We start from the raw sequence: 57671 nt of genomic DNA, 5'->3' as shown, positions 1-57671 counted from the left end.
TCCCAGACGCCCGGATTTTTTACCCGGCCGGAGAAACCCATCAGTTTGGTGCCGGCATCTTCGCTTTTGCCCGCAGAAATACCTTTGTACCAGTCCACACCGTGCTCAAGAATCGCTGGCACGTTGCACAGGGTTTCGACGTTGTTGACACACGTCGGTTTACCCCATGCACCGGCAGATGCCGGGAACGGTGGCTTGGAACGCGGGTTAGCACGGCGGCCTTCAAGGGAGTTGATCAGCGCGGTTTCTTCACCACAGATGTAACGCCCTGCCCCGGTGTGAACAATCAGTTCGAAATCAAACCCGGTGCCGAGGATATTTTTACCCAACAGACCTGCTTCAGTCGCTTCAGCAATCGCACGGCGCAGGTTCACAGCAGCTTCGATATATTCGCCACGCAGGAAAATGTAACCACGGTAAGATTTCAGCGCGAATGCGGAGATCAGCATGCCTTCCACCAGCAGGTGCGGCATTTGTTCCATCAGCAATCGGTCTTTATACGTACCGGGTTCCATCTCATCGGCGTTACACAGCAGATAGCGGATATTCATGCTTTCGTCTTTCGGCATCAGGCTCCACTTCAGACCCGTGGAGAAACCTGCGCCACCGCGCCCTTTCAGGCCAGCGTCTTTTACCAGATTGACGATTTCTTCCTGGGCCATGCCTTTAAGGGCTTTTTCCGCACCGACGTAACCGTTTTTGCTGCGGTATTCGTCGATCCAGACAGGTTGTTTGTCGTCACGCATACGCCAGGTCAGCGGGTGCATCTCCGGTGTGCGTTCAATGTGTCTTGGGGTATATGTCATGCGTAGCGCTCCAGTAGCGAGCCGATCGCTTCCGGCGTCAGATGGCTGTGCGTGTCCTCATCAATCATCATTGACGGGCCTTTGTCACAGTTACCGAGGCAGCAGGTCGGCAGCAGGGTGAAGCGCCCGTCTTCGGTCGTCTCACCCGGCTTGATGTGCAACTGTTGTTCCAGCGCGGCCTGGATCCCCTGATAACCGGTGATGTGGCACACCACGCTGTCACAGTAACGGATCACATGGCGGCCGACCGGCTGACGGAAGATCTGGCTGTAGAATGTCGCCACACCTTCGACGTCGCTGGCAGGAATGCCCAGAACATCGGAGATCGCGTAGATAGCACCGTCCGGCACCCAACCACGCGCTTTCTGCACGATTTTCAGCGCTTCGATAGAGGCCGCGCGGGCATCCTCGTAGTGATGTTTTTCGTGCTCAATCGCTTCACGTTCAGCGTCACTCAGCACAAACACCGGCGGCGCAACAGGCTCGCTGATATTGATGTACTGAACTTCAGAGTCTTTATTGATATCTGTCATCGTTAGCGGTCCACATCTGACATTACAAAGTCGATACTGCCCAGATACACGATCAGGTCGGATACCAGGCTGCCACGGATTACGGACGGGATCTGCTGCAAATGCGGGAAGCTTGGTGTACGGACACGGGTACGGTAGCTCATGGTGCTGCCGTCACTGGTCAGGTAGTAGCTGTTGATCCCTTTCGTTGCTTCAACCATCTGGAAAGATTCTTGCGCAGGCATGACCGGCCCCCACGACACTTGCAGGAAGTGCGTGATCAGGGTCTCGATGTGTTGCAGTGTGCGCTCTTTCGGTGGCGGCGTGGTCAGTGGGTGATCCGCCTTGAACGGGCCTTCCGGCATATTTTTGTAACACTGTTCCAGAATACGCAGGCTCTGACGCAGTTCTTCTACTTTGAGCATGACGCGGGAATAACAGTCACTGACGCCATCACCGGTCGGCACTTCAAAGTCAAAGTTTTCGTAGCCAGAGTATGGACGCCATTTACGCACATCGAACGGGATCCCCGTGGCACGCAGGCCAGCACCGGTGGTGCCCCAGGCCAGAGCGTCGTCTGCGTTGTAAGCAGCCACGCCTTTGGAACGGCCAATCAGAATGGTGTTTTTCAGCGCCGCTTTGACATAGGAGTCCAGACGAGCTGGCATCCAGTCAAGGAACTCACGCAGCAGACGATCCCAGCCTTTCGGCAGATCATGCGCTACGCCACCAATACGGAACCAGGCCGGGTGCATACGGAAACCGGTAATCGCTTCCACCAGATCGTAGATTTTCTGACGATCGGTAAAGGCGAAGAACACCGGAGTCATCGCGCCCACGTCCTGAATAAACGTAGAGATGTACAGCAGATGGCTGTTGATACGGAACAATTCGGACAGCATGACGCGAATGGTGTTAACGCGATCCGGCGTTACGATACCGGCGAGTTTTTCAACAGCCAGCACGTATGGCATTTCGTTTACACAACCGCCGAGGTATTCGATACGGTCGGTGTAAGGAATGTAGCTGTGCCAGGACTGGCGCTCGCCCATTTTCTCAGCACCACGGTGGTGGTAACCGACGTCAGGCACGCAGTCGACAATCTCTTCGCCATCAAGCTGCAAAATGATACGGAATGCACCGTGCGCAGACGGGTGGTTAGGACCGAGGTTGAGGAACATGAAGTCCTCATTTTCGGTGCCACGCTTCATGCCCCAGTCTTCAGGCTTGAAGGTCAGCGATTCCATCTCGAGTTCTTCTTTCTGCTTAGTCAGCTCGTAAGGATCGAACTCGGTGGCGCGCGCCGGATAGTCTTTACGCAGCGGATGTCCTTCCCAGGTCTGCGGCATCATAATGCGCGTCAGGTGCGGGTGACCGTCGAAGGTAATACCGAACATTTCCCATGTTTCGCGTTCGTACCAGTTAGCATTCGGGAACACTTTGGTGATCGTCGGAACATGAAGATCGTTTTCTGCCAATGCCACTTTGATCATGATGTCGCGGTTACGCTCGACGGAGATCAGGTGGTAGAAAACGGAAAAATCCGCGGCCGGTAAACCGTCGCGGTGTGTACGTAAACGCTCATCAAAGCCATGCAAATCGAAAAGCATGACATAAGGTTTTGGCTGTTTTCGTAAAAAGGTAATCGCTTCCAGTAACTGTTCACGCTTGAACCACACCACGGGAATTCCGGTGCGGGTTGCCTGAACAGTAAAGGCCTCTGGCCCAAAACGGTTACGCAATTCGCCAATAACCGGGTCATCGAGATGATCACGGGTATGCCATGCTGGCAGGGCAGAATCTTGCGTCGTCAAATCTGTCATATTTTTTTCACCACACTAAATGGTCATTTATGCCGTAAGGGGGATATTCATACACACCGCCCCTCAGGGTTGACTCTCAGACCGCAGTGTTAAATCTCGTCCGGCGAACGCAGATTTGTCACGGCAATACGCTCAGCACGTTTACGCTCTTTTTCAGACTGCATATTCGCGCGGTAAACACCCTGGTCGCCAACAACCCATGACAATGGGCGACGTTCTTTACCAATGGACTCCTGCAACAGCAGCAGAGCCTGCATATAGGCTTCCGGACGCGGCGGACATCCCGGGATGTACACGTCGACAGGCAGGAATTTATCCACGCCCTGCACCACAGAATAAATATCGTACATGCCGCCGGAGTTCGCACAGGCGCCCATCGAAATCACCCATTTCGGTTCCAGCATCTGATCGTATAAACGCTGGATAACCGGAGCCATTTTGGTGAAGCAGGTTCCCGCCACCACCATAAAGTCAGCCTGGCGTGGTGAAGCACGCAGAACTTCTGCACCAAAACGCGCAACGTCATGCACCGCAGTGAATGACGTCACCATTTCGACATAACAGCAGGAAAGGCCGAAGTTGTAGGGCCAAAGGGAGTTTTTACGACCCCAGTTCACCATTCCGTGAAGCGACTCCTGGAGATTTCCCATGAAGACGCTGCGTTTAACCTGTTCCTGAAGAGGATCGCCGACGACCTCCTGAGACTGCAGGGGGTAACGGTCGTTCTCACCGTCCGGGTCTATGCGGGTGAGCGTATAGTCCATCTTAATGCCTCGCTTTGACTGCTTACTGAGGGTGACTGTTGGTATTAATCGCCGGGCTTGGTTTAACAGGTCCTTTCGAACGTGTTGGTGTCCAGTCGAGTGCGCCAATTCGCACCAGATAGAACAAACCTGCCAGCAGTACCAAAATGAAAATGGTAGCTTCCACGAATCCGGTCCAGCCGCTTTCGCGAATAGACGTTGACCATGCATAGAGATACAGGGCTTCAACGTCGAAGATGACGAAGAACATGGCGACCAGATAGAACTTGGCGGAAAGACGTAGCCGGGCAGTGCCGACAGAGGCGATACCTGACTCAAAAGGCGTGTTTTTGTAGCGTGCTCTGGCTCTCCCGCCAAGGAACGCGGCGCCCAGTAACATCAGGCAGCAGAGGCCTACTGCAACGACAAGAAAAACGGCGAACGCCCAGTGTTGAGCGATGACTTCAGTGGCTGTTGACATACTCATTGCTTACTCATCAAAAGTGGCACTTTGGCATCTGCTCTGTAAGGTCGGCAGTTTGCGCACCACATCGATTCAAGGGAAGGATTAAAAACCACACAGTTCACGGTTCAACAAGGGATTAAGCCAGTGATTTGTTGTGGGCTTTTTACCCTTTTCTATAACCTTTTGTCAACTTTGACAAAAGTATCTCCACATTAGTTTACATGCTTATCATTTAATTAACATATCATGCGCCGGGACTTAAGCTAAATCGTGTCAGTTAAATTCTGTGATAAAGCATGGGCCTGTGACGGGAGTTATGACATCTTTCGAACTTTACTATTGTCGCAGGAATAGACAGCGCTTCCACTCTCTTAATGGGGTTATTTTTTTGATCCATGTCAGAGTTCTGTCAATTTTGATAGAAAAAAAGGCACACATTTAACAAGTTTTATTGATTTTCAAAAAACGACAAGCGATTTACGGAAAAATTTGATGCTTTTTTTTAACCTGAAAAAAGTCAGCATTTTACGCCATTTACTGTAGTCATTGGTGATAAGGATGGCAGTCATTACTGGGAAGAAGAAAGGCTAAAGAACAAAAACAGAGGCTTTAGGAAGGATATTAAACAAAATCACTAAAAGAATGACTTTCCCGCCCCTTAATAGGTAGAAGCCTTTACCCCCGCCTCGTTAGACAGAGGCGGAAGGTAAAGCCGGGGGATTACCTTAACTTTCAGAGTCTGCCAGTAACTCATGATCGTCATCCACTACCGGACGAGGACCATAGGCACTGAGAGAATAGGGATCATTCCCTTGCTCAACTGCATTGAAGATCGCCATTGCAAGTTCATTTTCACAACGGGCATTTTTGTACAACACATACTGCGTATCCGGCAAACGTGGTAAACCGTCCTGTTCACCCAGAACACGCAGCTCCGGACTCATCATTTCGATGGGACGTGCCGTCACACCCAGCCCCGCACGCACTGCCGCACGAATTGCCGATAATGTCGACGCGACATAAGCAATACGCCACGGAATACCTGCCTGACTGAGGTGCTCTATCGCCATCATCCGGTAAGGGCTTGGCTCATCGAGCACTACCAGCGGAACACTGTCGCCGGAGGGATATGCAAAATCAGCCGAGCAATACCAGAGTGTTGGCGACGTGCGCAATACGATGTGCGGGTGATCAGTGTTTGTCATCGTGGTGATGGCCAAATCCACTTCTTCACTTTCGAGCATCGACAACATGAAAGGACTGCGCTTGACGCGGACATCAATAGACAACTTTGGATATACGGATGTCACGCGGCTGAGCAGGAAAGGTAAAATGGTGTCAGCAGTATCATCTGATGCACCAATTGTTATCCCACCTTGAACATTGCTGTACATCAAAGAGGTACAGGCTTCATCATTAAAACGAAGGATTTTGCGTGCGTATCCCAATAACTGAATACCGTGTTCAGTTAATAATTTATTGCGTCCATGTCTGGCAAACAGTTCTTTTCCAACGAGTTGTTCTAGACGTTGCATTTGTTGGCTTACCGCCGACTGAGTACGACACACCGCAGCAGCAGCCGCAGCGAACGTATTAAGATCAGCAACAGCTACAAATGTCCTCAACAGATCAAGATCGAGATTGAGGATTGGACGATTTGCAATTGTCATAGTTTTTCTTCACTTTATAGAATCTAATAACAAGCTACCCTGATGGTGCGTCAAAGTACCCGCAAAAAGCAGAATACCAGATATGTCGGATACTCACTCATTTGATAACCTAAATTGAGAAATATTTGTGCATGAAAGTTTTCATCATTGTGAGCGTTCAGTCATTAAACCTGTGCACAATAATTCCTCACAAAGGCTGAATGATTAGAACCTCTTATTTAATATAGCCTTTCCCCGCAAACCATTCCATATCCCTTACAGTACCGCTTGCCGCAACCATAAAGCTAAGTTTCGGCAATATCATCGTCAGAAAAACATAAGCTAAATTAACTAATAAAGGTGATTATTAAAAATATAATTCAATAAATTCATTGAGTCACCCTAATAACCATTTTATGCCCAAGGTGTTTTGTTTAAGTAACATTAAGATTTTTCTTGTTTCATCAAATTTTGTTTACGCCCGCCTGTTGCAATATATCCTTTGAAAGCATTTATCTAATCCTGGAAAATACGTTTAAGACTTTACTTAGAACATGATCATTCATCCAGCATTCGCTATTAATCATTAGATAAATAAAACTAATTCCTGTTAAAATTTTTCAGCGGTAAAACAAAGCCTCCTGAACTTTTTTCAGAATTTGTCGAGCTTTGGTAAGATTTCATGATGTTCACCCCATTAAAGACAACAAACTGGCATCGCCGGGAATAGATGTGACGCAGCAAAAACAGTGAATTTATTGTTCACAAAGCACTCATTTGCAAAATATAAAATCACAAAATAACAATAATACAGCATAATAAACCATTAAGCTTCTCATCCTTTGAGGTAATAACCCACCATAACCCGCTTTACTGCTGTTTTTCACCAAAACGGTGCGCAGCCCTTCTCATGCCCTCTGCGGGAGAGTAAATTGAGCCCTTCGCACTGTTCTACGGTCGCTCCGCACCAGGGAAGAACAGGCTTTATTGCAAAAGGCTCTCATTTACATGTCCCCGATTGAAAAATCCCGCAAACTGGACAACGTCTGTTATGACATTCGCGGCCCGGTGCTCAAAGAAGCAAAACGTCTTGAAGAAGAAGGTAATAAAGTCCTCAAGCTGAACATCGGCAACCCTGCGCCATTCGGTTTTGATGCACCTGATGAAATCCTGGTCGACGTTATCCGCAACCTTCCTACCGCACAGGGTTATTGTGATTCGAAAGGTCTGTTTTCTGCACGTAAAGCGATCATGCAGCACTATCAGGCACGCGACATGCGCGACATCACGGTCGAAGATATCTATATCGGCAACGGTGTTTCCGAACTGATTGTTCAGTCAATGCAGGCATTACTTAACACCGGCGATGAAATGTTAGTCCCGGCACCTGATTACCCCTTGTGGACAGCGGCGGTTTCGTTATCAGGCGGTAATGCGGTGCATTACCTGTGTGATGAAGGGGCTGACTGGTTCCCGGACATTGCCGATATTCGTGACAAAATCACCCCACGCACCCGCGGCATTGTGATCATCAACCCGAACAACCCGACCGGTGCGGTATACAGCAAAGAATTGCTGATGCAGATTGTGGACATCGCCCGGGAACATAATCTGATTATTTTTGCCGACGAAATTTACGACAAAATCCTGTATGACGAAGCCCAGCACATTTCCATCGCTTCACTGGCGCCGGATTTACTGACCGTCACTTTTAACGGTCTGTCAAAAACCTACCGCGTGGCCGGTTTCCGTCAAGGCTGGATGGTTCTGAACGGACCGAAGAAACATGCGAAAGGTTATATCGAAGGTCTGGAAATGCTGGCCTCGATGCGCCTTTGTGCCAACGTGCCGATGCAACATGCCATTCAGACCGCGCTGGGCGGCTATCAAAGTATCAGCGAGTTTATTCAGCCGGGCGGACGTCTGGTCGAACAGCGTGATCGTGCATGGGAACTGATCAATGAAATCCCGGGCGTTTCCTGCGTGAAACCTAAAGGGGCGCTGTATATGTTCCCGCGCATTGACGCCAAACGTTTCAACATCCATGACGATCAGAAAATGGTGCTCGATTTGCTGTTACAGCAAAAAGTCTTGCTGGTTCAGGGTTCTGCATTCAACTGGCCGTATCCGGACCATGTGCGTATCGTGACGCTGCCACGCGTTGATGAGTTGGAAATGGCCGTTAACAAACTGGGACGTTTCCTCGAAACCTATCGCCAGTAATGCAGTAAGGGCGCTGATAATGGCGCCCTTTTCTTTCTTCCGCCAGTTTCCGCATTTGCATAACTGTTTCGCACTGCTCACAATAGTCACTCATTCACCGTAGTTATTGAGAGTGCTATGAACCAGAGCCATTTTTTCGCCCATCTTTCCCGCCTCAAACTGATCAGCCGCTGGCCGCTGATGCGCAATGTCCGCACCGAAAACGTGTCGGAACACAGTCTGCAAGTCGCTTTTGTCGCCCATGCTTTAGCCGTGATCAAGAACCGCAAATTTAACGGCAATCTGAGCGCAGAACGCGTTGCCCTGCTCGCCATGTATCACGATGCCAGCGAAGTGATTACCGGTGATATGCCAACGCCAATCAAGTATTACAATCCGCAAATCGCGCATGAGTACAAAAAGATTGAGAAAATTGCTCAGCAGAAACTGATTGAAATGCTGCCAAAGGAATTACAGGAAGATTTCCGACCGCTGATTGACGAGCATTATTACACTGAAGAAGAAAAACTGACCGTCAAACAGGCTGATGCGCTGTGTGCTTACCTGAAATGTCTGGAGGAATTGTCGGCAGGCAATAATGAATTCACACTGGCGAAAGCCCGTCTGGAGAAAACGCTGGCAGACAGAAAAAGCCCGGAAATGGACTACTTTATGGAAGTGTTCATTCCGAGCTTCAGTCTGTCATTGGATGAAATCAGCCTGGATTCCCCGCTCTGATCTTAAGGTCAAAACGGGAACAGCACCGGCACCAGAAAAACGCTGACCAGCATCACCAGCAGAGTGAACGGCACACCGATGCGGAGAAAATCGCCAAATTTATAGTTACCCGGTACCATAACCAGCGTGTTTACCGGTGAAGACACCGGTGTCATAAAGGCGGCAGAAGCCGCAATAGCGATAATCATGGTGAACGGGTATGGCGATACCCCCATCTGGTGTGCTGCTGCGATAGCAATCGGTGCCATCAAAACCGCAGTCGCCGTATTGGAAATAAACAGCCCGATACCTGCACAGAGAATGAATAAACTCAGCAGCATCATATATGGCCCATAGCCGCCGCTTACCTCCATTAACCCCTTCACAATCAGCGCCACACCGCCGGTTTTTTGCAGCGCCAGCGCAAAAGGCATCATCCCGACTATCAGCAGCAAACTGGGCCAGTGAATGGCTTTGTAGGCCCCTTCCATCGTGATACAGCGGAATTTACCCATCAGCATGCAGGCGATAATGGCGGCGATAGCATTAGGCACATCATCGGTGAGCATCAGCGCAACCATCAGCGCCAGACAAAACAATGCATGCGGTGCCTGACTCAGGGCTGGCGCGACTTCGTCCACTTCGGCAGGAAGGTTAAGCACAATGAAATCATGCATTTGTTGCTGAAGCTGGCGGATCAGCTTCCAGTCGCCAATGACCAGTAGCATATCGCCGAGCTGTAATTCTTCATCCACCAGTTTTCCGTCCAGCGCTTCACCCTGACGGCGGATCCCGACGACATTCAGCCCATAGGTCGAACGGAAGGCGACGGCACGCAACGTTTTACCCAGGAGCTCCGAATCCGGGATCAGCGAGACTTCGGCCATCCCGACATCCCGCGATTGCTCAGAGAAATACTCGCCGCGTAGCACCATAGGCTCGAGCATTTCGTCAGTGCAAAATTGCCTGATGGAGATGTCTGGATCTGACATATCAAGCAGTAACACATCGCGCGCAAACAGTTCGGTATTCCCCGTTGCGCTGACCATCACGCGGCGAAATTTACGCCAGCGTTCAATGCCCACCACGTTCGCGCCGTAGCGGGAACGCAGATGCACATCATCAAGTGTACGCCCGACCAGAGGCGAACCCGGACGGATAGTGACGCGACGCGCCCGGCCGGTCAGGTGATAATCGCGGATCAAATCCCGGAACGTTCGCCGCTTCCAGCGCTGCTGGCCTCGTGACGCATCTTCTGATGACAGCCAGCGACGGGCGATCAACATGTATCCGATACCCATTATCAGCACCACCAGCCCGACAGGGGTGACGCCGAAGAAACCAAAACCGTCGAATCCTTCACGCAACAGTTCGCTGTTGACCACCATGTTCGGCGGTGTGGCGACCAGCGTCATCATGCCACTAATAAGCCCGGCGAAACTTAGTGGCATCATCAGTCGTGCGGGAGAGGTTTTCATTCGCGCCGAAACGCTGATCACGACAGGAATGAAGATCGCGACTACGCCGGTGGAACTCATAAAAGCACCGAGACCGGCAACCGTGAGCATCAGCAAAACCAGCATCCGCGTTTCACTGTTGCCCGCCACCTTCATCAGCCAGTCGCCGACCTGATACGCCACACCGGTTCTGACCAGCCCGTGCCCGACGACAAATAGCGCCGCGATCAAAATGACGTTCGGGTCACTGAATCCGGCCAGCGCTTCATTGATGGTCAGCGTGCCGCTCAGGACGAAAGAAATAATCACCAGCAATGCCACAATATCCATTCGCAGCGTATTGCGCGCGAACAGCACCATAGCAATAACCAGTAACGTGACTACCCAAAGCAATTCACCGGTCAAAACACACTCCATTTGCGTTGAGAGAGGAGGATAAATAGCTATATACCCTAAATAATTCAAATTGTATCAAGGCGGCAACTGCGTGAATCTCCGGGGCTTACATGAGTAAGTGACCGGGGTTCGGGACCAATCTGCCGGGAGCAGACTGGTACGCTGCTTGCAGCGACTCCTTCAGGGGCGAGGCCCATGGATGAGCCGGGTAACGCAGCCAACGCAGAGACAATTTGAAATATGACTGGGTATGAGAATGGCATAAAAAAACCCCGCACAGGCGAGGTTTATATCAATTTATACAGGGAAATTGTATTTTTTCTGTCCTTAACGCAGGCTGACTTTCACACCTTCGTCGGAACTGCTGACCAGCAGAATTTCGAGCGTAGTCAGATCGAAATCAACATTTTCAATCCCGGGTGTATCGTCTGGCGCATTGACTGCAATGACTTTGCAGCCCGCAGCCAGCCCGGCCATCACGCCGGCTGCAGCATCTTCAACCACCACACAATCTTCCGGGGCCAGACCTAAACGTTCTGCCCCCAGCAAATAGGCATCGGGTTGTGGCTTGCCGTGTTTGACCTGTTCAGCAGTGATAAACACTTCGGGTTCAGGCAAATGCGCCGCTTTATGGCGCGCACTGGCAACAGGCATTGATCCGGAAGTCACAATCGCCCAGGGAATATTCTGGCGATTGAGTTCGCTCAACAACAAATGTGCGCCCGGGAGAGCGGCGACACCCTCGGTGTCCGTGGCTTCAATTTGTTCCAGCTTGAGAAACTCTTTTTGAATCGTTTCTTCACTTTCACCCGCCATAAAATGACGCAAAGAAGTGATCGCCTGCTTACCGTGAATAAACGCCAGTACATCCTGCGGGCTGACACCCCAGCTAAGCGCCCAGCTCACCCAGGCACGCTCAACGGCAGGTAATGAATCAACTAACGTTCCATCAAGGTCGAACAAAAAACCCTTACAAAGCACAGGCGACTCCTTTAAGTGTTTACATCAGGCATTGATAATTTGCGCGATCTCTACCGCGCTCAGGTGATACTGACGCGGGCACGACTGCCAGACCGCCAACATACGCTGGTATTTATCCCACATTTTGGTCTGCGAGTTAAACCCATGAGTGCCTGCATCAAAATCAGTGTAACGTCCTTCGGTGTTCACCATAAAGCGGACATAGCTTAAATAACGGGATTCCGTTGCGGCATCAAAACCCAGGAAATCAATTCGGCGGCGATCCAAGTCTTGCGTGTCTTTCAAATTGGTCCACGAAACCTGCATCGCATGATGCATTTCCATAATGTTAATGACTGTGCGACAGGTTTCTTCCGGCAATTCGCCGAAATCTCTGTCCAGCTCGCGCATTTGCAAACCAAAACCCCGTTCGATCACTGTTTGTAACCGGCGATAGCGTTCTGCGTTATCGGGATCCAGCATGGTCATCATCTTGTATTGATTGGACAAAATCAGGCGTTGAGCGTTCGTCATTTCCATCGTGAAAATCCTCATGTCTGCATAATGAGCAAAGCATGGCATAGCGCAAAGTTCTGCGAAATCGCAAGCACACCATTCTTTGATTTGGGTCGGGATCTCATCTGAAATAATCACCGGGGGAGACTTTCCCCCGGTGAAATGCGACTTATGAAAGACTATAGATGATGACAGACGCAGTAAGCGGGGAAATCAGGCTTACAGATCGTCTAAAAAGGTTTTGTCCAGTTGTTTGAACGCGCGCTTAAGGACGTCAGCCAGTGACTGATACGTCGGCGTGCCTTCAACTGGCGCCAGCGCCAGTCCGGATTCAGTGAGTTTATTGCGTACATCGTGGAACCAACCGAGTAATCCTGGCGGCAGTGGCGTCAGAGAACGGCGACCCAGCCACCACAGTCCCTGCATCGGCAAGCTACAGGCAAAAATTGCCGTGGCGACGGCCAGCCCGAGTTGTCCGCCGAGCGCGATTTGCCACGTCAGGGTAAAGACCGCAACCGGTGGCATGATGCGTACCGCGAAGCGTGTAGCAGTAGAAATCCGGTTCTCCGGAAACATCGGAGCCAGGCGCTTATCTGACGGCCATGTCTTCATATAGTGCTGCCCGCGCTGGAATACCTGGAACCAGCCTACCGAGCCTGTTGGCTTACTCGTCATCTTTGCACCTCAACTTCACGTGTAAAATTTAAAAAATAGTTGTAAAACACAAACTGGAGTTTATCACGATAAAATATATTTTGTTTTTGCTGGCACCTGTCGGTATTCTATCGCAGCCTCGCAACCCTCTCAGGCAACGAGATCAATATAAACTTGGGGCAAACGCGGTGAATTGCAATCTTTCGCCCCCATAATAACCATAGTGCCTCGGTCTGAGAGGATTTGTAATTAATTATTGTATTTTTTGTTAGTGTTTTTGCTGATTAGTAACACCCTGAAGATACGTAAACCGAAATATGCGGCGCAGTAAACCGCTTTATTTCTGTCATCCGGACGCTTAAAAAAACCAAAGCCCGGCAATTCTTCAGCTTTTTCATCGTCATGCCTGTTTTGGCTCTCTGGCATGATGTTAATCATAATTGTCGCCGCCATTATGCGCTACGCTTGATGTCAGACTGACGATTTATTAACCACGTGTATTGTTTTTTTTAAACAGCACCAACAATAAATAGGTACTTCCATGTCGAGTAAGCTTGTACTGGTTCTTAACTGTGGTAGTTCTTCCCTAAAGTTTGCCATCATTGATGCTGCAAATGGCGAAGAACACATTTCAGGTTTAGCCGAATGTTTCCATCTGCCAGAAGCGCGCATTAAATGGAAAATGGACGGTGGCAAAGAAGAAGCCGCTTTAGGTGCGGGCGCCGCACACAGTGAAGCGTTGAAATTCATCGTTAATAACATTCTGAGCAAAAAACCTGAGCTGTCCGCAGAACTGGTTGCAATCGGCCACCGCATCGTTCATGGCGGCGAGAAGCTGACCAAATCCATGCTGATCAACGACGCTGTCATCGAGGGTATCAAAGAGTCTATCCCGTTTGCGCCGCTGCATAACCCGGCTCACCTGATCGGTATTGATGAAGCACTGAAATCTTTCCCTAAACTGGCTGATAAAAACGTTGCCGTTTTCGACACCGCTTTCCATCAGACAATGCCAGAAGAATCATACCTCTACGCCCTGCCGTACAGCCTGTATAAAGATCACCATGTCCGTCGTTATGGCGCACACGGCACCAGTCACTTCTACGTGACTCAGGAAGCCGCAAAAATGCTGAACAAACCCGTGGAAGAAGTGAATCTGATCACTTGCCACCTGGGTAACGGCGGTTCTGTCAGTGCCATCCGTAACGGTAAATGTGTGGATACTTCCATGGGGCTGACCCCGCTGGAAGGTCTGGTGATGGGTACCCGCAGCGGTGACATCGACCCGGCAATTATCTTCCACCTGCACGATTCTCTGGGCATGAGCGTTGATCAAATCAACAAAATGCTGACTAAAGAATCGGGTCTGCTGGGCCTGACTGAAGTCACCAGCGACTGCCGTTATGTTGAAGACAACTACACCACTAAAGCTGATGCCAGACGTGCCATGGACGTCTTCTGCCACCGCCTGGCGAAATACATCGGTGCGTACACTTCACTGATGGAAGGCCGCCTGGACGCCGTCGTATTCACCGGCGGTATCGGTGAAAACGCCGCAATGGTTCGCGAATTGTCTCTGGCTAAATTAGGTCTGCTGGGCTTTGAAGTGGATCACGAACGTAACCTGGCTGCCCGTTTCGGTAAATCCGGGGCGATCAACAAAGAAGGCACTCGCGCCGCTCTGGTTATCCCAACCAACGAAGAGCTGGTGATTGCACAAGACGCCGCGCGTCTGACTGCATAATTCGATTCAAGACTGCCCGCGTAATGCGGGCAATTTTTCACTTATAGGCAAACGCCGCCCGTTTGGACGCACCGCGCAGGATAATCATCGCGCTTATGCTGATCATTATCCCCTCTGCACAAACCTGCGAATGTCCCTGCCTGGCAACCGTTAAAGAGGTTTAGCCGTGTCCCGTACAATTATGTTGATCCCTACAGGCACCAGTGTCGGTCTGACCAGTGTCAGCCTGGGTGTGATCCGTGCCATGGAACAAAAAGGCGTCAGCCTGAGTATCTTCAAACCTATCGCCCAGCCGCGTACTGGCGGAGATGCTCCTGACCAAACCACGACCATTATTCGCGCTAACTCCACCGTGACCGCAGCCGAACCGCTGAAAATGAGCCACGTTGAAACCTTGCTGAGTTCAAACCAGCAAGACGTGCTGATGGAAGAAATCATCGCGCGTTATCATGAAAACACCAAAGATGCCGAAGTGGTGCTGGTTGAAGGTTTAGTGCCTACCCGCAAACACCAGTTCGCCAATGCGCTGAACTACGAAATTGCCAAAACCCTGAATGCAGAAATCGTCTTCGTTCTGGCGCTGGGTAATGATTCTCCTGCGCAGCTCAAAGAACGTATCGAACTGGCCCGTTCCAGCTTCGGTGGCAGCAAAAACAAAAATATCACCGGCGTAATCATTAACAAACTGAATGCACCGGTTGACGAGCAGGGGCGTACACGTCCTGACCTGTCTGAAATCTTTGATGATTCCACCAAAGCCAGCGTGGCAAATATCGACCCGACTCAGCTGTTCGCTAACAGCCCGCTGCCGGTTCTGGGCTGCATTCCGTGGAGCTTCGAGCTGATTGCCACCCGCGCAATCGACATGGCTAAGCACCTGAACGCACGTATCATCAACGAAGGCGACGTCAAAACCCGCCGCGTGAAATCCGTCACTTTCTGCGCACGCAGCATTCCGCATATGCTGGAGCATTTCCGTCCTGGCTCCCTGCTGGTGACTTCCGCTGACCGTCCTGACGTGCTGGTTTCAGCCTGTCTGGCAGCCATGAATGGCGTGGAAATCGGCGCTATCCTGCTGACCGGTGGCTACGAAATCGACGCCCGCATCAACAGCCTGTGCGAACGTGCATTCCAGACAGGCCTGCCAGTGTTCATGGTAGAAACCAACACCTGGCAGACTTCCCTGAGCCTGCAAAGCTTCAATCTGGAAGTGCCTGCAGATGACCATCAGCGCGTAGAGAAACTGCAACAGTACGTGGCTTCTCACATCAATGCTGACTGGATCAACTCCCTGAGCGCACATTCTGAACGTTCACGCCGTCTGTCACCTCCGGCATTCCGCTATCAGCTGACCGAACTGGCCCGTAAAGCCGGTAAACGTATCGTTCTGCCGGAAGGCGACGAGCCACGCACTGTGAAAGCGGCAGCGCTTTGTGCTGAACGTGGTATCGCGGAATGTGTTCTGTTGGGTAACCCTGACGAGATCAAACGCGTTGCAGCAGCTCAGGGCGTGACGCTGGGTAAAGGCATCGAAATCGTTGATCCGGTGGCTGTCCGTGAAGAATACGTGGCGCGTCTGGTTGAACTGCGTAAAAGCAAAGGCATGACCGAAGTGGTTGCGCGCGAACAACTGGAAGACAACGTGGTTCTCGGCACCCTGATGCTGGAACAAGGTAACGTTGACGGTCTGGTTTCCGGTGCTGTTCACACCACCGCAAACACCATCCGCCCGCCGTTACAGTTGATCAAAACCGCGCCGGGCAGCTCACTGGTTTCCTCTGTGTTCTTCATGCTGCTGCCTGATCAGGTTCTGGTTTATGGCGACTGTGCGATCAACCCGGATCCTACTGCTGAACAGCTGTCTGAAATCGCGATCCAGTCTGCGGACTCCGCTGCGGCCTTCGGTATCGAACCCCGCGTTGCCATGATCTCCTACTCAACCGGTAACTCCGGCGCCGGTAGCGACGTTGAGAAAGTGCGTGAAGCGACCCGTCTGGCCCAGGAAAAACGTCCGGATCTCATCATCGATGGCCCGCTGCAATATGATGCTGCGATCATGGCTGATGTTGCACAATCTAAAGCGCCAAACTCGCCGGTTGCGGGTAAAGCAACCGTGTTCATCTTCCCTGACCTGAATACCGGTAACACCACGTACAAAGCGGTACAACGTTCTGCGGATCTGGTCTCTATCGGGCCGATGCTGCAGGGTATGCGTAAACCGGTTAATGACCTGTCGCGTGGCGCACTGGTTGACGATATCGTCTACACCGTTGCACTGACTGCGATTCAGTCTGCTCAGGCAGAAGCAGCGGTTGCGGCCAAATAAGCCAAACCCTCTGAACGCAAGACGCCGGGCTTTTTGAGTCCGGCGTTTTTTTTGGTCTTTTTTGCGGAGCGCTTCATGGCTGATCGATAAAGATTCAGAGCAGTGTTTTTGCTGCTTCCAGAATATGTTCAGCCGTCAGGCCATATTCCTGCTGTAAAAACTCCTGGGTGCCCACCTGTCCGTAACGCTCTTTGACACCAACCCGGCGCATCGGCACCGGCTGGTTTTCCACCAGCACTTCCGCCACCGCCGATCCCAGTCCGTTATGAATACTGTGGTTTTCACAGGTCACAATTTTGCCGGTTTTCGTGGCGTATTTGATGATGACATCTTTATCAATCGGCTTGAGGGTAAACATGTCGATGACTGCCGCACTGACCCCTTCGCGTTCCAGCATTTGCGCCGCTCTCAGCGCTTCCGCCACCATAATCCCGTTCGCAATCAGCGTCACGTCTGTGCCATCACGCAGCACATTGGCCTTGCCGATGGTAAACGTCGAGCCTTCCTTGTAAACCTGCGTAGCCTGTTTGCGAATGGTACGCACCCAGTAGAAACCTTTTAAATCCATCAGTTGCAGCAAAATATTGCGGAACATCACGGCGTCGGTGACTTCCATCACCACCGAACTCGCCAGCCCGCGCACAATGCCCATATCTTCGAACGACATATGCGTGCCGCCGTTATGACAGGCGCTGACGCCCGCATCTGACGCAATGATTTTGACGTTATTCTTCTGGTAATCCAGAGACATAAACAGCTGATCGAAACAGCGGCGGCTGGCAAAGGCGGTAAAGGTATGCACAAACGGCACGCGACCGGTCAGCGAAAGCCCGGCGGCAACACCGATGACATTCGCTTCCATGATGCCGCAGTTAATCACATGCTCAGGATGATCTTTGTGTACGCCGTCCATCGCCATCGAGCTCATCAGATCGGCTTCCAGCGCGATAATCGGTGTATTCTCTACAATTTTTTCACGCACGGTATTGGCGTAAACTTTGCGCATTTCCACTGCGTCTTTTTGCAATTCAAGAGAAACTTCAAACATGAGTGGCCTCCAGCTCAGCGATAGCATTTTCGATTTCCAGTTTCACATCCGGCGTTAAACGCAGGTGATGTGAGTTCGCCAGTTGCTCGAGATACTTCACGCCCTGCCCTTTGATGCTGTCGAGGATCACCACCAGAGGACGCTGCTCGGCGTGACGAACCGGCGTGACCGCCTCGCTGATAGCCACAATGTCATCGCCTTTAATGGTCTCTACATCAAACCCGAACGCACTGAATTTTCCGGCCAGATCGAATGGCTTAATCACTTCATCCAGCGTGCCATCGAGTTGCTGTTTGTTGTAATCGATGAACAGTGTCAGGTTATGCAGATTGTGGTGCGCAATAAACTGGAAGGCTTCCCAGCACTGGCCCTCGTTCAACTCACCGTCGCCAAGAATGCAGAAGACGCGGTTGCTGCGACCAGCCAGCTTATGCGAAAGTGCCATGCCCGCCGCAATGGAAACGCCTTGTCCCAGCGAGCCGGTGGTGGCATCCACGCCGGTGGTCCGCAGCCGGTCCGGATGGCTCGGCAGCTTTGTGCCATTCTGGTTGAGCGTGTGTAATTCGCTGACCGGGAAATAACCTTTCAGTGCCAGCGTGGCATACAACGCCGGACCAGCATGGCCTTTGGACAGCACGAAATAATCACGTTCCTGCCAGTCTGGTTTTTTCGGGTCGATGCGCATCACATCGCCATACAACACGGCCAGCGTTTCCACCACGGACATGCTGCCGCCATAGTGCCCGAATCCTAAACCGGTCAGCATTTTTAGCGTTTCGATACGGATATGGCGGGCCAGATCACGAACCTCCTGGACATCTTTCATCTTCATTGGTCCTTATTTTAATGAGCACTTATCCTGGCCTGTTATTTCTAACAGGCAGGACAGTGTTTCCCGGATGGAGTTAAAAAACGTAGTGATGCAGGGAATTACTTTTCAGTGATTTCTTTCTCAGCCGCCGGTTTTTTGCCGAGATAGTTCCAGGCAACCAGTACCGCGAAGATACCGACAATCAGCGCCATGATGCCTTCCTTCGACATAAAGCGAGCCAGGTTACCCAGCAGGATGCCGATAACGCCGAAGTCCGCATCAGAGAAGGTGGCATTCGCAAAGCCCAGCGCGCCCAGTACTGGCAACAGCAGAACCGGCAGGAAGGTAATCAGCACGCCGTTGGCAAATGCACCGATCATTGCCCCGCGACGCCCGCCGGTCGCATTACCGAACACACCTGCCGTCGCACCAGTGAAGAAGTGTGGCACCACGCCCGGCAGGATCAGCACCAGATGCATTTGCCCTAACAGGAACAGTCCCACCAGACCGCCAAGGAAGCTGAACAGGAAACCGATCAGCACCGCATTCGGCGCGTACGGATACACCACCGGACAATCCAGCGCCGGACGGGCATTAGGCACCAGTTTCTCGGAGAAGCCGACGAATGCCGGAACGATTTCCGCCAGGATCAGACGCACACCCTGCAAAATGATGAACACGCCTGCCGCGAAGGTAATTGCCATGATGATGGCGTACACCAGGTAGTTCTGGCCTGCACTGTAGGTCGCCTCAACAAAGACCTGCCCCGCGAACACCGCCATAATCAGGTAAATAATAATCATGGTGAGCGAGATAGAAATGGAACTGTCACGCAGGAAACTGAGGTTTTTTGGCAGATTCATTTCTTCCGTAGAACGTGAACCTTTACCGACCTTGCTGCCTATCCAGCCCGATAAGACGTAACCAATGGTGCCGAAATGACCAAATGCCACGTCATCGCTGCCGGTAATTTTACGCATGTAACGTTGCGCCAGTGCCGGGAAGAACGCCATGATAAGGCCCAGCGTCAGGGAACCGGTGAACACCAGTGAAACACCTTCAAAACCGGCCACCGTCAGAATAACGCTGATCATACAGGCCATATAAAACGTGTGATGACCGGTCAGAAACACATATTTAAGACGGGTGAAACGGGCCACGATCAGGTTTGCCACCATACCAAACGCCATAATTAACGCTGTCGGTGCACCGAATTTCTCCAGCGCGATGGAAACAATCGCTTCGTTATTAGGAATAATACCCTGGATATTAAAGGCGTGTTCAAACATACCGCCTAAAGGATTTAATGAGCCAACTAATACTGTTGCACCACCGCCCAATACTAAAAAGCCAAGTATTGTTTTAACCGTGCCTTTCACCACATCAGAAAAGTTTTTCTTTTGTGCCACCAGACCGATTAATGCGATGAGCCCCACCAGTATGGAAGGCACTTTTAATATATCGACCACAAACTTGAGCGTTTCCTGGATAAACATATCCACCTCGTTTGTCTATTTGTTTTATTTGTAGGGTTATTCAGTGCCGGTCAGGACACTGGATGTTTTTCAAAGTGAGCAATCAGTTTTGTTTCAAGTTCATTAATATCAATGATGTTAGTAATCACCACTAACTGGTTTTCAGGAATGCTGGCACTGGCAGCGATGTCCTTTGCCATCACGAACAGGTCGGCTTCACCCGGAATGGCTGAGGACAAATCGGAGTGCTGAACATCTGCCTGAATATTGAGTTTCTTCAGGACTTTCTTGATGTTCATTTCAACCATAAAGCTGCTGCCTAAACCGGAACCACAAATCGCCATGATTTTCATATTATTCACTTGTCCTTTATCTGTTTTTTAAACGATTAAAATATGTAGAACCGTACTCCATCTGCACATGTTAATGCATCTGAATGGTCAGAATATCCTTAGATTTAAGTCGCACTCCCTTTACAATATTAAGTCAAATTAATAGCGGGATATAACGTCCTGAATTTCTCTGATGGTTTTTGCCTGATGTATTTTCTGCATATCTTCTTCACTGGAAAATAATTCTGCCAGTTCAGAAATCAGTTCAATATGGCTGTGCTTATCTGCTGCCGATAACATCACCACGGTATACACCGGATCGTTATCCTCTGAATTAAACGCCACGCCGTGCGGCAACGTCAGCAACGAGAGTCCCAACCCGTTCGCCCCTTCTTCTGGTCTGGCGTGTGGCATCGCAATGCCCGGCGCCAGAACAAAATACGGCCCCAGTTTTTCCCGTTGAGCAAAAATTGCCGTCAGGTAATCCGGGGTAATTGTCCCTTCTTTCAGCAGTGGCTCAGCGCTCACTTCCACTGCCTGCCGCCAGTCCGTGATATCCGTTCTGATCTGAATTCGTTCAGATGTCAGCCAATCATTCAGCATAGTGATGCTCCGTTTTTATTTTTAAAGATGGCCGGTCAAATTTCCCCCAGACCGCACCAACGATCCAGACTCTACTTCAGCGGTAGCGTTAACATCTGTGATACAGATCTCAAAGATAGCGCTACCAAACTTCTATCATTGAGAACTGTGATAGCGCTATCAAAAATAATCACACAGCGGTATCGCCGTCCCGTGGATCGCATAAATAACGGTATACTTTGTCGGGAAATTGCCGATAATTTACCGAATTCTGCCGTGGTTCCCGATTTACCGGTCCTGCTGCGGCCCGCTTTTTTCGCTATACCTGTGGGTATACATTTTGCGCAAGATGCGCAGTTAAGGTCAGGATCGTGAATGTCCATTAACAAGAAAAGACGCAGTACCGGAAGAGTGACGCTGGCTGATGTCGCGCAACTGGCGGGCGTGGGCAGCATGACTGTTTCCCGTGCGCTGCGCACACCCGAACAGGTCTCCGATAAGCTACGGGAGAAGATCGAAGAAGCGGTCAGTCAGCTGGGATATCTGCCCAACCAGGCCGCCAGTTCCCTGGCTTCCGCCTCCTCAAATACCATTGCGATGATTGTGCCGAGCCTTTCCGAAGCGGGCTGCGCCGAGATGTTTGCCGGGCTACAGAAAGTGCTGCAACCGGCCGGTTATCAGATCATGCTGGCGGAATCTCAACATCGTATTGAGCGGGAAGAAAAACTGCTGGAAACGCTGCTTTCCTACAATCTGGCGGCGGCGATTTTACTGTCCGTTGAACACTCCGCCAATGTACGTCAATGGCTGGATAACCTGACCATCCCGGTGCTGGAAATCGGTGCGCTGACCAATTCGCCAATCGACATGAATATCGGCATTGATTATGTCGAGGCGATGTTTCAGTTGACCCAGACGGTGGTGGCGAAGGGATATCAGAATATCGGCATGCTGTGTGCCAATCAGGAACAGTGGATTTTCCAGCAGCACCTTCAGGGTTGGCGTAAGGCCATGTTGAAAGCACATATGTCCCCGCACCGGGTGATAAACGCCGCCGAGCCTGCCAGCTTTTCCACCGGCGCTCAGCAACTGCCGGAGTTCCTGCTTGCCTGGCCGGAAATTGACGCGCTGGTGTGTGTTTCCGACGATCTCGCCTGTGGCGCACTGTATGAATGCCAGCGCAGACGCATCAAAGTGCCAGATGAACTTGCCGTGGTCGGCTTTGGCAATGCCGATGTCAGTAAAGTATGCCAGCCGCCGCTGACCACTATTGCTATTCCGCATAAAGAAATCGGGGTGCGCGCCGCCCAGGCATTGCTGGCGAGGATTAATGACGAGGAATGGGAAGAAGTGACGATCGCTTCGTCGTTGTGCAAGCGGGAGAGTTGCTAAAAAGAGAACGGGCGATATGAGTTCGCCCGTGATGTGATTCAGATATCATCTTTCGCTGACGATTCTTCTTCATCGTTTTCTTTATTACCTGGAACAGACGCATCCGCCACAGGGGCTGCGGCTTCACGAGTCAGCGGCTTACCGTGTTCTTTCTCATTGTTTCGCGTCATCCACAGAGAAAGTGCTTTCAGGGAGTCCGGCGTAAATTCATCACAACGCGCAGTGATTTCTTCCGGTGTCATCCAGCGGACGGCATCAATTTCTTCTTCCTGCAGGGCAAACGGGCCATGGGATACACAGCTAAACAATGCTCCCCATACGCGACATTTGTTCTCTTCTTCAAAGTAGAACTGACCGTGCTCTGCAAACGGCACACCGGCAATACCCAGCTCTTCCTCGGCTTCACGGCGAGCTGAATCAAGTATATTTTCACCGCTTTGCACCACACCACCGGCCGTTGCATCGAGCCAGCCCGGATAGAAATCTTTGGTTTCAGTCCGACGCTGAACCAAAATATTCCCCATTCCATCATGAACCACAATATAGCTGGCACGATGACGCAGGACCTGAGCACGCATTTGTTGTCGGCTGGCCTGGGCAATGACCTCGTTGTCTTCGTTGACGATATCAACCCACTCATCCGTACTGATGTTTTGCTCTTGTTCTGACATCCGCTGGAACCTTCTCTTTTAAGCGCTGGTCTGTGCGCAATAAGTCTGTGCGCTGTGATTTTGCAACACGTCGATAATGTCCGGAGATTCTATCTGGGTCTGCTGGGTGGCTTCAATAGCTATGGATGCGTTGATGCAACCTAAAAGCTATGTTACCCCGCAAAGTTCGCCATCAGACAAGTCCGACATAGACTTCTAAACATCTGCATTATGATACCCTACTCAATCGGATAAGAAGCTTGTGATTACCCGTTCCACATTAGCGCATCCCGCCCCGCCATTCGCGGAGAGTGATTAAAACAACGCAGGAGGCAATATGATTGATCTTTATTACGCACCAACACCGAATGGCCATAAAGTTTCTCTTTTTCTTGAAGAGAGTGGCCTGCAATACCGGCTCCACCGTATTGATATCAGCGCAGGGGAGCAATTCAAACCTGAATTCCTCGCCATTTCACCCAACAACAAAATCCCGGCCATTGTCGACAGTCAGCCCGTTGACGGCGGCACACCGGTCAGTATTTTTGAGTCTGGCGCAATTTTGCAATATCTGGCAGAAAAAACCGGAAAATTTCTCAGCAAAGAGTTGCGTGAGCGCACGGTGACACTGGAATGGCTGACCTGGCAGGTTGCCGGATTTGGCCCGATGCTGGGTCAGAACCACCATTTTACGCATTATGCGCCGCAGCCGGTGCCTTACGCCATTGAGCGTTATTTACAGGAAACTCAGCGTCTGTATGGCGTGCTGAACCGCCAGTTAGAGAAAAATGCCTATATCGCCGGGGAGAATTACAGTATCGCCGACATGGCCACTTATCCGTGGGTCGTGGCTCATGAACGCCAGCGTATTGATCTGGCTGGATACCCTGCCGTACGCAACTGGTTCGAACGGGTTAAAAGCCGCCCGGCAACACAAAGAGCCTACGCGCTGGCGCAGGTTCAGTAAGCCCCTTCAGCCTGCCGGAGGCGTTCTGGATATCTCAGAATAAAAAACCCTTAACTGTGCTCCATATCGCGAGTTAATTGCGATGACTCATCTATGATTAAAGACAGTTCATCCGCGTATTCAGACAGTTAAGGATCCCGATATGAAGATCTTGATTACCGGCGCCACCGGCCTCATCGGAAGAAAATTGACCGAACGGCTTCTTGAGCAATCTCATCAGATCACCGCCCTGAGCCGTGCCCCTGAGCGCGCGGCGAAAATACTCGGGTCGCAGGTTTCCGTCTGGGAAACGCTGGAAGGAAAAACCTCGCTCGACGGTTTCGATGCCGTAATTAACCTTGCCGGTGAACCCATTGCCGACAAACGCTGGACCAAAGAACACAAAGCGTTGTTATGCGAGAGCCGCTGGAAGCTGACAGAAAAGCTGGCAACGCTGATTAACGCCAGTGAAAAGTCCCCTGCCGTGTTTATCTCCGGTTCGGCGGTCGGCTATTACGGCGATCAGGGCCAGGCTCTGGTGCCTGAAGATGAGCCGCCTAACAAGCAGTTTACCTGGCAATTGTGTGCCCGCTGGGAAGCACTGGCGATGTCAGCACAAAGCGCGGCGACGCGTGTTTGTTTGCTGCGCACCGGCATCGTACTGGCTGAAAAAGGCGGTGCGCTGGCCAAAATAGTTCTGCCCTACCGCGCCGGTCTCGGTGGCCCGCTCGGTGATGGTCAGCAATACATGCCGTGGATCCACATCAACGACATGATTGACGGGATTCTGTTCTTGCTGGAACACGAAACACTTTCCGGCCCGTTCAATATGGTGTCGCCGTATCCGGCGCGCAACGAGCAATTCAGTGCCCTGCTCGGCGAAGTATTGCACCGCCCGGCGTTTATGCGGGCACCCGCGCCTGTGGTGCGCTTGCTGATGGGCGAATCAGCTGTATTAGTGCTGGGTGGTCAGCGGGCAGTGCCGCGCCGGCTGGAAGCAGCAGGGTTTATTTTTAAGCATCAGGAATTGAAAGAGGCGCTGGAGGATTTGCTGTGGTGACGGGTCTTGCAGCCCTTCACCCTGCTCAACCAGATTGGGGATGTTTCGGTTTCTCAATAACTGCGCTCACATGGGCTATTTCGCCCAAACCGAGCAAAGGGGAAAGGCTTTTCCCCTCTGCTCTCCCCTCGCTTTTTCACTGCGCGCTGTCGCTGGAATGAAGGACATGTTCCGGCGCATTAGTGTGGCGCAAAATGCCAATCAACTTATCTAAAAGATAAAAAACGGTCAGCCGTTGAATTTAAGATCTCACGGGCGAATCAGAAATCTTGCTGAACGGAGCGGCTTCGAGACCCGGGGCTAGAAGACCGAGAGAAGGAACCGCAAAGCGGCAAGATTTCCAGCCTGTCACTGTGGTTGCTGAAACATAGCCAGCGAGCGAAGCACTTGTTGAAAAAGCGAGGAGGAATCCAAAGGAGGAAAAGCACTTTCCTCCTTTGGGCGGTTTCGGCGCAGAAAATTATGTGAGCACAATTATTGAGAAACCGAAACTTTCACAGTTCTCATTTTATCCGTTCAAACCCGCTCTTACTCCTTCACATCCACCTGATAAAACACATGTTTCCCAAACGGGTCCACTTCATAACCGCTCACTTCTTTGCGTACCGGTTCGAAAATGGTCGAGTGGGCGATCATCACCGCCGGTGCCTGATCGTGCATCATCTGCTGGGCCTGCTCGTAAAGCGCCACACGTTTCGCATGATCGGTGGTTTCTTTCGCTTCGGTGATCAACTGGTCAAACGGCGCGTAACACCATTTCGCTGAGTTCGAACCGCCCTTCGCGGCATTACAGGTAAACAGCGGACCAAAGAAGTTATCCGGGTCACCGTTCGCCGTTGTCCAGCCCATCAGCGCTGCCATATGTTCGCCGTTACGGATACGGGTCTGGTATTCACCCCATTCGTAACTGACGATATGCGCTTTCACGCCAATTTTTGCCCAGTCCGCCTGGATCATTTCCGCCATACGCCGGGCGTTCGGGTTATACGGACGCTGTACTGGCATCGCCCATAAATCGATATCAAAACCGTTCGGCATCCCGGCTTCGGCCAGAAGAGCTTTGGCTTTCTCCGGTGAGTAATCGTAATCCACCAGTTTGTCGTTGTAACTCCAGACACCCGTCGGCAGCAGCGTTTTTGCGACGGTTCCCGTACCGTGGAACACCGCTTCAATGATCTGTGGTTTGTTAATGGCCATGGTCAGCGCCTGACGCACTTTCACATTATCCAGCGGCGCTTTCTGCGTATTGAACGACAGGAAACCGGTGTTCAGGCCAGCCTTGCTCATCAGGTTGATGTCTTTATTGGCGCGCATACGATCCAGATCAGCCGGATTCGGGAACGGCATCACCTGGCATTCGTTTTTCTCAAGTTTGGCGAGGCGCATTGAGGCGTCAGGCGTAATGGTATACACCAGACGGTCAATTTTAGATTTGCCCTGCCAGTAGTCCGGGAACGCTTTGTACAGCAGGCGCGTATCTTTCTGGTACTGCACCAGCTCAAACGGCCCGGTCCCAATCGGATCCTGATCCAATTTTTCCGGCGTACCGGCTTTAAGCATCTGATCGGCATATTCCGCCGAGAGGATGGAAGCAAAATACCACGCCAGATCGGCCACGAACGGCGCTTCGGGACGTGTCAGGTTAAAGCGCACCGTGTAATCATCCACCTTATCAATGCTGCCGATAAGATCGCCCATTTTCAGGCTGTCGAAGTTAAGGTAAGTGCCGCCGGAAATTTTATGATAAGGGTTATTCTCGTCTTTCTGGCGCATGAACGAGAAGATCACGTCGTCAGCGTTGAAGTCGCGGGTCGGTTTGAACAACTTGCTGCTCTGGAATTTCACGCCTTTACGCAGGTGGAAGGTATAGGTTTTACCGTCTGCACTGACCTCCCAGCTTTCCGCCAGACTTGGCACCAGTTCTGTGGTACCGATTTTGAAATCCACCAGACGGTTATAAATTGGCGCAGCGCTGGCATCCACGGAAGTGCCCGATGTATAAAGTTGCGGGTTGAATTGCTCAGGCGAGCCTTCGGAGCAGTAAACCAGCGTTTTAGCACAAACGCCGCTGGTGATGGTTAACGCCAGTAAACCTGTGCTTATTTTTAAGATGTTGTGTTTCATTCTTTTCCCTATTTTCCCTGTCCGGAGAGTGTTTAGATCTTCTTCATCGTGGAACCTAAAGCAAAAACAGATTAACATCTGGATAACACGTAGTAATACTTTGTTATATATGAAAATCTTATAACAGGGAACAATATTTGCGCACATTCAGAGGTTAAGATGTCGACAACAATCGCAACACAGCTTACCGAACGCTTCTACCGCTATCTCTCCGTGACATCACAAAGTGATGCCAGCGCGACGACCTTACCCAGCACGCCGGGCCAGCACGACATGGCGCGGTTGCTGGCTGAAGAACTGCATCAGTTGGGTCTGGAAAATATTCAGATCGATGAACATGCCACCGTGACGGCAGTCAAATCCGGCACCAAAAAAGGCGGCCCGCGTATCGGTTTTATCACGCATATCGATACCGTGGATGTCGGCCTGCGCCCGGATATTCATCCGCAGACATTGCGTTTTACCGGTGAGGATGTGTGTCTGAACAAGGCGCTGGATATCTGGCTGCGCCCTGCGGAACGCCCGGAAATCTTACCTTACAAAGGTGAGGATATTATTTTCAGCGACGGTACCAGCGTGCTGGGCGCGGATAACAAAGCGGCGGTCACTGTCGTGATGACGTTGCTGGAAAACCTGACGGCTGAGCAGGAATACGGCGATATCGTGGTGGCGTTTGTGCCTGACGAAGAAATTGGTCTGCGTGGTGCCAAGGCGTTGGATCTCGCCCGCTTTGATGTCGATTTTGCTTACACCATCGACTGTTGCGAACTCGGCGAAGTGGTATATGAAAACTTCAATGCGGCAGCGGCAGAAATTACCTTCACCGGCGTGACAGCACATCCGATGTCGGCCAAAGGCGTGCTGGTGAATCCGCTGCTGATGGCGCAGGATTTCATCAGTCATTTTGACCGCGCTGAAACCCCTGAAAACACTGAAGGCCGGGAAGGTTATATCTGGTTCAACGGCATGAGCGCTTCGCAGCAAGGCGCGGAACTGAAAGCTTCTATTCGCGATTTCGACAGCGCCAGTTTTGCCGCCCGTAAGCAGAAAATTCAGGATGTGGCGAAAGAGATTGCCGCGCAGTATCCGACCGCAAAAGTCTCAGTTGAGATCAGCGATACCTACAGCAATATCAGCAGCGCCATCGGCGAAGATCGGCGGGCGATCGACCTGATCTTTGCAGGCCTGAAAGAAATTGGCGTGGAGCCGAAAGTGATCCCGATGCGTGGCGGCACCGACGGCGCAGCATTATCGGCCAAAGGATTACTGACGCCGAACTACTTTACCGGCGCGCACAATTTCCACTCGAAGTTTGAGTTCCTGCCGGTGAATTCGTTTGTGAAGTCCTATGAACTGACCGTTCAGCTGTGCCTGCTGGCTGCGAAAGGTTGATTTGCTTTAAACCTTCCCCTCATGTGAGGGGAAGGCGCGTACAGATGTTACTTCAGCGCACCGGAAAGGAACTGTTGCAGACGGGCGCTTTTCGGATTGCCAAAGACTTCAGCAGGATCGCCCTGCTCTTCAATCACACCCTGATGCAGGAAGATGACATGGCTGGAGACATGGCGGGCAAACTCCATCTCATGCGTTACCACCACCATGGTTTTCCCCTCTTCCGCCAGCTTTTGCATGATACGCAGCACCTCGCCGACCAGTTCAGGATCCAGCGCGGAAGTCGGCTCATCAAACAGCAGCACTTCCGGTTCCATCGCCAGCGCGCGGGCAATAGACACACGCTGTTGCTGACCGCCTGACAAGTTCACCGGATATTTACCTTGTGCACGGGCGTCGATGCCCACTTTATCGAGGTATTTCACCGCACGTTCACGCGCTTCGGCTTTGCTCAGCCCCAGCACCTGTACCGGCGCCTCCATGACGTTTTCCAGCACCGTCATGTGGCTCCACAGGTTGAAATGCTGGAACACCATCGTCAGTTTGGTACGCAGCAGTTGCAGTTGCTTCTTATCAAACACTTTCAGCTGACCGTCGGTGTCGCGCACCATGCGGATATCCTGATTATTAACGCTGATCGAGCCTTCGCTTGGTTTCTCGAGGAAGTTAATGCAGCGCAGGAAGGTACTTTTCCCGGAACCTGATGAACCGATAATACTGATCACATCACCCGCATTGGCCGACAACGAAACACCTTTCAGCACTTCGTGGTCGCCATAGCGCTTGTGGAGATCGAGAACCGCTAATTTATTTTCTGGCATAAAGTTATTCCGCAAAAATAATTCTTATTAATGAGCTTGGGGCTTTACGTGAGCCAGCCAGCATTTTTCCGCCTTGCGGAACAGCCCGATCAGGACAAAAGAAACACAAAGATAAATCACTGCTGCAATCCCGAAAGCATAAAACGGCTGATACGTCGCCGAGTTGATGTCGCGGGCGATTTTCAGCACGTCCGGAACCGTGGCGGTAAATGCCAGCGCGGTGGAGTGCAACATCAGAATGACTTCATTACTGTAAGCAGGCAGCGCCGTACGTAATGCCGACGGCAAAATAATGCAGGTGTACAGTTTAAAGCGTGAGAAACCGTAGGCATTGGCCGCTTCGATTTCGCCGTGCGGTACTGCGCGGATGGCACCGGCAAAAATCTCGGTGGTGTAAGCACAGGTGTTGAGCGTCAGCGCCAGAATCGTACAGTTAAGCCCGCTGCGGAAGAAGGCATTGAGGAAGTCGGTACCACGCACGATTTCCAGGCTGTACATCCCCGAATAAAACACCAGCAACTGAACATACAGCGGCGTTCCGCGGAAAATATAGGTGTACAGCCAGATCGGATAACGCAGGAATTTGTTAGAAGACACGCGCCCCACCGCCATCGGCACCGCCAGTAATCCGCCTATCACCACGGAGCTGATCAGTAACCACAGGGTGATCGCCAGACCGGTAAAACGGTAGCCATCGCTGTAGAGCAAAGACATACCGTACTGTTGTAAAATTTCGATCATAGATCAGCCCTCTTCACACCCAGCGAATAACGGCGATCAAGCCATACCAGCACGCCGTTCGACAGCGTGGTGAAAACCAGATAAACCACTCCCGCCACAATCGCAAAATAGAACGGCTGATAAGTGCCTTTCCCGGCCAGTTGCGTGGCTTTCACCACATCATTCAGGCCCAGCAAGGACACCAGCGCGGTGGCTTTGAGAATAACCTGCCAGTTGTTGGCAATGCCCGGCAGTGCAAAACGCATCATGGCCGGAAATAAAATTCGTCGGAAAATCTGTGAACCGCTGAACCCGAAAGCCGTCGCAGCTTCGATTTGTCCACGCGGGACCGCCATAAACGCACCACGGAACGTCTCAGTGAAATAAGCCCCGTAGATAAAGCCCAGCGTGATAATACCGGCGCTCATCGGATCGATATCAATTTGCGTCAACCCCAGTGATTCGGTGACGCTGTTAAGCGCAATCTGCAACCCGTAGAAAATCAATAACATTAATACCAGATCAGGTACGCCGCGAATAAGCGTGGTGTAGCAACCAAAAAAACCAGACACGATCCGGTTCTTTGACAGTTTCCCGCCCGCGCCGATTAACCCTATCACCAGCGCCAGAATGACTGACGAAATCGCCAGCTCCAGTGTCACTAACGTGCCCTGGATAATTACCTGGGAATACCCATACAGCATGGTTTTTTCCTGTCTTTAGTGGATCCCTGCGCAGACAAAAAGACGGCCAGCGTCAGAACCGCAGGGAGCGGTACACCGCCCCCTTTGGCACATCTCACGACGCGTATCAGCCGCCGTAAACATCAAAGTCGAAGTATTTTTTCGCCAGTTTGTCGTAAGTCCCGTCTTTACGCATGCTGTCAAATGCCTTATTCAGTGCGTCTTTCAGGTCAGTATCCGTCTTACGCAGACCCATGCCGGTACCCACGCCGAAGAATTTATCGTCTTTAACTGACGGGCCAGCAAACGCGTAATCTTTACCTGCAGCCTGTTTCAGGAAGCCTTCGCTGCCTGCTACTTCATCCTGGAATGCCGCGTCAAGACGACCGGAAGCCAGATCCGCATAAATCAGATCCTGGTTCTGGTAAGCGACTACGTTGATGCCTTTTGGCTGCCACATCGCGTTGGCATAAGCTTCCTGAGTGGAACCCTGCAGAACGCCGACATTTTTACCTTTCAGCGCATCCAGAGTAGGCAGAACTTTAGAACCTTTAGGCGCGATCAGACGGGCGTTAGCGGCGTAAAGTTTCTCTGTGAAATCAATTTCCTGCTGGCGTTTTTCAGTGATGGATAATGAGGAAATAATCGCATCAATCTTTTTCGCTTTCAGGGACGGGATCAGCGCATCAAAATCACTTTCAACGTAAGTGCATTTAATGGCTGCACGTTTGCACATCTCGTTGGCCAGGTCGATATCAAAACCAACCAGCTTGCCGCTGGAGTCTTTTGATTCAAATGGGGCGTAAGTCGGATCAGTACCGATATTAATTGCTTTAGGCACGGCAGCAAATGCACTACCTGCACTGGCTAAGACCAGAACCAGCGGGAGAACCTTGAACAACTTTTTCATACATTAGCCTCAGTGATTATTCATCTGTTGTGGTTGTGTGTGCGTGAATGAACGTCTTTTTATAGTTTGCTGAACGATGCAAATGGCTTTTTGCCAGATTTTCTCATGCACTTTTCGTGCCGTTTCTCCGCATCGCGACTTTCCGCAGCGAGAGAGTGAAAACCGGTCAAAAAAGCATCGGGATAATGAAAGTTTTCAAAGGTCTGAGGGAAGGATAGCTGAAGGGAGGTTTAACACTGCACCCCAATGAATCAAATTGTGATCATTGTTGGTGCAATGTAACTGAAGTGCGCGAAATGAGTGCGTATTGGGACGTGAAAGTTTAACGACTGCCCTGCCATCGAACAAATAAGTCTTCCGGCAGTTCGATATCAAACTGATCAATCACCCGGTTTACCGTCTGATCGATGATATCTTCCACCGAGGCCGGACGATGATAAAACGCCGGAACCGGCGGCATAATGACAGCACCCAGTTCTGCGGCCTGGGTCATCAGCCGTAAATGGCCGAGATGCAGCGGCGTTTCACGCACACACAACACCAGACGGCGGCGCTCTTTCAACACCACGTCGGCTGCACGGGTCAGCAGACCGTCGGTGTAACTGTTTACGATGCCGGAAAGCGTTTTGATCGAGCAGGGCAAAATCACCATTCCGGCAGTTTTAAAAGAACCGGAAGAAATGCTGGCCGCGATATCGCGGGAATCATGCACCACATCGGCCAGCGCCTGAACGTCGCGTAGTGTGAGATCGGTTTCCAGTGTCATCGTCTGGCGGGCCGCATTGCTCATCACCAGATGTGTTTCGATATCAGGTACGCTCTGCAATACCTGCAAGAGCCTGACACCATAGATTGCGCCGCTGGCGCCGGAAATACCGACGATAAGTCGTTTCATGAACACTGCCTTAGAAAAATGAACCCGGACCCGATGGTGCCAATACTGACATAAATTCAGGCATAAAAAAACGCGCCCGCCCGGTGTTCACCGGAGGGGCGCGTTTATGCGGATGTCAGCAACCGGCTAATCAGCCTTCGTTGTGCATCTCAAGGTTTTCAGCTTCCTGCTGGCCACGCAACGCCTGAGCGTCGTCATTGCGCAGGGCTTCGAGGTATTCCAGATAGTTCTGGTCAACGTCTTTGGTGACGTAAACACCATCGAAAACTGAACATTCGAATTTCTCGATATCCATATTGTCTTCTTTCACTGCGGCGATCAGGTCGCTCAGATCCTGGAAGATCAAGGCATCAGCACCAATTATCTGGTTGATTTCACTGACTTCACGGCCATGGGCAATCAGCTCGTTCGCGCTTGGCATATCGATACCGTACACGTTCGGGAAACGAATTTCCGGTGCCGCAGAGGCCAGATAAACACGTCGCGCTCCGGCTTCACGCGCCATCTCAACAATCTGTTGAGAGGTGGTGCCACGCACGATGGAGTCATCCACCAGCAACACGTTTTTATCACGGAATTCAGCGCGGTTAGCGTTCAGTTTACGGCGTACAGATTTACGGCGTTCCTGCTGGCCCGGCATGATAAAGGTACGGCCGACATAGCGGTTTTTCACAAATCCCTGACGGTACGGTTTATCCAGGATGCGGGCGATTTCCAGCGCGATATCGCAGGAGGTTTCCGGGATCGGGATCACCACATCAATATCCAGGTCTTCCCATTCACGGGCAATTTTCGCGCCCAGCTTTTCACCCATACGAACACGGGCGCTGTAGACGGAAATTTTATCGATGAAGGAATCCGGACGCGCGAAATACACGTATTCGAACAGGCACGGATTATACTGCGGGTTCTCGGCACACATACGGGTGAACAACTGACCTTTTTCGGTGATATACACCGCTTCACCCGGCGCAACGTCGCGCAGGAACTCAAAGCCCAGCGTATCGAGTGCCACACTCTCAGAAGCCACCATGTACTCATTACGGCCATCTTCCAGCGTACGTTTACCAATAACCAGCGGACGGATACCGTGCGGGTCACGGAACGCCAGCATGCCATGACCGATAATCATCGCCACACACGCGTAGGCACCACGGATTTTCAGATTCACTGCGGCAACCGCAGCAAAAATGTTGTCAGCTTCCAGCGGGTAATGCTGGAAACGATCCAGTTCACTCGCCAGGATATTGAGCAGAATCTCAGAATCGGAAGTGGTGTTCACATGACGGCGCTGGCCTTCGAACAGGTTGCTGCGCAATTCGTGAGCATTGGTCAGGTTGCCGTTATGGGCAAGGGTAATGCCGAACGGAGAGTTGACGTAAAAGGGTTGAGCTTCTGAAGCGCTGGAACTGCCAGCCGTTGGGTAGCGCACATGGCCGATACCCATGTTGCCCTGTAAGCGTTGCATATGGCGGGCTTCGAAAACATCCTTCACCAGGCCATTCGCTTTACGTAAACGGAAGTTATTATTCGCGTCGATGGTGGTGATGCCTGCGGCATCCTGACCACGGTGTTGTAACACCGTTAACGCGTCATAAATCGACTGGTTTACCGGCATGAAACCGGCGATACCGACAATACCGCACATGTTGTCTTTTCCTCTTCAGCGCTGCCAAAACTAAATATGTTTTGGCAAGAAACTCGACGTGCTCTGCAGGTAGTCAAAGAACCACCTGATGATATAACTGAACTGTGGGATCAACTGGGATTGTTTCCAGTCTTCACTTTGCGAAAAACCGGTAAAAGTATCGAGGAAGAACAGCATCGCGGAGACAATTAACACCCCGCGCAGTGCGCCGAAGCACACACCTAACACCCTGTCAGTGCCGGACAACCCGGTTCTTTCAACCAGTGAACCAATCACATAGTTGACAATTGCACCTACGATCAACGTCGCGATGAACAAGATGGCAATTGCGATCCCGTTTCGAACTAACTCATCTTCGAAACGTGTGAAGTAGATGGCGAGGTAAGGGTAATAATGGCTGGCAACAAAAAAGGCGCAAGCCCAGGTTACCAGCGATAAAGCCTCACGAACAAAGCCACGGATCAAACTGACTAAAGCAGAAAATCCGATAGCCGCAATAATGACGTAATCAATCCAGACCATTAACTATTCCAGTGTCTAATCCAGTCACATCTGCCCCGGCATCCAGTTCGCGGCGAATTCTAACAGAAAAAGAAAACGTTTGCGTAGGGGAAATCAGCCGGTCAGACAAATTAATAATAGCGATTAAAAAAACCTCAATCGCAGCATAAACCTATAAAAATCCAACCAGAGGATCTTATAGAAAAAGGGCACAAATCGCTTGTGCCCTCCGTGGTATTTTTTATGTTTTAACGACTCCCTCCCCTGCGAAGGGGAGGGTTGGGGTGGGGTATTAATGGCAACGTTGAATCTGGCGTTGCCCGCTAAACCCCCTCCCCGCCTCCCCCTTCGCAGGGGGAGGCGCAAAGTCAGTGTGCGGAGTAAGCGCGAACCTGCCCACCCAATCCGCTCAGCTGTTGCAGTTGCGGAAGTGACGCTTCGAGTTTTTGCTTCGAGGCATCCGGGCCGACGTACAGGCGCGTGATCTGCCCCTGTACCGGTGTTGCAGGCACTGTGTAAGCACGGAAACCAGACAACCGCAAATTCGCCACAATCTCATTGGCTTTGGCGGCATTTTTCAATGCGCCAAGCTGCACCACATAAGACTGCCCTGTCGGCGCTTTTTCTGCCGGCGCAGCCTTCGGCTGTTCAACCGGTTTTGGCTGTTCAGCAACGGCCTTCGGTTGCTCAACCGGTTTTGGCTGTTCGACCGGCTTCGGTTTCACCGTTGGCTTCGCTTCCACCATCGGTTTCGGTTCGATCACTTTGGGTTTTTGAGGAGCAGGCTGCACCGTTTTTTTCTGCTCAGGCAGTGTGGTGACCGGCGGCGCTTCTATCGTGGTATTACCCGGCGCCACATTGCCATGATTGGCGGCGTTGGTGTTATTGGCAGGACTTGTATCGTCCTGTTCACCATTCATCATCTGATCGGCACCTTCCGGCGGCTGAGCAGGCAAAGATTGCGTGACCGGTGGCACCGAGTCCTGTTCCTCAACATCACCCGGTTTTGGCACCAATGGAATAGACGCAAATTCGTCTTCGTAATGCTTTTTCTTGCCGTCGAGTAAACCAGGCAAAATGATGACACCCAGTGCCACCAGAATGACCGTCCCGACCAGACGATTTTGAAACTTACTTGCCACTGGTTTTCCCCGTGTCTATAGCATCCATTACGTGAGCTACGGTATGGAACGAGCCGCAGACAATCACAATATCCTGAGGAGCCGCCTCCTGCATAGCCTGTTTCCAGGCAGACTCCACATCATCAAACTGGCGCGCCTGCGGCAGATGGACGGTCAGTTCTTCGACACTGGCCCCGCGCGGGCCTTCCAGCGGCGCGCAATACCATTCATCCACCTGCGGCGACAGGCAAGCCAGCGTACCGGCAATATCTTTGTCTTTCAACATTCCGACGACGGCACGCACTTTGCCACCCTTTCGCGGCTGTTCCGCCAGACGTCCGGCCAGATACGCTGCCGCATGCGGATTGTGCGCGACATCCAGGATCAGCCTTGGCGATTCACTCACCGTCTGGAAACGTCCCGGCAAAGCAGCGCGCTGTAAACCGCTGCGCAACGCAGCTTCAGGAATATCCAGTGTTGAATAATGCAGTGCAGCCAGCGCGGTCGCGGCGTTAGCCAGCGGTACATTCGGCAACGGTAAACCTTCCAGCACGTTAACCTCATTACCTTCTTCCCGCGCTGCCCAGCGCCACTGTCCGGCATCCGCAGAAAAATGCCAGTTCACATCGCGGCGGTGTAAATCCGCCTGTTTTTCCTGCGCAACCGCAGCAATGGATTGTGGCATATCCGGCTCACCAACCACGGCCGGTTTACCGGCGCGGAAAATACCGGCTTTTTCGCGGCCAATGCTTTCGCGGTCAGATCCCAGCCAGTCGGTATGATCCAGCGCAATACTGGTGACGACAGCCACGCTGGCATCGACAATATTAGTCGCATCCAGACGACCGCCCAGCCCGACTTCAAGTATCACCACATCCAGCTTAGCCTGTTTAAACAGCTGCAACGCCGACAATGTGCCGTATTCAAAGTAGGTCAGCGAGATATCGCCACGGCCAGCTTCCAGCCCCGCAAAAGATTCGCAATGCGCAGATTCCGCTAATTCTTCCCCCTGAATACGGACACGTTCAGTGTAGCGCACCAGATGCGGGGAGCTGTAAACGCCCACACGGTAACCCGCCGCCATCAGGATGGATTCCAGCGTCGCGCAGGTGGTGCCTTTACCATTGGTTCCGGCCACGGTGAAAACCAGCGGCGCTGGCGTCAGTAAGTCGAGTTTGGCGGCAACCGCTTTGACCCGATCAAGGCCAAGCTCAATAGCCTGAGAGTGGAGATGTTCAAGATAATAAAGCCACGTGGCCAAAGGCGACGTGGCTTGGGGAATAAGTTGATTTTGCATGAGTCCCGTTCAACCTTGTCAGGTTCACTTCGACACTACATCACCAGACTGTGACAGCAGGCAATGCCCTCTTTGTCAGATCACACCAACAGAGTAAAAGCACGGCTGTCTGTTTTGCAGAAAAACAGTGTGGGCGGCACAACACGCGGTGGCCGCCCGAATAACTGACCGGCGTTTACCCTGTTCGATCAGGCATCCTGGTTGTCAGCGGCAGAACCGTTGACAGCAACATGGACGTCAGCCACTTTCGGCTCCGGTTGCCCGGTCAGTTTCGCCAGAACGCTGCCCAGTTTGGCGCGCATTTCCGGACGACGTACGATCATATCAATCGCACCTTTTTCGATCAGGAATTCACTGCGCTGGAAGCCCGGCGGCAGTTTTTCACGAACGGTTTGCTCGATAACGCGTGGACCGGCAAAACCGATCAGCGCCTTCGGCTCCGCGACGTTAATGTCACCCAGCATTGCCAGACTGGCAGAAACACCGCCCATCGTAGGGTCAGTCAGTACAGAAATGTATGGCAGGCCACGTTCCTGTAACTTCGCCAGTGCTGCACTGGTTTTCGCCATCTGCATCAGCGACATCAGCGCTTCCTGCATACGGGCGCCGCCACTGGCAGAGAAACAGACCAGCGGGCAGTTATCTTCCAGTGCCTGCTCAACGGCACGAACAAAACGTGCCCCCACGACGGACGCCATTGAACCGCCCATGAAAGCAAATTCAAACGATGCGACCACGATTGGCATGCCAAACAGCGTACCTTTCATGACGACCATGGCGTCTTTTTCGTTGGTTTCTTTTTGTGCTGCAACCAGACGATCTTTGTATTTCTTGGAATCTTTAAACTTCAGAACATCTTTAGGCTCAAGCTCACTGCCTAACTCAATCTCACTGCCCTCGTCCATGAAAGTGGACAGACGCATACGCGCGGTAAGGCGCATATGGTGGTCGCACTTAGGGCACACCATGAGATTGCGCTCAAGCTCGGCGCGGTAAAGGACCTGCCCGCAGCTGTCACATTTAGTCCAGACGCCCTCAGGAATACTTGCCTTACGGGTTTGCGAGTCAGTGCTCTTACTAAGAATTCGTTCAATCCAGCTCATCGATAACCTTTCTGTTTGAACCCGGCCGAAGCCAGTCCGCTGTTCATGCTGTAACAAGTCCCCTGAAACCTACCCAAAATCGCCTGTGTACGGGGTGATAAAAAACCTCACACACCGCGCCACAGAAGGGTTGTTCGCAGGAACAGACCATAAATTGTCGCTCATTAAACCATAACGGCCAGACACTGTGGATAAAAAACTGGTCCTACCCTCAGGTTTAATGCCTTAAATTTTAAAGCGCTTGCGTAAAAAACGTACGGAATTAATCCTGTTGACGCTTTTCTTTGGCCGCTGCGCGTTTGTGCCGCCAGATTTCAATCACACCCGGCAGGATGGAAACCACAATGATTGCCACGATCAGTAATTTCAGATTTTCCTGAACAATCGGCAGATCGCCGAAAAGGTAGCCAGCATAGGTAAATAACAGCACCCAAACCAGTGCACCAATCACGTTATACGCAGCGAAATGGCGGTAAGACATATGCCCCATACCGGCCACAAACGGTGCAAACGTGCGGACGATCGGCACGAAGCGCGCAAGAATAATCGTTTTGCCGCCATGTTTCTCGTAAAACTTATGCGTCTTGTCCAAATAACTGCGACGGAAAATCTTTGAATCAGGATTACTGAACAGACGTTCACCAAAGACCCGTCCGATAGTGTAGTTCACCGCATCGCCGAGTATCGCCGCAATCGCCATCAGGAACACCATCAGATGAACGTTCATGTCGTTGCCCGGCAACGCCGCCAGCGCACCTGCTACGAACAATAATGAGTCACCCGGCAGGAAAGGTGTCACCACCAGACCGGTTTCGCAGAACAAAATCAGGAATAAAATGCCGTAAACCCAGATGCCATACTGCGCAACCAGCTCCGCTAAATGCACATCAATATGCAAAATGAAATCAATGACAAAGTGAATAAAACCCATTTGATTTTCCACCTCTTTCCGGTTTAACAGCCCATTTAAACAATCGCTTGATCCGTTCCTTAATCTTCGAGGAACAGGGGTCCCATATTCACCTGAGGCAGCGCAAATTTCTCAGGGTAATCCACGCAGACCAGATATAACCCTTCAGGCTTGCCCGTAGCTGCCGCAAGATTGCGATCTTTCGCTGCCAGTAGTTCTCCCATCCAGCCAACAGGCTGATTACCGGCACCGATTTCCACCAGGCTCCCCACGATATTGCGCACCATGTGATGAACAAACGCATTAGCCTTGATATCGACCACCACATAGCTGCCGTGACGGCTCACATTCACATGCATCACATAACGCCACGGCGTACGCGACTGGCACTGTGATGCACGAAAAGACGTGAAATCGTTCTCACCCAGCAACGCCTGACCGGCAAGCTGCATTTTTTCGACGTCGAGCGGCATGTGAACATGGGTCACGCCGGCATGCAAAATCGCTGAACGGTAACGGTTGTTATAAATAACGTATCGATACCGGCGGGCGGTGGCGCTGAAACGGGCATGAAAATCCTCGCCCACATTCGCACACCAGCGCACAGCGATATCTTTGGGCAAATGGGTATTCACCCCCATCGTCCACGCCGCGTCTTTGCGCAGCACCGGCGTGTCGAAATGCACCACCTGCCCCGTTGCGCTGACGCCTGCGTCTGTACGCCCGGCGCAAAACACGACGATCGGTGCATTGGCCACACGGCTCAGTGCTTTTTCCAGACACTCCTGCACGCTGGCGACGCCCTGCTGACGCTGCCAGCCAAAATAGGCACTGCCGTCATATTCAATGCCTAACGCCACACGTCCGGCAACCGGTACGGTGCTGACGTCAGCGATCACTTCATCGGACATAATCAGTACCAGTACTCGTTAATCAGCTTCTCGGCAGTTTCCACCGCCATCAGTGCGCCGCCAAAACGGACGTTGTCAGCCACTGACCAGAATTGCAGTAACTCAGGAATGCCGTAGTCATTACGGATACAACCGATGCTCAGATTGGCATTACCGGACGCATCGCTGACCTGCGTCGGGAAATCATCTTCATCGCTCAGATTAATATCATCAATGCGTTCGAGTTCGGCGCGCGCTTCTTCCGCTGACAGCGGACGCAAACCTTCCATATGAACCACCTGCGCGTGACCGTAAAACACCGGCGACTGCACACAACTGACAGAAATCGGCAGCCCATCGTCCTGCAACACTTTGCGAACCTGATCCACCAGGCGGCGTTCCTGACGCACACTGCCCTCTTCATCACTGACCAGCGGTAACAGGTTAAACGCCAGTTGTTTGCTGAAAATGCCCTCTTCTGCCGGAATGCCGTTCAGCAGACGGGCGCTTTGCCCGGCCAGATCGTCAACCGCGGCTTTGCCCAGCGCAGAAACGGAAAGCAACGAAGTGACATGCAGACGCGACAAACCGGCCTGTTCGGTCAGTGGTTTGATGGCGGTCAGCAGTTGGCTGGTCAGGCTGTCGGCCACGGCCACGATATTGCGGTTGCGGTAATGAGACAGTGCGTCAGGGTTCACGCCCGGCACCACCAGAGGAATATCGTGTTCAAGAGAGAACAGGCCGCTGCTGTCGATGACCAGACAGCCCTGATTTGCCGCTTCTTCGGCATACAAGGCAGAAGCCTCAGAACCCGCAACAAAGAACGCCAGTTGAACCTGCGACCAGTCGAACTCAGATGCCTGTTGTACGCGCAGACTTTTGCCGTTAAAACGCACGGTCTTACCGGCGCTGCGTTCACTTGCCAGCGGGAAGAGCTCACCAACCGGGAACTGACGATCAGCCAATAATTCCAGTAACGCATCACCGACTGCGCCCGTTGCGCCAAGCAGCGCAATATTCCAGCCATCAGACATGTTGGTATTCTCCAGAAAATAAAAGTACAAAATACAAGGGGCGATGATGATCACCGCCCTGTTTGCAAACGTGTTATCGCATCACTCGCGGCGAAAAAACTTAAGGCCGTTTTAAGCAGTGGCTAACTGGCTGTTAAAGCCCAGTTTTTTCAACACACCGGCGGTCGCCGCATCGTCGCAAATCACCCGTAAAGATGACCACTCACGACGTTCTTCATAGAACTTACGCAGCTTGTCGAATTCGCCCGGTTTTCCGGCGACACGGCGCAAAGGCCGGTCATCGCGGCGCACATCATACACTAAGTGAATAAGACGCAGCAGTTTGGCTTCGCTCAGCGCGCCACTCAGCGTCACTTCGGCAAATTCAGGCGCAGGGAGTAATGATTCCAGCGGCACCGTTTGTGGCTGACCGATAAACTGACTGAATGCTTCGAACACCTGTGTGGTGCCGCGTGCTTTCCCTTCCAGGCTGTAACCGGCGATATGTGCCGTGCCGATAGCAACTTTATCCAGCAACGCTAACGACAAATCAGGTTCCGGTTCCCAGACATCCAGCACAGCCGTCAGTTTTTTGCTGCCATTCAGTGCGTCGAGCAGCGCGGCGTTATCCACCACCTCACCACGACAGGCGTTAATGAGGATCCGGTCAGCGGGCAGACGCGCCAGTAAATCCGCATCCACCAGATGATGTGTGGCATAAGGGCCGGACATATTCAGCGGCGTATGGAACGTCAGGATATCGGCTTCAGCGACCAGCTTCTCAAGCGGCCAGAATTCACCGGCATCACCCCGATCGGCTCGCGGCGGATCGCACAACAACGTGCGTACACCCAGCGCTTCAAGGCGGGTATTCAGACGTGAACCGACGTTACCGACACCAATGATCCCGACCGTTTTATCGCGCAGATGGAAACCGTCGCGCTGAGCAAGGATCAGCAAGGATGAGAAAACATATTCCACCACGGCAATGGCATTACAGCCGGGCGCGGCCGAGAAACCAATCCCTGCGCTGGCAAGCCATGCATCATCAACGTGATCGGTGCCCGCCGTGGCGGTACCCACAAATTTCACCGGTTTTCCCGCCAGCAAACTTTCGTTCACTTTGGTCACAGACCGCACCATCAACGCATCGGCATCATTCAGGGCATCTTGCGGGATAGGGCGGCCAGGTACGGCCTGCACGTTCCCCAACCGGCTAAAAAGCTCGACGGCATACGGCATATTTTCATCAACCAGGATTTTCACGTTTGTCTCCGGCAGCATGGCCTAAAGAAAGAATAGAAAATAAAGAGGGCATTGATTTTGCCACGATACCGGGCCAGATCCCAACTTTCAGGGCACAGGTTTACCTGTCGTTACGAAAACGCTGCGGCGTGGTGCCGGAAACCTGCTGGAACATGGCGATAAATGCCGAAGACGAGCTGTAGCCCAGATCAAGCGCGACTTCCTGCACCGTTTTCCCCTGCTCCAGCAATGAGACCGAATGCAGGAAACGCAACCGCTGACGCCATTGGGCAAAACTCATCCCCAGTTCCTGCTGGCAACGCCGCGACAATGTTCGTTCGGTGGTATACACCTGCTTCGCCCATTGCGCCAGCGACGTATTATCCGCCGGGTTTTTCTCCAGTGCGCTCAGAACGGGGGCCAGTAATTTATTTTCCGATGTGGGTAAATAGGTGTTCTGACGGGGTGCCAGACTGATTTGATCCAGTAAAACGCGGCACATACGCAGATCCGTTTCACTCTGCGGCTCGGTCATATTCCGTGAGAAACAGTCATCAGCAATGGCGTTAAAAATGGCCGTCGGCGTCAGCAGACAAGGCCCGGCGGGCAGATGGGTATCCAGCTCAGGCGCGATATCAATGACGCAAAAACGCGTGGTTTTACGGTTATAGCTTGAATGCTCAACCCCTGCGGGCACCCAGATAGCGAATTCACGCGGGGCCAGATAACGCTGTCCGGCCACGCGCATGGCAAGAACGCCGGATTTCACGCAGATAATCTGGCTCCACGGATGTGAATGCTCAACATACTCAGAATTCCCCTCCACAATTTCCCCGCGAAAAAGCAGGGTCACCGGCATCTTTTCCGGTAACGGCGGGTAATATCGGGGCAAAGAACTACGGGGCGCGGGCATAAATACCTTTTGTCTGTGAGCAACACGAGGATTGTCTGAATTACGCGATCAGTTGTCTGATTATCGTTATATATAACAAATAAGACAACCGTACACTGACGTGACGATTTACTCAGGAATAATATTCAATGAATGTGCTCTTTCCCCTGCTCGCCGTCCTGATCTGGTCGCTGAATGCTGTTGTCAGCAAAGCCTCGGCCAGCGCGATTGATCCTGCCGCCATTTCGTTCTACCGCTGGCTTCTGGCATTGCTGACGCTGACGCCTTTCGTTCTGCCCGGCATGCTGCGCAACCTTCAGGTGGTGAAACAATACGGGTGGAAACTGCTGATCCTCGGCCTGTTGGGCATGGTGCTGTATCAAAGTCTGGCTTACTACGCCGCACACAGCGTCAGCGCACTGTTTATGGGTATCCTGAATTCACTCATCCCGCTGCTGACCGTGCTGATTGGCCTGTTTGTGCTCAGTGTGGTCCCGACAGTAGGTGTGGCGCTGGGCAGTATTATTTCCCTCGGCGGTTTAGTCTGGCTGGTCAGTGCCGGGGATCCGGCGCAGTTGCTGCAACACGGCATCGGCACGGGCGAACTGATGATGTTTGCGGCTTCGGCCTCCTACGCGCTGTATGGCGTGCTCACCAAACGCTGGGCGATCCCGCTGCCGAACTGGCAGTCGTTGTATGTGCAGATCATTTTCGGCGTTTTATTGCTGCTGCCCAACTTCCTGCTCGCGAAGGATGTCAGCCTGACGGCACATAATATTCCGCTGGTGCTTTTCGCCGGGATCCCGGCGTCAATCATTGCGCCGTTTTTGTGGATCCAGGGTGTGATCCGTTTGGGTGCCAATAAAGCGTCGATTTTCATGAATCTGTCGCCGATTTTCACTGCGGTCATCGCCGTACTGTTTCTGCACGAACAGTTGCACAGCTACCATCTGATTGGCGGAGGTATCACGCTTGCCGGGGTCATTCTGGCACAGCGTTTGCGAAAGCCGCTGTTCACCCGTAGCGCGTCCGCGGAACAAAAATAAATTCTCTCAATCGTATGCCATCCTCACTGAAGAGGGTGGTGCCTTCCCTCCACTTTCTGCTTTCGCGCCCCGCCAGACGTTTTTAGCGGCTGTTTTAGGAAACAATATCCTGAAGAATCTTTCTCAGCCTGCTATTCACTGTGTCGATTAAAACACTTTGCAGGTATGATGAGGCGCTTCCGCGCTCTGCGCCGTGCTTTTTACTTATCATTGAGTTTAAGCGACGTTTTAAATTTCCAGCGAAGGACGGTGATATGCAACCTTTGAGCGGCCCGGGCATGCCGGTTGGCGACAACAGAACACAACCCCAGGGTCAGACCGTTCCGGCTAAAGCAGGTACTGAGCTGCCATTAACGCCGGTACAGCGCACCACGCTGGAAAAACTGATCGTCAAACTGATGGCACTGACGCCAATCAAATCTGCTGAGATCTGGGCCAATTTGCGCCACGATCTTGCGTTGCCTCACGGTGCAGAAATCACCTCGCAGCAATTCCCGCAGGCTGAAGCGCTGTTGCAGGGAAAACTCTCGCAGGCGCAGGACAGCCATGCCTCGCGCCAGCTGATGCTGCAACTGACTGAGCTGCTGCCACAGGGTAATAACCGGCAGGCGGTGAGCGATTTTATCCGCCAGAATTTCGGTCATACCGTACTGAGTCAGCTGACGCATCCGCAGTTGCAACAGGTGCTGGATCTGATCCAGACCCGTCAGATGAATATCCCGCAGCCCCAGCAGACGCCGGTCACCGATCGTCCGTTGCTGCCTGCCGAACACAACAGCCTGCAACAGCTTGTCACCCGCCTCAGTGCAGCCACTGGCGAAGCCCCGGTGAAAGTCTGGCAGGAACTGTTTACGCTGGTTGGCGTGAAAGTGGGCGAACCTATACCGGCGAAGCATTTTCAGGTGCTCAGCCAGTTTATGCAGGTGAAAGCGTCACTGAGCCAGCAGACCACCGCACCGACGCTGACCACATTGCTGAGCGTGCTCAAGCAACCGGCCAGCACCCATGAAATTCATCAGCTAACGGAATACGCCGAAAACCGTTTCAGTGCGACGCTTTCCACGCCGCTGACGCAAGTTCAGGTCAGTGATCTGATTGGTGTGCTGTTCAGCCAGCGGGTTGACCGTTCTCCACGCGCCGATGATACAGACGATACATTCACCACCGTGACACGGACCGATCCTCAACCGATCATGAATCCGTTTATCGCGATGTTGCCGCCGTCCATGCAGGCGATGGGCGGCAAGCCGCTGTTGTTTATCGCGTTCGTGGTGGTCGTACTGCTGTTGTGGTTGCTGTTTTAATCTTGCAATAACGCCTTATCAACAACCGCAATCTGACGGCATTTGTTCCCGTGAATACTGTCCGCGTTCTTCACCTGGTGTGACCGGGTGCTGATCGCGGATCCAGAAATCCAGCCCGCCAATCATTTCCTTTACCCTGAATCCGAGTTTCGCCAGTTTATACGCGCCCTGCGTCGAACCGTTGCAGCCAATTCCGTCGCAATACGTCACGTACACCACGTCTTTGCGAAGTTCGCGGGTGCTTTCTGCTGTCATCAGTTTATGCGGAAAACTGACCGCGCCCGGCACATGGCCGCGTACATAATGTTCAGCAGAACGGGTATCAATAACCACAATTGCGCTCACACCATTTTGTAAATCCGCCGCGACATCGGCGGCATCAGTATAAAAACTCAGTTTCGACAACAAATACGCAGCACTGATTTCAGGTGACGGTGGGGCGAATCCCAAAACATAAGACTCTTGTTGCATAAACGCTTCCTCATTAAGTGATATGGCTGAAAACAGTTCCATCATCGCTGTTTTTGGTCTTATGATTAATGCCAATTTCAAGCCGATGATAAGACCCATTATGCCAGCACTGTCTCAGCCCTCTGCACTGATTACGCTTTTCGAAAACACAGCGACCAACGGTTCAGGCGCTGCGGCAGGTTTGCGTGACCGGCTGTGTGCTGCGTTGCGGCAGGCCATCAATTCCGGCGCGCTGGCTGGCGGAGAACGCTTGCCCTCTTCCCGCATTCTGGCCTGTGATCTGAAACTCTCACGGGTGACCGTGGAAGCCGCCTACGCGCAGGCAGAAGCGGAGGGCTATCTTCAGCGCCATACCGGCAAAGGCACCTTTGTCAGCCAGTCACTGCCCCGCGCTCCGTCCTCCCGAAACAGTAAAGTCATCCCACCGGGATTGGCGGGATTGTCAGCGCGCGGAGAGAAAATTGTCGCCACCGGCGGTTGTCGTGATCCGCAATCGCCCGTCGCCTTTGCAGCCGGTTCGCCTGATCTGCGCGCCTTCCCGCTGAAAATCTGGAAGCAAATCACCGCCAGACAACTGCGGACTCAGGGCGAACGTCTGCTGGGATATGGCGACCCGCAAGGGTATTTGCCGTTGCGCGAGGCGCTGGCCAGCTATCTTCAGCAGTCACGCGGGGTCATTTGCAGCGCTGAACACATCCTGATCACCACCAGTTCTCAGCAGGCATTACAACTGCTGGCGATGCTGCTGATTGATCCGGCGGATAGGGTTTGGGTTGAGCAGCCGGGATATCCGGGCGCCCGCAACGCGTTTGCCAGTGCCGGAGCCGACATTTGCGCCAATGCGGTGGATGAACAGGGAATGGCACCGGAAGCTGATTCACCCGTGCCACGCCTTATGTACCTGACACCATCACACCATTACCCGACCGGTGTCAGCCTGAGTTTGTCACGCCGTTTACACCTGCTCGAATACGCGAAACGTCACAACAGCTGGATCATCGAAGATGATTATGACAGCGAACTGCATTACGACGGGCGACCGCTTCCGGCCATGCAGGGGCTGGATAAACATCAGCGGGTTATTTATGTGGGGACGTTCTCGAAAGTTTTATTTCCGTCTTTGCGGCTGGCCTATGCCGTATTACCGCCTGCGCTGGTGGCGCCAATGGTGATGATGCGCACCGTGAATGACGGCCATTCTTCGCAACTGATGCAGGCCGTCACGGCGGAATTTATGCAGGCCGGGCATTTCGCTTCACATCTGCGCTTGTCACGTCAGCTTTACCATAGCCGCCGTGATCATCTGCTGGCGCAAATTAAGCAAAAGATTGAATGGCTGACACCTCAGGTGGCAGCCGGAGGGTTACAGCTCGCTGCCCGTCTGCCTGCCGGGCAGGAACCGCATTTCAGCGCCCTTGCCGCACAGGCTGGCGTTGAGACGCCACGGCTTTCACCTTTGTTTACCGCCAGCGCCGGTGTAGTGACACAACATCAGGACGGCTGGCTGCTCGGGTTCTCAGCATTAACCCCCGCTGAAATCACCGCCGCCGTGAACCGTCTGGCTTCGCTGCAGGTGCCTGTCATTTAACAAACAGCGTCAGCAATAGCCAGCCCGTGATGCCGCTGAACAGCAGGAACGGGAAAGAGTAATAGTGAAACCGCAGCCAGATCTTTTTGTCATTCGCCATGCGTAACGCGATGAGATTGGCCAGTGAGCCTATCGCCAGCCCGAAACCGCCGGCATTGACGGCATAAGCCAGCAGCGGCCCGGAAGGTAAATAGTTGATCATCAGGATCGTCGCAGGCACATTGCTGATCACCTGAGAAAGCCCGATGCTCAGCAGATAATGTCCGTAATCTGGCAAGCTATGAATGTGGGTAAACGCAGGCTGCAGGGCATTCAACCCGACCAGTAAACGCACATCGATAAACATCACGATAAACACCAGGATCAGCGGCCAGTCGATACGCAGCAGAACATTCCGCGCCAGCAATAAAAAGCACAGGATCACCGCCAGCAACCCATACAACGCCAGCCCCAGATCGACACAGGCAATAAACACCACGTAAAGGACGACGCAGCTTACCAGCAGACGCTTGCGGAAAGGGTATCCCTGATTGTTTTCAATCTTTTTCAGACTATGCGACGGAAAACAAAACCAGGTCACCAGCAATAATGCAGCCAGGGTTATCAGCGCCAGCGGTGCCATCTGCCCGATAAAATGCAGGAACGACTGACCGGATTTATTCCATAGCAGGATATTTTGCGGATTACCGATCGGCGTAAGCAGCGAACCGGCATTCACCGCCAGCGCTTCAAATATAATCAGCCGCGTCACCGGTAACGACGTCAGTTTCTTCAGCGTGATCGTCAGCGGAATCACGATGAACAGTGCGACGTCATTGGTCATAAACGTGGACAGCAGCGCCGCCGCAGTGACCAGAAACAGCGCCAGCCGCCGCTCATTGTCGATGGCGTTAATCATCTTACGGCCAACAAAATCAAAATAACCGCTGACCTCAACGCCCTTGGTCAGCATCAGCAAACCCAGCAAAGTTACGATCGTGTCCCAGTCCACAAACTGCGGGAACCGGCTGATTTTCTCCGGCTGGAACAGGGTCAGAATGACACCAAGCAGGATTAACAGATGCAAAAATCTGTCACGTAAAAAAGGCTTCAATACAGAGCCAGATGCCGCCATCAACATGTTTTTTTCTTCTCTGATCAGAATGCGCTGACGTTACCCGAAGAATTTCGCCGCTGCCAGCGGATAACATCGATCAGCATAAAAATAAGTAAACTCGCGCCCATTACTGGCAATGAAATTGCCAGACCGAGCGTGATCACCAAAATCGGGCATTGCAGGCTGAACGGCACCGACTTCCAGGTTTGCAGCAGAGTAACAACCGGATGACTACCGTCATTGCTGACCGTTCTGCGCAGCCACCACAGGCGATATCCCCAGGCAATCATCACGCAAAGTCCGACACCAAAAATCACCAGGATGGCCTGATTCCAGACGCCGAACAGAATCCCCATATGTGCATCCACGCCCCAGCGGGTGAGTTTGGCGAGCAACGGGAAATCAGCAAACCGCACGTGATCGACAATCTGCATGGAGCGGGGATCGACGGACACCGCATCCACCTGCGTCGGCCAGCGGCGATCAACTTCCGTCACCGTCCAGGCTTTCTCCGCATTATACGTCGGACGGATTTCAATCTTGTTCGCCGCAATGCCAGACTCACGCGCCGCCTGTACCACTGCATCAAAAGTCTGTGCAGAAACAGCGACGGCTTGCGGCACAGCAGGCTGTTTATGCGCAGACATGTCCATACCCGGCATATCAGGCATGTCTGCCATCTGCGCATGATGTTCCGCATGTTCATCCGCAGGTGCGGCGGCCGCCTGCGGATCCAGACTGGTTTTCACGGCAGGCGTCATCCAGCCCATATACGCGCGCAGCACACCGATATTGTCACCCGCCCATTGCGACCACGTCAGGCCGGTAGCGGAGAAGAACAGTAAGCCAGCCAGTAAACACAGGCCGAGCGTGCTGTGCCAGCGGCGACTGTGCTGCTGTTTTTCCGCTTTCCCGCTGACCTTACGCAACTGGCGGGGTTGACGGCGGCCAGTGAACCAGAGCACCACGCCACCCAATGCCGCTACCCACAACCAGGAGGCAGCGAGTTCGCTGTAAATACGCCCCGCATCACCGAGTAGTAAGCCGCGATGCAAATCATCCAGCCAGGTGCGGAACGGCAAAATGCCGCTGGTGCCGTACACCGTCATGTCCCCTTTCACCGCCAGCGTCACCGGATCGATGAAAATCGCCCGGCTTTTGGAGGCGCCCAGTTGCGGATCAGAAAACATGACCCGTGTGGTCTCACCGGCAGACGGAGCCGGTCTGACCGCATAAATCTGTTTATCCTGGCCGGTTACGTTTAGCGCCGCATCAATCTGTCGGGAAAGCGGCTGCGGTTCACCGTGTGAGGAGGTGAAGAGCGCATCAGAATAGAGATAATTTTCGAACTGAGGGGTCAGCACATACAACGTACCGGTGAGTGCCGCGACAAAAATAAACGGTCCGACGAACAGGCCAATGTAAAAATGCACACGGCGCAGCAACGCCAGAAAGGCCGCTTGTGCAGGCATTTTTTTTCCCGCGCTGGCAGGCAGGTTTGCAGGTTGATTCATAAATCTGATTTCCTGAATTTCAAATAGCACGCCGTCAACAGCGATAACAATCGCAGTTAACTTGAAAAAATTGATTCAGAGGCAGTTACAGAAAAACAGGCGGTGCGCGGGGTTGGGAATCCGTGAAAAACAGCGAAGGGATAAGACGTTGTATAACAGCGCGCGGAGGGGCACGGCTGGAAAAATCCAGCGACCAAAGCATCGGCATGGCCTGTAAATCGAGCATCGGTAAATGCACCAGCAGCACGCAATAACCGCAGGCAGCATCGCTCATTTCACCGGAAAGCATAGCTTTCACCGCATCCTGCGGCGCTGATTTACAGGCTTGCTTCTGACAATGTTCCATCGATGATGCGTGATGACCTGACATATTCATGTCAGCCATATCTGCATCCGGCATATCCATGTCCATATCGGACATCATCATGCCGGGCATCATCATATGCTGCGCACCCTCAGCCACCAGCGATTTAGAAATCACCGGCGCAATAAACAACATCAGGATCGCCACTATCCCGAGCCAGGTCGGAACATGCAGATGTCGATGATGGATGTGTCTGAGTGAGAGCATTATGTCAACAAGGTGAAAATAAGAAGCGGCGAAATTGTACCTGAATTGTTGAGAAACATATCCAAAATCATTCGAGTTGCATCAAGGCGGCGAGAGAATGAATCCTCAGGAGCTTACAAAAGTAAGTGACTGAGGTGAATGAACGAAGCCAGCGCAGAGACGGCCCGAAGGATGATGGATGTAAAAAAGCCCGCTCGGAAGCAGGCTTTTATTGACTGACTTAGCGACAGATTATTTGTCGTTTTTCAGCTTACGCATGACCAGCGTGGCGTTGGTGCCACCGAAGCCGAAGCTGTTGGACATCACAGTCGTCAGCTCGCGCTGAGTGGGTTTAGTGATGATGTCCATGCCTTCTGCCTGCTCATCGAGGTTCTCGATGTTGATGCTTGGCGCGATGAAGCCGTATTCAGCCATCAGCAAGGTATAGATCGCTTCCTGAACGCCTGCGGCACCCAGCGAGTGACCGGTCATGGCTTTGGTAGAAGACAGTGCCGGGGTTTTATCGCCGAACACTTCACGGATAGCGCCCAGTTCTTTCACGTCGCCGACCGGGGTAGAAGTCCCGTGCACGTTCACGTAATCGATTGGGGTATCCACGCCGTTCATTGCCATTTTCATGCAACGCACTGCGCCTTCACCAGATGGAGCCACCATGTCTGCGCCATCAGACGTTGCGCCGTAGCCAACGATTTCTGCGTAAATGTGCGCGCCACGTGCCAGAGCGTGTTCCAGCTCTTCGACAACAACCATACCGCCGCCGCCTGCGATAACGAAACCGTCACGCGCTTTGTCGTAGGTACGGGAAGCTTTGTCTGGTGTTTCGTTGTAGCTGGTGGACAGTGCGCCCATCGCGTCGAATTCGCACGCCATTTCCCAGCACAGCTCTTCACCGCCACCGGCAAACACCACGTCCTGTTTGCCCAGCTGAATCATTTCTACCGCGTTACCAATGCAGTGTGCAGAGGTGGCGCAGGCAGAACTGATGGAATAGTTAACACCACGAATTTTGAATGGGGTCGCAAGGCAGGCTGACACGCCGGAAGCCATCGCTTTGGTCACCATGTAAGGGCCAACGCCGCGCAGGCCTTTGGCACGCATACCGTCGGAGCCCGCAACCTGATTGCGCGGAGAACCGCCGCCGGAACCTGCAATCAGGCCGGTACGTTCGTTGGAAACCATTTCAGGGGTCAGACCAGAGTCTTCAATCGCCTGTTGCATGGAAAGGTAAGCGTAGATCGAGGCATCACTCATGAAACGCACAATCTTACGATCGATGAGGCCTGCGGTGTCTAATTTGACATCACCCCAGACGTGACTACGCATCCCGGCATCTTTCAGCTCTTGCGAGAAGGTGATCCCAGAGCGACCTTCCTGCAGAGATGCAAGAACTTCCTGCTTGTTGTTACCGATGCTCGAGATGATACCCAGGCCAGTAATCACTGCACGTTTCATTTAATACCTCTTGTACTATTCACCATTTGGGATTTCGTCACGCACTCTAGCGTACAGTTGTACGCCGAACAAGTCCGATCAGCAATTCCTTGTGTAAATCGTGGTAAATTTGCGCGGGTGCAAACGCAGCGTTAAACTCCGGCATCGCCTTGAACTGAGAGAGTTTCACGTGAGCCATAACCCGATCACGCCCGCTGAATTAAGCTGGAACGAACAGGGTACACCTGTTTCCCGACATTTTGATGACGTCTATTTTTCCAATCAGAACGGCCTGCTGGAAACGCGTCATGTTTTTCTCAATGGCAATCATTTTCCGGCGCGTTTTGCCGCTCACCCCCGCCAGTTGTGCATCATCGCCGAGACCGGTTTTGGCACCGGCCTGAACTTTCTGTCGCTGTGGCAAGCCTTCGATGCGTTCCGCGAGGCGCACCCCGACGCTGTGCTGCAACGCCTGCATTTCATCAGCTACGAGAAATTCCCGCTGTCTGCCCATGATCTGGCGACAGCGCACACACAATGGCCCGAACTCGCCGCGTATTCCGCGCAGCTTTGCGAACAATGGCCGATGGCCTTTTCCGGCTGTCACCGGCTGCTGCTGGCGGACGGGCGCATCACGCTTGATCTGTGGTTCGGCGATGTGACTACCCTGCTTCCGGCATGTGACACCAGTATGAATCAGCAGGTCGACGCCTGGTTTCTCGACGGATTTGCGCCTTCCAAAAACCCGGACATGTGGACGGAGGCGTTATTCCGTTCTATGGCGAAAATGACCCGCCCGCAGGGTACATTCGCCACTTTCACCGTGGCCGGTTTTGTCCGCCGCGGATTGCAGGACGCAGGTTTTGACATCAGCAAGGTGCCGGGATTCGGCGAAAAGCGGCATATGTTAGCCGGTGTGCTGCCGGCAAAAATTGATGTACCTCATCCCGCACCGTGGTATGTGCGCCCGGCGGCGAAAAATGCCACTGAATTCGCGCTTCTCGGCGGCGGCGTCGCCAGCGCGGTATTGTCGCTGGCGTTACTTCGCCGTGGCTTTGCGGTCACGCTGTATTGCGCCGATGAAAAACCGGCGCTCGGCGCTTCCGGTAACCGCCAGGGCGCGGTTTATCCGTTGCTTAATGGCCGCGGCGACACACTGGAAAACTTCTTTGCGCATGCCTTCACCTTCGCCCGCCGCCAGTATGCACAGCTTGAAAAGCGGGATGTGCCTTTCGATCACGGCTGGAGTGGCGTCACGCAACTGGGTTATGACGAAAAAAGTCAGGGCAAAATTGACGGCATTCTCACAGGCGGCTGGCCGGAAGCACTGGCGAAAGGGCTGAGTGAAGAAGATGTGGAAGCGTTGTGCGGATTGCCATGCGGCAGCGGCGGCGTGACGTATCCGCTCGGCGCGTGGCTGTGTCCGGCAGAACTGACGGCTTCGCTGATTGCGCTGGCCGAAACGCAGGGCTTGACGGTGCATTATCGCCAGCGCGCGACCGCATTAAATTTTGACGCAGATTCGCAGTGGGCGCTGACCTTTGCCGATGGCCATGTTGCCCGTCATCAGGCGGTAGTCCTGGCGAACGGTGCGGACATTACAGATTTCAGCCAGACCGAAAAACTGCCGGTTTACGCGGTCAGCGGTCAGGTTTCGCATATTCCGACCACACCGGCGCTGAGCAAGCTTAAACAGGTGCTGTGTTACGACGGCTATATGACGCCGGTCAGCCCGCAGAATCAGCATCATTGTATTGGCGCAAGCTATCACCGCGCCGACAAATGCACGGATTACCGTGAGGAGGATCAGCAGGAAAACCGCCAGCGTTTACTCAACTGTTTGCCGGATCAGCAATGGCCGCATGACGTGGATGTGAGTGAAGGCGAAGCGCGAAACGGCGTACGTTGCGCGACACGGGATCATCTGCCGATGATCGGCTCGGTGTCAGATTACGACGCATTGCTGGAAAGCTATAAAAAACTGGATCTGGATATTCAGCGTCATCGCCCGGTTGCAGAAGCGCCGGTGTATGAAAATCTGTTTCTGTTTGGCGCGCTCGGCTCACGCGGTCTGAGTTCCGCGCCGCTGGGTGCGGAAATTCTGGCGGCGCAGATTGCCGGTGAACCGCTGCCGCTCGACAGTGACACGCTGGCGGCACTGAATCCGAACCGGATGTGGGTCAGAAAACTGCTGAAAGGCCGCCCGGTCGAATCGCATTAACCCGCCACTTTTCAGGCAATAAAAAAGCGCAGCCGGTTAATCCGTCGCTGCGCTTTTTTTTACTGAAAAGAGATTACTGAGGGAGAGATGCCTGATACAGATTTTCCCACATCCCCTGCACCAGAAGCTGATCGCGCGGCGAAAGTTCACCGGCTTTGATGGCTTTGTCCAGACCGTCCTGAACACGGAGTTTCAACGCTTCGGCGGTGTGTTCACCGTTTTCTTCCGCTTCTGCTACGGCAACGGTCAGGTGGCCTCGCAGATAGCCACTGGCAAATAACTCATCGTCGCTGGCGCTTTCGACCATATCGTCGATTAGCGTTAAAATCCGCGTTTCAAATTCTGCGATCATTACTCTTCCTCTCGTGTTCAGTTCTTATTCGATCGGCTGCAATGCAGGGAAATCTGCAGGCGTCAACGGGGCCGTATTGTAAAACGATTGTAACGCTTTAATAAAGCGCGCCGGTCTTTCAGGGATACCCTGCTCCAGCATACGCAGCACTTCTTCGCGTACTTTGTTCTGGAAACCCACGCGGTCCGGCTCGCAATCGCCGCTGAGATTGTCACAGCTAACGTTGAAACGAAAACCCGCCGCTGCACAGAACAGCCATTCGTAAGATTGTGGTTTGACTTCCACTTTCTCGAATTCACTTTGTGTTTGCGCATCGCGGCCATCCGGGCAATACCAGTAGCCGAAATCAACCCGTTTACGGCGCTCAGCACCGGCCACGCACCAGTGGGAAATTTCATGCATGCCACTGGCGTAATAACCGTGTGCGAACACAATGCGGTTAAACGGTTCTTGTTCATCAGCAGGCAGATAGATCGGTTCGTCGTCGCCTTTCACTAAGCGAACATTAAATTCCTCAAAAAAGCAGGAATCAAAAATGTCGATCAGTTGATGATAGTTATGTGTTGCAGTCGAATCAGACATAATTGCAGTGAAACTCGTTAAAGTAAGATCAGGGGCGACAATATACCCCTGTTTAAACGCGTGTTTTCATGACTTCAGGCAAGCATTCTGCTGCTCCGGACATTATAAATGCAGGCTTAACCACTGATGAATTTCGGCACCATGATTGTCGTAAATCAGCTTGCAGCTCATCACCACGGAAACGATAACCACCATCGGGCGGATCATCCTCTGCCCCTTACTGAGCACCATACGTGCGCCCAGTCGTGCGCCGATAAACTGTCCGGCGGCCATGACAAATCCCAGCACCCAGATCACTTTTCCGCCCAGTATAAAGAAGATCAGCCCGCCCAGGTTTGAGGTAAAATTCAGGACTTTCGCATGTGCCGTGGCTTTTGCCAGGTTAAACCCGCATAACGTCACGAAGGCCAGCGCGTAGAAAGACCCTGCACCGGGACCAAAAAATCCATCATAGAAACCCACGCAACCGCCGCCCACCAGCGCATACGGCAGAGCATTTAAGCGCCTTGCCCGGTCACTTTCACCCAGACGCGGCGTCAGTAAAAAATATAAACCGATGCAGATGATCAGCAGCGGTAGCACCTGGCGCAACATGTCGGCGCGCAGATGCTGGATAAGGATCGCGCCGATCACCGAACCGGTAAAGGTACAGGCGATATTCAGCTTCTGATCGTTAAGGTCCACCACGCCACGCCGCACAAAGTAAAGACTGGCAGAGAAAGATCCGCCGATCGATGACAGCTTATTGGTGGCAATTGCCTGCGCCGGTGACACACCCGCCGCCAGCAGCGCTGGCAGGCTGATCAATCCGCCGCCACCTGCAATGGAATCAATGAAACCGGCAAACAGTGCAACGAAAAATAAAACAACCAAAACCCACGGGGCAACAATCAACCAGTCCATTTTTCTGTCAGCTCGCTATGCGTGACGAAGGGTGAGTAAAACGTATTAAAGAACGTGTTTATCCAGCAGCGCCTGACACGAAGGCGGCAACGGAGGCGGCTCTTTTTTCACAGGGATTCCGCTGCCCGGCTTGGGTGGCAGGAACCAGCTTTGCAGCTCAGCGCCACAGCCATCACCCGGAGGCGGCGGTGCCTGATTTTCACATTCGAGGTTACCGACCGGACAACGCAGACGAACGTGCATGTGCGCGCGATGACCAAACCACGGACGCACCTTATGCAGCCATTCACGATCCGTTCCGGCATCCAGACAAAGCTGTTGTTTGATGGCCGGATTGACGAAGATCCGTACCACGTCTTTATCTTGCGCTGCCATTTTGATCAGCGTTTCGATCCGTGGCTGCCACTGAGCTGGCACAATGGATTTACCGTTGGCGCTGACCAGATCGATAGGCTGCGGCTTGAGCAACATCTGTTCGCTCCAGCGCTGACGCGGCAGTTGCAGCCAGATGTCCACATCCAGCCCGGACTGATGACTGGCGTGACCACTGCTAAAGCGCCCGCCAGCCGGCATCGCCATATCCCCGACCAGCATGGTGCCCAGCCCTTTTTGCTGAGCCTGTGTGCCCAGACGGGTGATGAACGCCAGTAAATCCGGCTGGCCGAAATAGCGATGCTGATCGGTACGCATTACCTGATAGGCCGGAGAGTTCAGCGGCAGCGGCTGTGCGCCAACCTGACAACCATTGGCATAACTGCCAATCGCTTGCGGCGTGCCGGAAATGGGCTGGGTGATTTTCTGCCACGGCGTTACGGCTATGGCAGGTGCGCAAAGTGCAAGCGCCAGAAAACTGACGCAAACAGCACGAAACGCAGGAAGCGTGCGTAAAGGATTCATCAGATAAATTACCAGCGTGGCACGGTGGAGTGGACGTCGCCGTTCTGAGCACGCTGACGCAGTAAATGATCCATCAGCACAATCGCCATCATTGCTTCGGCAATCGGCACAGCGCGGATACCGACACACGGGTCATGGCGACCTTTGGTAATCATCTCGACCTGCTCGCCTTCGCGGTTAATCGTACGGCCGGGAACGGTAATGCTGGAAGTCGGTTTCAGCGCCAGATGCGCTACGACCGGCTGGCCGCTGCTGATCCCGCC

At 52.6% G+C, this 57671-nt stretch carries 55 protein-coding genes (2 of these 55 running past the window's edge); 12 read left to right on the top strand and 43 right to left on the bottom strand.

The features are described from left to right. The 6 genes from nuoF to lrhA all read right to left on the bottom strand — a co-directional run. Nucleotides 1-806 carry the 5' portion of an NADH-quinone oxidoreductase subunit NuoF gene (gene nuoF / locus AACU55_RS13360; RefSeq protein WP_013574593.1) on the bottom strand. It extends 556 nt beyond the left edge of the window, so the window shows 806 of its 1362 coding nt (coding positions 1-806); it begins with the start codon at nt 804-806; the stop codon falls past the left edge of the window. Further along, the gene (gene nuoE, locus AACU55_RS13355) at nt 803-1339 is read right to left on the bottom strand and encodes an NADH-quinone oxidoreductase subunit NuoE (protein ID WP_231576087.1); all 537 of its coding nucleotides are present in this window, start codon (nt 1337-1339) and stop codon (nt 803-805) included. Before nuoE ends, nuoF begins: the two co-directional genes overlap by 4 nt. A gap of 2 nt (nt 1340-1341) precedes the next feature. Further along, nucleotides 1342-3141, bottom strand: coding sequence for an NADH-quinone oxidoreductase subunit C/D (gene nuoC / locus AACU55_RS13350; RefSeq protein WP_013574591.1), 1800 nt, complete (start codon nt 3139-3141; stop codon nt 1342-1344). An 89-nt stretch (nt 3142-3230) separates the two neighbouring features. Continuing rightward, nucleotides 3231-3905: a NuoB/complex I 20 kDa subunit family protein gene (locus tag AACU55_RS13345; RefSeq protein ID WP_013574590.1), complete on the bottom strand. Its 675-nt coding sequence runs from the start codon at nt 3903-3905 to the stop codon at nt 3231-3233. A gap of 22 nt (nt 3906-3927) precedes the next feature. After that, complete coding sequence (locus AACU55_RS13340) at nt 3928-4371, bottom strand: NADH-quinone oxidoreductase subunit A (RefSeq protein WP_013574589.1); 444 nt, start codon at nt 4369-4371, stop codon at nt 3928-3930. A gap of 704 nt (nt 4372-5075) precedes the next feature. Further along, on the bottom strand, nt 5076-6020 hold the full coding sequence (gene lrhA, locus AACU55_RS13335; protein ID WP_013574588.1) for a transcriptional regulator LrhA: 945 nt from the start codon (nt 6018-6020) through the stop codon (nt 5076-5078). Nucleotides 6021-7007: 987 nt separating this feature from the next. Here lrhA and AACU55_RS13330 point away from each other — a divergent pair. Together AACU55_RS13330 and yfbR are read left to right on the top strand one after the other, a co-directional pair. Then, the gene (locus AACU55_RS13330; protein ID WP_013574587.1) at nt 7008-8222 is read left to right on the top strand and encodes a pyridoxal phosphate-dependent aminotransferase; all 1215 of its coding nucleotides are present in this window, start codon (nt 7008-7010) and stop codon (nt 8220-8222) included. Nucleotides 8223-8339: 117 nt separating this feature from the next. Beyond that, nucleotides 8340-8939, top strand: a complete 600-nt coding sequence (gene yfbR, locus AACU55_RS13325; RefSeq protein WP_013574586.1) for a 5'-deoxynucleotidase — start codon at nt 8340-8342, stop codon at nt 8937-8939. A gap of 8 nt (nt 8940-8947) precedes the next feature. Here the strand turns inward: yfbR and AACU55_RS13320 are convergent, their stop codons facing one another. The 5 genes from AACU55_RS13320 to AACU55_RS13300 form a co-directional block, all read right to left on the bottom strand. Beyond that, nucleotides 8948-10780, bottom strand: coding sequence for an SLC13 family permease (locus tag AACU55_RS13320; RefSeq protein ID WP_013574585.1), 1833 nt, complete (start codon nt 10778-10780; stop codon nt 8948-8950). 318 nt (nt 10781-11098) lie between these two features. After that, nucleotides 11099-11752, bottom strand: a complete 654-nt coding sequence (locus tag AACU55_RS13315; protein WP_013574584.1) for a sugar phosphatase — start codon at nt 11750-11752, stop codon at nt 11099-11101. A 24-nt stretch (nt 11753-11776) separates the two neighbouring features. Further along, a complete protein-coding gene (locus AACU55_RS13310) occupies nt 11777-12271 on the bottom strand; it encodes a YfbU family protein (RefSeq protein ID WP_013574583.1) in 495 nt (164 codons plus the stop codon). Between the two features lie 195 nt (nt 12272-12466). After that, nucleotides 12467-12922 (bottom strand): terminus macrodomain insulation protein YfbV, encoded by a 456-nt coding sequence (gene yfbV, locus AACU55_RS13305; RefSeq protein ID WP_013574582.1) that lies wholly within the window; start codon nt 12920-12922, stop codon nt 12467-12469. A gap of 228 nt (nt 12923-13150) precedes the next feature. Beyond that, nucleotides 13151-13339 carry a hypothetical protein gene (locus tag AACU55_RS13300; RefSeq protein WP_013574581.1) on the bottom strand — a complete coding sequence of 63 codons (189 nt, stop codon included), beginning with the start codon at nt 13337-13339 and terminating at the stop codon, nt 13151-13153. A gap of 103 nt (nt 13340-13442) precedes the next feature. Here AACU55_RS13300 and ackA point away from each other — a divergent pair, with 103 nt between their 5' ends. Both ackA and pta read left to right on the top strand, forming a co-directional pair. Continuing rightward, nucleotides 13443-14645 (top strand): acetate kinase, encoded by a 1203-nt coding sequence (gene ackA, locus AACU55_RS13295; RefSeq protein ID WP_013574580.1) that lies wholly within the window; start codon nt 13443-13445, stop codon nt 14643-14645. A 181-nt stretch (nt 14646-14826) separates the two neighbouring features. Further along, complete coding sequence (gene pta, locus AACU55_RS13290) at nt 14827-16971, top strand: phosphate acetyltransferase (protein ID WP_153374992.1); 2145 nt, start codon at nt 14827-14829, stop codon at nt 16969-16971. Between the two features lie 94 nt (nt 16972-17065). Here pta and AACU55_RS13285 read toward each other — a convergent pair whose 3' ends face one another. The 5 genes from AACU55_RS13285 to AACU55_RS13265 all read right to left on the bottom strand — a co-directional run bounded on the left by AACU55_RS13285 (nt 17066) and on the right by AACU55_RS13265 (nt 21240). After that, nucleotides 17066-18019 carry a transketolase family protein gene (locus tag AACU55_RS13285; RefSeq protein WP_134705602.1) on the bottom strand — a complete coding sequence of 318 codons (954 nt, stop codon included), beginning with the start codon at nt 18017-18019 and terminating at the stop codon, nt 17066-17068. After that, nucleotides 18012-18845 (bottom strand): transketolase, encoded by an 834-nt coding sequence (locus AACU55_RS13280; RefSeq protein ID WP_013574577.1) that lies wholly within the window; start codon nt 18843-18845, stop codon nt 18012-18014. The genes AACU55_RS13285 and AACU55_RS13280 overlap by 8 nt, the downstream gene beginning before the upstream one ends. 104 nt (nt 18846-18949) lie before the next feature. After that, nucleotides 18950-20326: a PTS ascorbate transporter subunit IIC gene (locus AACU55_RS13275; RefSeq protein ID WP_013574576.1), complete on the bottom strand. Its 1377-nt coding sequence runs from the start codon at nt 20324-20326 to the stop codon at nt 18950-18952. A gap of 50 nt (nt 20327-20376) precedes the next feature. Further along, nucleotides 20377-20658 carry a PTS sugar transporter subunit IIB gene (locus AACU55_RS13270; RefSeq protein ID WP_013574575.1) on the bottom strand — a complete coding sequence of 94 codons (282 nt, stop codon included), beginning with the start codon at nt 20656-20658 and terminating at the stop codon, nt 20377-20379. Between the two features lie 138 nt (nt 20659-20796). Continuing rightward, nucleotides 20797-21240: a PTS sugar transporter subunit IIA gene (locus tag AACU55_RS13265; protein WP_013574574.1), complete on the bottom strand. Its 444-nt coding sequence runs from the start codon at nt 21238-21240 to the stop codon at nt 20797-20799. Nucleotides 21241-21594: 354 nt separating this feature from the next. On the opposite strand from AACU55_RS13265, the gene AACU55_RS13260 reads away from it, so the two are divergent. Then, entirely contained in the window at nt 21595-22611 is a 1017-nt protein-coding gene (locus AACU55_RS13260) for a LacI family DNA-binding transcriptional regulator (protein WP_013574573.1), read from the top strand. Nucleotides 22612-22649: 38 nt separating this feature from the next. On the opposite strand, the gene yfcD is transcribed toward AACU55_RS13260, so the two are convergent. Then, nucleotides 22650-23282 (bottom strand): NUDIX hydrolase YfcD, encoded by a 633-nt coding sequence (gene yfcD / locus AACU55_RS13255; RefSeq protein ID WP_081925227.1) that lies wholly within the window; start codon nt 23280-23282, stop codon nt 22650-22652. 316 nt (nt 23283-23598) lie between these two features. On the opposite strand from yfcD, the gene yfcG reads away from it, so the two are divergent. Both yfcG and AACU55_RS13245 read left to right on the top strand, forming a co-directional pair. Then, on the top strand, nt 23599-24228 hold the full coding sequence (gene yfcG, locus AACU55_RS13250; protein ID WP_037036216.1) for a GSH-dependent disulfide bond oxidoreductase: 630 nt from the start codon (nt 23599-23601) through the stop codon (nt 24226-24228). A gap of 142 nt (nt 24229-24370) precedes the next feature. Continuing rightward, nucleotides 24371-25267 (top strand): TIGR01777 family oxidoreductase, encoded by an 897-nt coding sequence (locus AACU55_RS13245; protein WP_134705601.1) that lies wholly within the window; start codon nt 24371-24373, stop codon nt 25265-25267. A gap of 528 nt (nt 25268-25795) precedes the next feature. On the opposite strand, the gene AACU55_RS13240 is transcribed toward AACU55_RS13245, so the two are convergent. Then, nucleotides 25796-27391: an ABC transporter substrate-binding protein gene (locus AACU55_RS13240; protein ID WP_013574569.1), complete on the bottom strand. Its 1596-nt coding sequence runs from the start codon at nt 27389-27391 to the stop codon at nt 25796-25798. A 159-nt stretch (nt 27392-27550) separates the two neighbouring features. On the opposite strand from AACU55_RS13240, the gene pepT reads away from it, so the two are divergent. After that, nucleotides 27551-28783 carry a peptidase T gene (gene pepT, locus AACU55_RS13235; RefSeq protein ID WP_134705600.1) on the top strand — a complete coding sequence of 411 codons (1233 nt, stop codon included), beginning with the start codon at nt 27551-27553 and terminating at the stop codon, nt 28781-28783. Between the two features lie 47 nt (nt 28784-28830). On the opposite strand, the gene hisP is transcribed toward pepT, so the two are convergent. The 15 genes from hisP to AACU55_RS13160 form a co-directional block, all read right to left on the bottom strand. Beyond that, a complete protein-coding gene (gene hisP / locus AACU55_RS13230; RefSeq protein WP_013574567.1) occupies nt 28831-29604 on the bottom strand; it encodes a histidine ABC transporter ATP-binding protein HisP in 774 nt (257 codons plus the stop codon). Between the two features lie 27 nt (nt 29605-29631). Continuing rightward, nucleotides 29632-30345, bottom strand: a complete 714-nt coding sequence (locus tag AACU55_RS13225) for an ABC transporter permease (RefSeq protein ID WP_134705599.1) — start codon at nt 30343-30345, stop codon at nt 29632-29634. Next, nucleotides 30342-31028, bottom strand: a complete 687-nt coding sequence (locus tag AACU55_RS13220; RefSeq protein ID WP_037036220.1) for a histidine ABC transporter permease HisQ — start codon at nt 31026-31028, stop codon at nt 30342-30344. The genes AACU55_RS13225 and AACU55_RS13220 overlap by 4 nt, the downstream gene beginning before the upstream one ends. 106 nt (nt 31029-31134) lie before the next feature. Next, nucleotides 31135-31917: a lysine/arginine/ornithine ABC transporter substrate-binding protein ArgT gene (gene argT, locus AACU55_RS13215; RefSeq protein WP_013574564.1), complete on the bottom strand. Its 783-nt coding sequence runs from the start codon at nt 31915-31917 to the stop codon at nt 31135-31137. A 322-nt stretch (nt 31918-32239) separates the two neighbouring features. Further along, on the bottom strand, nt 32240-32812 hold the full coding sequence (locus AACU55_RS13210; protein ID WP_013574563.1) for a UbiX family flavin prenyltransferase: 573 nt from the start codon (nt 32810-32812) through the stop codon (nt 32240-32242). 130 nt (nt 32813-32942) lie between these two features. Then, nucleotides 32943-34460, bottom strand: coding sequence for an amidophosphoribosyltransferase (purF, locus tag AACU55_RS13205; protein WP_013574562.1), 1518 nt, complete (start codon nt 34458-34460; stop codon nt 32943-32945). A 30-nt stretch (nt 34461-34490) separates the two neighbouring features. Further along, nucleotides 34491-34982, bottom strand: a complete 492-nt coding sequence (gene cvpA, locus AACU55_RS13200; protein WP_134705598.1) for a colicin V production protein — start codon at nt 34980-34982, stop codon at nt 34491-34493. A 347-nt stretch (nt 34983-35329) separates the two neighbouring features. Next, on the bottom strand, nt 35330-36103 hold the full coding sequence (gene dedD, locus AACU55_RS13195; RefSeq protein WP_037036222.1) for a cell division protein DedD: 774 nt from the start codon (nt 36101-36103) through the stop codon (nt 35330-35332). Continuing rightward, a complete protein-coding gene (folC, locus tag AACU55_RS13190; RefSeq protein ID WP_134705597.1) occupies nt 36093-37379 on the bottom strand; it encodes a bifunctional tetrahydrofolate synthase/dihydrofolate synthase in 1287 nt (428 codons plus the stop codon). The genes dedD and folC overlap by 11 nt, the downstream gene beginning before the upstream one ends. Nucleotides 37380-37567: 188 nt before the next feature. After that, nucleotides 37568-38482: an acetyl-CoA carboxylase, carboxyltransferase subunit beta gene (gene accD, locus AACU55_RS13185; protein WP_013574558.1), complete on the bottom strand. Its 915-nt coding sequence runs from the start codon at nt 38480-38482 to the stop codon at nt 37568-37570. 262 nt (nt 38483-38744) lie between these two features. Beyond that, nucleotides 38745-39413, bottom strand: coding sequence for a DedA family protein (locus tag AACU55_RS13180; RefSeq protein ID WP_134705625.1), 669 nt, complete (start codon nt 39411-39413; stop codon nt 38745-38747). 59 nt (nt 39414-39472) lie between these two features. Next, entirely contained in the window at nt 39473-40303 is an 831-nt protein-coding gene (truA, locus tag AACU55_RS13175) for a tRNA pseudouridine(38-40) synthase TruA (RefSeq protein ID WP_134705596.1), read from the bottom strand. Nucleotides 40304-40305: 2 nt separating this feature from the next. After that, entirely contained in the window at nt 40306-41316 is a 1011-nt protein-coding gene (locus AACU55_RS13170) for an aspartate-semialdehyde dehydrogenase (RefSeq protein ID WP_013574555.1), read from the bottom strand. 111 nt (nt 41317-41427) lie between these two features. Then, entirely contained in the window at nt 41428-42561 is a 1134-nt protein-coding gene (gene pdxB / locus AACU55_RS13165; protein WP_013574554.1) for a 4-phosphoerythronate dehydrogenase PdxB, read from the bottom strand. 100 nt (nt 42562-42661) lie between these two features. Continuing rightward, a complete protein-coding gene (locus AACU55_RS13160; protein ID WP_037036224.1) occupies nt 42662-43453 on the bottom strand; it encodes an AraC family transcriptional regulator in 792 nt (263 codons plus the stop codon). A 128-nt stretch (nt 43454-43581) separates the two neighbouring features. Between AACU55_RS13160 and AACU55_RS13155 the strand changes: the two genes are divergently transcribed. Together AACU55_RS13155 and flk are read left to right on the top strand one after the other, a co-directional pair. Then, nucleotides 43582-44478 (top strand): DMT family transporter, encoded by an 897-nt coding sequence (locus AACU55_RS13155; protein ID WP_134705595.1) that lies wholly within the window; start codon nt 43582-43584, stop codon nt 44476-44478. 254 nt (nt 44479-44732) lie between these two features. Next, entirely contained in the window at nt 44733-45782 is a 1050-nt protein-coding gene (gene flk / locus AACU55_RS13150) for a flagella biosynthesis regulator Flk (RefSeq protein WP_013574551.1), read from the top strand. Between the two features lie 18 nt (nt 45783-45800). Here the strand turns inward: flk and AACU55_RS13145 are convergent, their stop codons facing one another. After that, on the bottom strand, nt 45801-46253 hold the full coding sequence (locus AACU55_RS13145; RefSeq protein ID WP_134705594.1) for a rhodanese-like domain-containing protein: 453 nt from the start codon (nt 46251-46253) through the stop codon (nt 45801-45803). A gap of 100 nt (nt 46254-46353) precedes the next feature. Here AACU55_RS13145 and pdxR point away from each other — a divergent pair, with 100 nt between their 5' ends. After that, entirely contained in the window at nt 46354-47841 is a 1488-nt protein-coding gene (pdxR, locus tag AACU55_RS13140) for a MocR-like pyridoxine biosynthesis transcription factor PdxR (RefSeq protein WP_231576088.1), read from the top strand. Here the strand turns inward: pdxR and AACU55_RS13135 are convergent. From AACU55_RS13135 to fabB, 4 genes are all read right to left on the bottom strand, one after another. Continuing rightward, entirely contained in the window at nt 47834-48961 is a 1128-nt protein-coding gene (locus AACU55_RS13135) for an SLC13 family permease (RefSeq protein WP_112151218.1), read from the bottom strand. The genes pdxR and AACU55_RS13135 overlap by 8 nt on opposite strands. 17 nt (nt 48962-48978) lie before the next feature. Then, a complete protein-coding gene (locus tag AACU55_RS13130) occupies nt 48979-50451 on the bottom strand; it encodes a PepSY-associated TM helix domain-containing protein (protein WP_134705593.1) in 1473 nt (490 codons plus the stop codon). A gap of 85 nt (nt 50452-50536) precedes the next feature. Then, the gene (locus tag AACU55_RS13125; protein WP_134705592.1) at nt 50537-51022 is read right to left on the bottom strand and encodes a DUF2946 domain-containing protein; all 486 of its coding nucleotides are present in this window, start codon (nt 51020-51022) and stop codon (nt 50537-50539) included. 231 nt (nt 51023-51253) lie between these two features. Continuing rightward, the gene (gene fabB / locus AACU55_RS13120) at nt 51254-52474 is read right to left on the bottom strand and encodes a beta-ketoacyl-ACP synthase I (protein ID WP_013574545.1); all 1221 of its coding nucleotides are present in this window, start codon (nt 52472-52474) and stop codon (nt 51254-51256) included. Nucleotides 52475-52643: 169 nt separating this feature from the next. Here fabB and mnmC point away from each other — a divergent pair, with 169 nt between their 5' ends. Further along, on the top strand, nt 52644-54674 hold the full coding sequence (gene mnmC, locus AACU55_RS13115) for a bifunctional tRNA (5-methylaminomethyl-2-thiouridine)(34)-methyltransferase MnmD/FAD-dependent 5-carboxymethylaminomethyl-2-thiouridine(34) oxidoreductase MnmC (protein WP_134705591.1): 2031 nt from the start codon (nt 52644-52646) through the stop codon (nt 54672-54674). Nucleotides 54675-54747: 73 nt separating this feature from the next. Here mnmC and AACU55_RS13110 read toward each other — a convergent pair whose 3' ends face one another. The 5 genes from AACU55_RS13110 to aroC form a co-directional block, all read right to left on the bottom strand. After that, nucleotides 54748-55026, bottom strand: coding sequence for a YfcL family protein (locus AACU55_RS13110; protein ID WP_013574543.1), 279 nt, complete (start codon nt 55024-55026; stop codon nt 54748-54750). Between the two features lie 24 nt (nt 55027-55050). Beyond that, the gene (locus AACU55_RS13105) at nt 55051-55608 is read right to left on the bottom strand and encodes an elongation factor P hydroxylase (protein WP_013574542.1); all 558 of its coding nucleotides are present in this window, start codon (nt 55606-55608) and stop codon (nt 55051-55053) included. A gap of 102 nt (nt 55609-55710) precedes the next feature. Next, nucleotides 55711-56511, bottom strand: coding sequence for a sulfite exporter TauE/SafE family protein (locus AACU55_RS13100; protein WP_037036237.1), 801 nt, complete (start codon nt 56509-56511; stop codon nt 55711-55713). Between the two features lie 45 nt (nt 56512-56556). Beyond that, entirely contained in the window at nt 56557-57408 is an 852-nt protein-coding gene (mepA, locus tag AACU55_RS13095) for a penicillin-insensitive murein endopeptidase (protein ID WP_134705590.1), read from the bottom strand. Between the two features lie 8 nt (nt 57409-57416). Further along, nucleotides 57417-57671, bottom strand: partial view of a chorismate synthase gene (gene aroC, locus AACU55_RS13090; protein ID WP_013574539.1) — the final stretch only. The gene runs 831 nt beyond the window's last position; only the last 255 of its 1086 coding nucleotides appear in the window; its start codon lies beyond the right edge, outside the window; the stop codon is at nt 57417-57419.

It is taken from the genome of Rahnella sp. CJA17(1/100), from assembly GCF_963881615.1.
GTDB lineage: Bacteria > Pseudomonadota > Gammaproteobacteria > Enterobacterales > Enterobacteriaceae > Rahnella > Rahnella aceris.
The sequence above is the reverse complement of the archived record's forward strand: the minus strand, read 5'-3'. Positions and strand labels throughout refer to the sequence as shown.

Coding starts and splice junctions, on each gene's coding strand:
- nuoE (WP_231576087.1), bottom strand. CDS start 1,339: ATGACAGATATCAATAAAGACTCTGAAGTTCAGTACATCAATATCAGC.
- nuoC (WP_013574591.1), bottom strand. CDS start 3,141: ATGACAGATTTGACGACGCAAGATTCTGCCCTGCCAGCATGGCATACC.
- AACU55_RS13345 (WP_013574590.1), bottom strand. CDS start 3,905: ATGGACTATACGCTCACCCGCATAGACCCGGACGGTGAGAACGACCGT.
- AACU55_RS13340 (WP_013574589.1), bottom strand. CDS start 4,371: ATGAGTATGTCAACAGCCACTGAAGTCATCGCTCAACACTGGGCGTTC.
- lrhA (WP_013574588.1), bottom strand. CDS start 6,020: ATGACAATTGCAAATCGTCCAATCCTCAATCTCGATCTTGATCTGTTG.
- AACU55_RS13330 (WP_013574587.1), top strand. CDS start 7,008: ATGTCCCCGATTGAAAAATCCCGCAAACTGGACAACGTCTGTTATGAC.
- yfbR (WP_013574586.1), top strand. CDS start 8,340: ATGAACCAGAGCCATTTTTTCGCCCATCTTTCCCGCCTCAAACTGATC.
- AACU55_RS13310 (WP_013574583.1), bottom strand. CDS start 12,271: ATGGAAATGACGAACGCTCAACGCCTGATTTTGTCCAATCAATACAAG.
- yfbV (WP_013574582.1), bottom strand. CDS start 12,922: ATGACGAGTAAGCCAACAGGCTCGGTAGGCTGGTTCCAGGTATTCCAG.
- AACU55_RS13300 (WP_013574581.1), bottom strand. CDS start 13,339: ATGATTAACATCATGCCAGAGAGCCAAAACAGGCATGACGATGAAAAA.
- ackA (WP_013574580.1), top strand. CDS start 13,443: ATGTCGAGTAAGCTTGTACTGGTTCTTAACTGTGGTAGTTCTTCCCTA.
- pta (WP_153374992.1), top strand. CDS start 14,827: ATGTTGATCCCTACAGGCACCAGTGTCGGTCTGACCAGTGTCAGCCTG.
- AACU55_RS13285 (WP_134705602.1), bottom strand. CDS start 18,019: ATGTTTGAAGTTTCTCTTGAATTGCAAAAAGACGCAGTGGAAATGCGC.
- AACU55_RS13280 (WP_013574577.1), bottom strand. CDS start 18,845: ATGAAAGATGTCCAGGAGGTTCGTGATCTGGCCCGCCATATCCGTATC.
- AACU55_RS13275 (WP_013574576.1), bottom strand. CDS start 20,326: ATGTTTATCCAGGAAACGCTCAAGTTTGTGGTCGATATATTAAAAGTG.
- AACU55_RS13270 (WP_013574575.1), bottom strand. CDS start 20,658: ATGAAAATCATGGCGATTTGTGGTTCCGGTTTAGGCAGCAGCTTTATG.
- AACU55_RS13265 (WP_013574574.1), bottom strand. CDS start 21,240: ATGCTGAATGATTGGCTGACATCTGAACGAATTCAGATCAGAACGGAT.
- AACU55_RS13260 (WP_013574573.1), top strand. CDS start 21,595: ATGTCCATTAACAAGAAAAGACGCAGTACCGGAAGAGTGACGCTGGCT.
- yfcD (WP_081925227.1), bottom strand. CDS start 23,282: ATGTCAGAACAAGAGCAAAACATCAGTACGGATGAGTGGGTTGATATC.
- yfcG (WP_037036216.1), top strand. CDS start 23,599: ATGATTGATCTTTATTACGCACCAACACCGAATGGCCATAAAGTTTCT.
- AACU55_RS13245 (WP_134705601.1), top strand. CDS start 24,371: ATGAAGATCTTGATTACCGGCGCCACCGGCCTCATCGGAAGAAAATTG.
- AACU55_RS13240 (WP_013574569.1), bottom strand. CDS start 27,391: ATGAAACACAACATCTTAAAAATAAGCACAGGTTTACTGGCGTTAACC.
- pepT (WP_134705600.1), top strand. CDS start 27,551: ATGTCGACAACAATCGCAACACAGCTTACCGAACGCTTCTACCGCTAT.
- hisP (WP_013574567.1), bottom strand. CDS start 29,604: ATGCCAGAAAATAAATTAGCGGTTCTCGATCTCCACAAGCGCTATGGC.
- AACU55_RS13225 (WP_134705599.1), bottom strand. CDS start 30,345: ATGATCGAAATTTTACAACAGTACGGTATGTCTTTGCTCTACAGCGAT.
- AACU55_RS13220 (WP_037036220.1), bottom strand. CDS start 31,028: ATGCTGTATGGGTATTCCCAGGTAATTATCCAGGGCACGTTAGTGACA.
- argT (WP_013574564.1), bottom strand. CDS start 31,917: ATGAAAAAGTTGTTCAAGGTTCTCCCGCTGGTTCTGGTCTTAGCCAGT.
- AACU55_RS13210 (WP_013574563.1), bottom strand. CDS start 32,812: ATGAAACGACTTATCGTCGGTATTTCCGGCGCCAGCGGCGCAATCTAT.
- purF (WP_013574562.1), bottom strand. CDS start 34,460: ATGTGCGGTATTGTCGGTATCGCCGGTTTCATGCCGGTAAACCAGTCG.
- cvpA (WP_134705598.1), bottom strand. CDS start 34,982: ATGGTCTGGATTGATTACGTCATTATTGCGGCTATCGGATTTTCTGCT.
- folC (WP_134705597.1), bottom strand. CDS start 37,379: ATGCAAAATCAACTTATTCCCCAAGCCACGTCGCCTTTGGCCACGTGG.
- accD (WP_013574558.1), bottom strand. CDS start 38,482: ATGAGCTGGATTGAACGAATTCTTAGTAAGAGCACTGACTCGCAAACC.
- AACU55_RS13180 (WP_134705625.1), bottom strand. CDS start 39,413: ATGGGTTTTATTCACTTTGTCATTGATTTCATTTTGCATATTGATGTG.
- truA (WP_134705596.1), bottom strand. CDS start 40,303: ATGTCCGATGAAGTGATCGCTGACGTCAGCACCGTACCGGTTGCCGGA.
- AACU55_RS13170 (WP_013574555.1), bottom strand. CDS start 41,316: ATGTCTGATGGCTGGAATATTGCGCTGCTTGGCGCAACGGGCGCAGTC.
- AACU55_RS13160 (WP_037036224.1), bottom strand. CDS start 43,453: ATGCCCGCGCCCCGTAGTTCTTTGCCCCGATATTACCCGCCGTTACCG.
- AACU55_RS13155 (WP_134705595.1), top strand. CDS start 43,582: ATGAATGTGCTCTTTCCCCTGCTCGCCGTCCTGATCTGGTCGCTGAAT.
- flk (WP_013574551.1), top strand. CDS start 44,733: ATGCAACCTTTGAGCGGCCCGGGCATGCCGGTTGGCGACAACAGAACA.
- AACU55_RS13145 (WP_134705594.1), bottom strand. CDS start 46,253: ATGCAACAAGAGTCTTATGTTTTGGGATTCGCCCCACCGTCACCTGAA.
- pdxR (WP_231576088.1), top strand. CDS start 46,354: ATGCCAGCACTGTCTCAGCCCTCTGCACTGATTACGCTTTTCGAAAAC.
- AACU55_RS13135 (WP_112151218.1), bottom strand. CDS start 48,961: ATGTTGATGGCGGCATCTGGCTCTGTATTGAAGCCTTTTTTACGTGAC.
- AACU55_RS13130 (WP_134705593.1), bottom strand. CDS start 50,451: ATGAATCAACCTGCAAACCTGCCTGCCAGCGCGGGAAAAAAAATGCCT.
- AACU55_RS13125 (WP_134705592.1), bottom strand. CDS start 51,022: ATGCTCTCACTCAGACACATCCATCATCGACATCTGCATGTTCCGACC.
- fabB (WP_013574545.1), bottom strand. CDS start 52,474: ATGAAACGTGCAGTGATTACTGGCCTGGGTATCATCTCGAGCATCGGT.
- AACU55_RS13110 (WP_013574543.1), bottom strand. CDS start 55,026: ATGATCGCAGAATTTGAAACGCGGATTTTAACGCTAATCGACGATATG.
- AACU55_RS13105 (WP_013574542.1), bottom strand. CDS start 55,608: ATGTCTGATTCGACTGCAACACATAACTATCATCAACTGATCGACATT.
- AACU55_RS13100 (WP_037036237.1), bottom strand. CDS start 56,511: ATGGACTGGTTGATTGTTGCCCCGTGGGTTTTGGTTGTTTTATTTTTC.
- mepA (WP_134705590.1), bottom strand. CDS start 57,408: ATGAATCCTTTACGCACGCTTCCTGCGTTTCGTGCTGTTTGCGTCAGT.